At 43.6% G+C, this 57,671-nt stretch carries 45 protein-coding genes and 1 pseudogene (2 of these 46 running past the window's edge); 13 read left to right on the top strand and 33 right to left on the bottom strand.

The annotated features are described in order from the left end of the window. From AC13DA_RS05940 to sucC, 3 genes and pseudogenes are all read right to left on the bottom strand, one after another. Window positions 1-1,469 carry the 5' portion of an NAD+ synthase gene (locus AC13DA_RS05940; protein WP_284451729.1) on the bottom strand. The gene continues 172 nt to the left of window position 1, outside the view, so 1,469 of the gene's 1,641 nt are visible here — the first part of the coding sequence; its start codon is at window positions 1,467-1,469; its stop codon lies off the left edge, out of view. Then, window positions 1,470-2,345: a succinate--CoA ligase subunit alpha gene (gene sucD, locus AC13DA_RS05935; protein WP_007145715.1), complete on the bottom strand. Its 876-nt coding sequence runs from the start codon at window positions 2,343-2,345 to the stop codon at window positions 1,470-1,472. It lies immediately after the preceding gene. Continuing rightward, window positions 2,342-3,520 (bottom strand): annotated as a pseudogene (gene sucC / locus AC13DA_RS05930) (ADP-forming succinate--CoA ligase subunit beta); the annotation flags it as partial. The pseudogene sucC and the gene sucD, both read right to left, overlap by 4 nt. Before the next feature lie 185 nt (window positions 3,521-3,705). On the opposite strand from sucC, the gene pip reads away from it, so the two are divergent. Genes pip through AC13DA_RS05915 form a run of 3 tightly spaced genes read left to right on the top strand, consistent with a single transcriptional unit; the run spans window position 3,706 to window position 5,757 of the window. After that, window positions 3,706-4,671, top strand: coding sequence for a prolyl aminopeptidase (pip, locus tag AC13DA_RS05925; protein WP_284451731.1), 966 nt, complete (start codon window positions 3,706-3,708; stop codon window positions 4,669-4,671). Next, window positions 4,668-5,105, top strand: coding sequence for a D-aminoacyl-tRNA deacylase (gene dtd, locus AC13DA_RS05920; RefSeq protein WP_284451732.1), 438 nt, complete (start codon window positions 4,668-4,670; stop codon window positions 5,103-5,105). The genes pip and dtd overlap by 4 nt, the downstream gene beginning before the upstream one ends. A gap of 22 nt (window positions 5,106-5,127) precedes the next feature. After that, on the top strand, window positions 5,128-5,757 hold the full coding sequence (locus AC13DA_RS05915; RefSeq protein WP_284451733.1) for a lytic murein transglycosylase: 630 nt from the start codon (window positions 5,128-5,130) through the stop codon (window positions 5,755-5,757). Here AC13DA_RS05915 and AC13DA_RS05910 read toward each other — a convergent pair. The 18 genes from AC13DA_RS05910 to ileS form a co-directional block, all read right to left on the bottom strand. After that, window positions 5,750-9,007 (bottom strand): EAL domain-containing protein, encoded by a 3,258-nt coding sequence (locus tag AC13DA_RS05910; RefSeq protein WP_284451734.1) that lies wholly within the window; start codon window positions 9,005-9,007, stop codon window positions 5,750-5,752. The genes AC13DA_RS05915 and AC13DA_RS05910 overlap by 8 nt on opposite strands. Window positions 9,008-9,052: 45 nt before the next feature. Further along, entirely contained in the window at window positions 9,053-9,262 is a 210-nt protein-coding gene (gene ccoS / locus AC13DA_RS05905) for a cbb3-type cytochrome oxidase assembly protein CcoS (protein ID WP_007145721.1), read from the bottom strand. An 80-nt stretch (window positions 9,263-9,342) separates the two neighbouring features. Then, on the bottom strand, window positions 9,343-11,781 hold the full coding sequence (locus AC13DA_RS05900; RefSeq protein WP_284451735.1) for a heavy metal translocating P-type ATPase: 2,439 nt from the start codon (window positions 11,779-11,781) through the stop codon (window positions 9,343-9,345). Between the two features lie 37 nt (window positions 11,782-11,818). Beyond that, on the bottom strand, window positions 11,819-12,322 hold the full coding sequence (locus tag AC13DA_RS05895; protein ID WP_007145723.1) for a FixH family protein: 504 nt from the start codon (window positions 12,320-12,322) through the stop codon (window positions 11,819-11,821). 15 nt (window positions 12,323-12,337) lie between these two features. Beyond that, window positions 12,338-13,762, bottom strand: a complete 1,425-nt coding sequence (ccoG, locus tag AC13DA_RS05890) for a cytochrome c oxidase accessory protein CcoG (protein ID WP_284451736.1) — start codon at window positions 13,760-13,762, stop codon at window positions 12,338-12,340. Window positions 13,763-14,093: 331 nt separating this feature from the next. Beyond that, complete coding sequence (gene ccoP / locus AC13DA_RS05885) at window positions 14,094-15,020, bottom strand: cytochrome-c oxidase, cbb3-type subunit III (RefSeq protein WP_284451737.1); 927 nt, start codon at window positions 15,018-15,020, stop codon at window positions 14,094-14,096. Window positions 15,021-15,022: 2 nt separating this feature from the next. Then, entirely contained in the window at window positions 15,023-15,181 is a 159-nt protein-coding gene (locus AC13DA_RS05880) for a cbb3-type cytochrome c oxidase subunit 3 (RefSeq protein WP_284451738.1), read from the bottom strand. A 34-nt stretch (window positions 15,182-15,215) separates the two neighbouring features. Further along, complete coding sequence (gene ccoO, locus AC13DA_RS05875; protein ID WP_273182220.1) at window positions 15,216-15,896, bottom strand: cytochrome-c oxidase, cbb3-type subunit II; 681 nt, start codon at window positions 15,894-15,896, stop codon at window positions 15,216-15,218. A 10-nt stretch (window positions 15,897-15,906) separates the two neighbouring features. Continuing rightward, window positions 15,907-17,331, bottom strand: coding sequence for a cytochrome-c oxidase, cbb3-type subunit I (gene ccoN, locus AC13DA_RS05870; RefSeq protein WP_273182222.1), 1,425 nt, complete (start codon window positions 17,329-17,331; stop codon window positions 15,907-15,909). Between the two features lie 389 nt (window positions 17,332-17,720). Continuing rightward, window positions 17,721-18,107 (bottom strand): MTH938/NDUFAF3 family protein, encoded by a 387-nt coding sequence (locus AC13DA_RS05865; protein WP_273182224.1) that lies wholly within the window; start codon window positions 18,105-18,107, stop codon window positions 17,721-17,723. Window positions 18,108-18,112: 5 nt separating this feature from the next. Continuing rightward, the gene (locus tag AC13DA_RS05860; protein ID WP_007145730.1) at window positions 18,113-18,409 is read right to left on the bottom strand and encodes an integration host factor subunit beta; all 297 of its coding nucleotides are present in this window, start codon (window positions 18,407-18,409) and stop codon (window positions 18,113-18,115) included. 122 nt (window positions 18,410-18,531) lie between these two features. Beyond that, the gene (gene rpsA, locus AC13DA_RS05855) at window positions 18,532-20,205 is read right to left on the bottom strand and encodes a 30S ribosomal protein S1 (RefSeq protein ID WP_007145731.1); all 1,674 of its coding nucleotides are present in this window, start codon (window positions 20,203-20,205) and stop codon (window positions 18,532-18,534) included. Between the two features lie 110 nt (window positions 20,206-20,315). Continuing rightward, window positions 20,316-20,981 (bottom strand): (d)CMP kinase, encoded by a 666-nt coding sequence (gene cmk / locus AC13DA_RS05850; RefSeq protein ID WP_284451739.1) that lies wholly within the window; start codon window positions 20,979-20,981, stop codon window positions 20,316-20,318. Continuing rightward, window positions 20,974-22,293 carry a 3-phosphoshikimate 1-carboxyvinyltransferase gene (gene aroA, locus AC13DA_RS05845; protein ID WP_284451879.1) on the bottom strand — a complete coding sequence of 440 codons (1,320 nt, stop codon included), beginning with the start codon at window positions 22,291-22,293 and terminating at the stop codon, window positions 20,974-20,976. The genes cmk and aroA overlap by 8 nt, the downstream gene beginning before the upstream one ends. Window positions 22,294-22,310: 17 nt before the next feature. After that, window positions 22,311-23,198 carry a prephenate dehydrogenase gene (locus AC13DA_RS05840; protein WP_284451740.1) on the bottom strand — a complete coding sequence of 296 codons (888 nt, stop codon included), beginning with the start codon at window positions 23,196-23,198 and terminating at the stop codon, window positions 22,311-22,313. Next, a complete protein-coding gene (hisC, locus tag AC13DA_RS05835; protein ID WP_284451741.1) occupies window positions 23,198-24,292 on the bottom strand; it encodes a histidinol-phosphate transaminase in 1,095 nt (364 codons plus the stop codon). The genes AC13DA_RS05840 and hisC overlap by 1 nt, the downstream gene beginning before the upstream one ends. After that, window positions 24,289-24,756 carry a signal peptidase II gene (gene lspA, locus AC13DA_RS05830; RefSeq protein WP_284451742.1) on the bottom strand — a complete coding sequence of 156 codons (468 nt, stop codon included), beginning with the start codon at window positions 24,754-24,756 and terminating at the stop codon, window positions 24,289-24,291. Before lspA ends, hisC begins: the two co-directional genes overlap by 4 nt. Window positions 24,757-24,765: 9 nt before the next feature. After that, complete coding sequence (gene ileS, locus AC13DA_RS05825; protein WP_284451743.1) at window positions 24,766-27,570, bottom strand: isoleucine--tRNA ligase; 2,805 nt, start codon at window positions 27,568-27,570, stop codon at window positions 24,766-24,768. Between the two features lie 162 nt (window positions 27,571-27,732). Here ileS and AC13DA_RS05820 point away from each other — a divergent pair, with 162 nt between their 5' ends. Then, window positions 27,733-28,026 carry a DUF3579 domain-containing protein gene (locus tag AC13DA_RS05820; protein WP_007145738.1) on the top strand — a complete coding sequence of 98 codons (294 nt, stop codon included), beginning with the start codon at window positions 27,733-27,735 and terminating at the stop codon, window positions 28,024-28,026. Here the strand turns inward: AC13DA_RS05820 and AC13DA_RS05815 are convergent. The 5 genes from AC13DA_RS05815 to AC13DA_RS05795 form a co-directional block, all read right to left on the bottom strand. Further along, entirely contained in the window at window positions 28,023-28,475 is a 453-nt protein-coding gene (locus tag AC13DA_RS05815; protein ID WP_284451744.1) for a CBS domain-containing protein, read from the bottom strand. The two genes, AC13DA_RS05820 and AC13DA_RS05815, sit on opposite strands and share 4 nt — an antisense overlap. Window positions 28,476-28,587: 112 nt before the next feature. After that, window positions 28,588-31,023 carry a TonB-dependent siderophore receptor gene (locus tag AC13DA_RS05810; RefSeq protein WP_284451745.1) on the bottom strand — a complete coding sequence of 812 codons (2,436 nt, stop codon included), beginning with the start codon at window positions 31,021-31,023 and terminating at the stop codon, window positions 28,588-28,590. 104 nt (window positions 31,024-31,127) lie between these two features. Then, entirely contained in the window at window positions 31,128-32,096 is a 969-nt protein-coding gene (locus tag AC13DA_RS05805; protein WP_284451746.1) for a FecR domain-containing protein, read from the bottom strand. Window positions 32,097-32,099: 3 nt separating this feature from the next. Beyond that, window positions 32,100-32,612 (bottom strand): sigma-70 family RNA polymerase sigma factor, encoded by a 513-nt coding sequence (locus AC13DA_RS05800; RefSeq protein ID WP_284451747.1) that lies wholly within the window; start codon window positions 32,610-32,612, stop codon window positions 32,100-32,102. A gap of 79 nt (window positions 32,613-32,691) precedes the next feature. Then, window positions 32,692-34,272 (bottom strand): peptide chain release factor 3, encoded by a 1,581-nt coding sequence (locus AC13DA_RS05795; RefSeq protein WP_284451748.1) that lies wholly within the window; start codon window positions 34,270-34,272, stop codon window positions 32,692-32,694. Between the two features lie 176 nt (window positions 34,273-34,448). Between AC13DA_RS05795 and AC13DA_RS05790 the strand changes: the two genes are divergently transcribed. After that, window positions 34,449-35,216, top strand: a complete 768-nt coding sequence (locus AC13DA_RS05790; RefSeq protein ID WP_284451749.1) for a DeoR/GlpR family DNA-binding transcription regulator — start codon at window positions 34,449-34,451, stop codon at window positions 35,214-35,216. A gap of 23 nt (window positions 35,217-35,239) precedes the next feature. On the opposite strand, the gene AC13DA_RS05785 is transcribed toward AC13DA_RS05790, so the two are convergent. Next, window positions 35,240-37,558, bottom strand: coding sequence for an aminotransferase class III-fold pyridoxal phosphate-dependent enzyme (locus AC13DA_RS05785; RefSeq protein ID WP_284451750.1), 2,319 nt, complete (start codon window positions 37,556-37,558; stop codon window positions 35,240-35,242). A 144-nt stretch (window positions 37,559-37,702) separates the two neighbouring features. Between AC13DA_RS05785 and fabG the strand changes: the two genes are divergently transcribed. Further along, a complete protein-coding gene (fabG, locus tag AC13DA_RS05780) occupies window positions 37,703-38,482 on the top strand; it encodes a 3-oxoacyl-ACP reductase FabG (protein WP_273182255.1) in 780 nt (259 codons plus the stop codon). A 77-nt stretch (window positions 38,483-38,559) separates the two neighbouring features. Here the strand turns inward: fabG and AC13DA_RS05775 are convergent, their stop codons facing one another. Beyond that, window positions 38,560-40,881: an FdhF/YdeP family oxidoreductase gene (locus tag AC13DA_RS05775; protein WP_284451751.1), complete on the bottom strand. Its 2,322-nt coding sequence runs from the start codon at window positions 40,879-40,881 to the stop codon at window positions 38,560-38,562. A 367-nt stretch (window positions 40,882-41,248) separates the two neighbouring features. Between AC13DA_RS05775 and AC13DA_RS05770 the strand changes: the two genes are divergently transcribed. The 7 genes from AC13DA_RS05770 to AC13DA_RS05740 all read left to right on the top strand — a co-directional run bounded on the left by AC13DA_RS05770 (window position 41,249) and on the right by AC13DA_RS05740 (window position 50,648). Continuing rightward, a complete protein-coding gene (locus AC13DA_RS05770) occupies window positions 41,249-41,764 on the top strand; it encodes a MarR family winged helix-turn-helix transcriptional regulator (RefSeq protein WP_007145749.1) in 516 nt (171 codons plus the stop codon). Further along, window positions 41,761-42,960, top strand: coding sequence for a multidrug effflux MFS transporter (locus tag AC13DA_RS05765; RefSeq protein WP_284451752.1), 1,200 nt, complete (start codon window positions 41,761-41,763; stop codon window positions 42,958-42,960). The genes AC13DA_RS05770 and AC13DA_RS05765 overlap by 4 nt, the downstream gene beginning before the upstream one ends. 64 nt (window positions 42,961-43,024) lie before the next feature. Then, window positions 43,025-44,392 carry a TolC family protein gene (locus AC13DA_RS05760; protein WP_284451753.1) on the top strand — a complete coding sequence of 456 codons (1,368 nt, stop codon included), beginning with the start codon at window positions 43,025-43,027 and terminating at the stop codon, window positions 44,390-44,392. Then, window positions 44,389-45,555 carry an efflux RND transporter periplasmic adaptor subunit gene (locus AC13DA_RS05755; protein WP_284451754.1) on the top strand — a complete coding sequence of 389 codons (1,167 nt, stop codon included), beginning with the start codon at window positions 44,389-44,391 and terminating at the stop codon, window positions 45,553-45,555. Before AC13DA_RS05760 ends, AC13DA_RS05755 begins: the two co-directional genes overlap by 4 nt. Beyond that, window positions 45,555-48,683 carry an efflux RND transporter permease subunit gene (locus AC13DA_RS05750; RefSeq protein ID WP_284451755.1) on the top strand — a complete coding sequence of 1,043 codons (3,129 nt, stop codon included), beginning with the start codon at window positions 45,555-45,557 and terminating at the stop codon, window positions 48,681-48,683. The genes AC13DA_RS05755 and AC13DA_RS05750 overlap by 1 nt, the downstream gene beginning before the upstream one ends. 2 nt (window positions 48,684-48,685) lie before the next feature. After that, complete coding sequence (locus AC13DA_RS05745; protein ID WP_273182267.1) at window positions 48,686-49,357, top strand: response regulator transcription factor; 672 nt, start codon at window positions 48,686-48,688, stop codon at window positions 49,355-49,357. After that, window positions 49,347-50,648 carry a sensor histidine kinase gene (locus AC13DA_RS05740; protein WP_284451756.1) on the top strand — a complete coding sequence of 434 codons (1,302 nt, stop codon included), beginning with the start codon at window positions 49,347-49,349 and terminating at the stop codon, window positions 50,646-50,648. The genes AC13DA_RS05745 and AC13DA_RS05740 overlap by 11 nt, the downstream gene beginning before the upstream one ends. Here AC13DA_RS05740 and AC13DA_RS05735 read toward each other — a convergent pair. The 5 genes from AC13DA_RS05735 to AC13DA_RS05715 form a co-directional block, all read right to left on the bottom strand. Beyond that, window positions 50,617-52,539, bottom strand: coding sequence for a sensor histidine kinase (locus tag AC13DA_RS05735; RefSeq protein ID WP_284451757.1), 1,923 nt, complete (start codon window positions 52,537-52,539; stop codon window positions 50,617-50,619). The genes AC13DA_RS05740 and AC13DA_RS05735 overlap by 32 nt on opposite strands. After that, window positions 52,518-54,731: a bifunctional diguanylate cyclase/phosphodiesterase gene (locus AC13DA_RS05730; protein WP_284451758.1), complete on the bottom strand. Its 2,214-nt coding sequence runs from the start codon at window positions 54,729-54,731 to the stop codon at window positions 52,518-52,520. Before AC13DA_RS05730 ends, AC13DA_RS05735 begins: the two co-directional genes overlap by 22 nt. Window positions 54,732-54,880: 149 nt before the next feature. Further along, window positions 54,881-55,651: an ATP-binding protein gene (locus AC13DA_RS05725; protein WP_284451759.1), complete on the bottom strand. Its 771-nt coding sequence runs from the start codon at window positions 55,649-55,651 to the stop codon at window positions 54,881-54,883. A gap of 48 nt (window positions 55,652-55,699) precedes the next feature. Continuing rightward, window positions 55,700-56,923 carry a PepSY-associated TM helix domain-containing protein gene (locus AC13DA_RS05720; RefSeq protein WP_284451760.1) on the bottom strand — a complete coding sequence of 408 codons (1,224 nt, stop codon included), beginning with the start codon at window positions 56,921-56,923 and terminating at the stop codon, window positions 55,700-55,702. 37 nt (window positions 56,924-56,960) lie between these two features. Then, window positions 56,961-57,671, bottom strand: partial view of an energy transducer TonB gene (locus AC13DA_RS05715; protein WP_284451761.1) — the 3' portion only. The gene runs 102 nt beyond the window's last position; only the last 711 of its 813 coding nucleotides appear in the window; the start codon falls outside the window, past its right edge — the gene reads right to left on this strand; it ends in the stop codon at window positions 56,961-56,963.

The raw sequence follows: 57,671 nt of genomic DNA, 5'->3' as shown, positions 1-57,671 counted from the left end.
ACTAGCTCTTCAAAGCAACACTGATCAGCTATATAACGTTGTAGAATTTTATCTAGGACAGCATAGTCAGGGAGACTATCCTGATCCAACTGTCCTTCTGCCAGTTCAGCGGATGGAGGTCGTGTGATGATACGCTCTGGAATCACATTAGATTGCTGATTGCGATAATGGCTCAACTGATAGACCAACGTTTTATAAACATCTTTTAATGGTGAGTAACCACCAGCCATATCGCCATATAAAGTTGAGTAGCCGACAGCCATTTCGCTTTTATTACCGGTTGATAACACCATTGAACCCGTTTTATTGGATAAGGCCATCAAAATAATGCCGCGGCAACGGGCTTGAATATTTTCTTCCGTGGTATCGGCCGGCAAACCTTTAAACTCATCAGCTAATGAGTCAATAAAGGCATTAAATGTCGGTTCTATCGAAATAATACTGTACTTAACACCCAAGCCTTCAGCCATTAACTTTGCATCATCCAGACTCATTTGAGATGTGTAGCGCGACGGCATCATCACCGCATGCACTTTGTCTGCGCCGATAGCATCAACAGCGAGTGCCATTGTTAATGCGGAATCAATGCCGCCTGACAGTCCAAGTACAACACCTGGAAAGTGATTTTTCTCAATATAATCTTTCAGTCCAAGGGTTAACGCTTTGTATATGATAGATAAGTCGTCCTGCGACTCACAACTGGCACCCGATAAAGCTAGGCCACCAGACGACTGTCGTTCAATCGTCACCGGAAATAAACCAAACTCGAATGCAGGTGCTTGGACCACTTTTTCGCCATTGGCATTCATCACAAAAGAATGACCATCAAAAACCAGTTCATCCTGACCACCGTATTGATTGACATAGACAATAGGTAAGCCCGTTTCACTGATACGTTTTTTTACTTCAGCCTCACGCAGTGGCCATTTGCCCATATGGTAAGGAGAAGCATTCAAGTTGACGATAAGGTCAGCTCCGGCAGCCTTTGCTTTAGTGCTCGGCTGTGTAAACCAGATATCTTCACAGATAGTAATGCCGATTTTCAGACCTCGAAAATCAAACACAGTGGCATTTTCGCCTTCGATAAAATAGCGTTTTTCGTCGAATACACCGTAATTGGGCAACTGCTGTTTGTGATAGGTACAAACAAGCTTACCCCCATCAATTAACGATGCGGAGTTGTATAAACCCGAGACAATATCGCCATCGGGATGGCCGATTAACACGGCTACATTATCCAGCTTGCTTGCCAGTGTCGTTAATGCTTTACGAACGCGTTTCAACAAACCAGGACGAAGCAATAAATCTTCTGGCGGATATCCGGTTAGGGTCAGTTCAGGAAAAACAATTAAATCTGCATTGAATTGTTTTTTTGCCTGCTGTGCCGTTTCGATAATTTTATTAACATTACCCGCAACATCCCCAACTACAGGATTAATTTGCCCCATCACCAGCGTGACTGTCTGCATTTATTTTTTATCCATCATTGCCAGCATAATGTCGCCAATTTCGGCGGGCGATCGCGCAATGCCACAGCCAGCCGCTTCAAGCGCTTTTAATTTCGCTTCAGCGGTGCCACTGCCACCACTGATAATCGCTCCTGCATGTCCCATGCGTTTGCCAGCCGGTGCCGTTAGACCGGCGATATAGGTCACCACCGGTTTGGTGACATGCGCTTTGATAAACTCGGCCGCATCCTCTTCAGCATGACCGCCAATCTCACCAACCATCACAATACCTTCGGTCTGCGGATCATTCTCAAACAACTCGAGGCATTCAATAAAGTTCATACCATGAATTGGATCACCGCCAATACCAACACAGGTACTTTGTCCAAGTCCGTTTTGCGTTGTCTGATGAACAGCTTCATAAGTCAGAGTGCCTGAACGCGATACTATGCCGATTTTCCCCGGTTGATGAATGTTACCGGGCATGATGCCAATCTTACATTCACCTGGAGTAATCAGGCCCGGACAGTTAGGCCCTATCAAGTGTGCATCGTAGCTATTTAAAGCATGTTTGACGCGTAACATATCCAGTACAGGGATGCCTTCTGTAATACAGGCAATTATTTTGATACCCGCATCAGCCGCTTCCAGAATCGCATCTGCAGCAAAGGCGGCAGGCACATAAATCATGGTGGCATCAGCACCGGTCTGTTCAACCGCTTCATGAACCGTGTTGAATACCGGTTTGTCCAGATGCGTTTGCCCACCTTTTCCTGGAGTAACTCCACCGACAAATTGGGTGCCATATGCAATGGCTTGCTCTGAGTGAAATGTACCTTGTTTACCAGTAAAGCCCTGACAAATCACTTTGGTTTCACGATTGATTAAAATACTCATGCCTGCGACTCCTGAGCTGCCGCTACAGCTTGACGCGCAGCATCGGTTAAATCATCGGCAGCATATATACTCATTTCACTGTTTTTCAATAATTCACGACCTCGTTGCGCATTGGTACCCTCGAGTCTGACGACAACAGGTAACGATAAGCCGACCTCTTTTGCTGCCTGAATAATGCCTTCGGCAATCAGATCACAGCGGACAATACCACCAAAAATATTGACCAGGATCGACTTCACTTTTTTATCAGACAGAATCAGCTTAAATGCTTCAGCCACGCGAGCAGCCGTAGTGCCACCGCCTACATCCAGGAAGTTAGCCGGCTGTCCACCTTCTTTCTGAATTAAGTCCATCGTCGCCATAGCGAGACCAGCTCCATTGACCATACAAGCCACATTCCCATCTAAAGAAATATAGTTAAGGCCAAATTCACGGGCGATAACTTCTGCATCATCTTCCTGACTCGGATCAAACATCTCTGCCAAATCGGCATGACGGAATAAGCCGTTATCATCCAAATTGATTTTTGCGTCAACGGCAAGCAAGTCACCGTCATCAGTCACCACAAGTGGATTCACCTCCACTAGACTGGCATCATTTTCTGTAAAGAGCTGATACAAATTTTGCATGACGGACTGTAGCTGCTTAAAGCTATTTCCAGTCAAGCCCAGGAAAAATGCGGCGCGACGACACTGATAGCCCTGTAAACCAACGACAGGATCGACATATAAATTCAGTATGGCTTCAGGCTGCTGCTCAGCGACGGCTTCGATATCCATGCCGCCTTCTGCTGACACCATAAACACAATACGTTGAGAGCTGCGATCAACCAGTACGGCCAGATAGATTTCACGGCTGATATTGGTCGGTTTTTCCACCAATACCTGCTGTACGGGTAAACCTTCAGCAGTGGTCTGATGCGTGACAATATTTTTTCCCAGCATACCAGCAGCGGCTGACTCAACGTCATCCAGCGAACTCACCACTTTAACGCCACCCGCTTTGCCGCGGCCACCGGCATGAACCTGTGCTTTAACCACCCAGCGCTCGCCCGCTAATATCTCAGCCGCTTGCCGCGCCTGAGCAGCTTCAGCGACAGCTTGCCCTTGTGGTGTAGGCACACCATATCGATTAAATAATTGTTTGGCCTGAAATTCATGCAGATTCATTGTATGTTCTTGCCTTGCTTAGTTGTCTTTTCAATCATAAGCACAACTATCCTTGAAAGAATGTGTGATTTGTTGATAAAAACAAGATCTTAATTCAACGTCGAAAACGTTATATTTTCTCGCAATAGCTCAATAATTACCATCACTACACATGATATAGTTCATGCCGAATGTCATAAACGAGTTTTTACATGTTAACGCTATACCCAGAAATAGAACCCTATCAAAGCCATTTACTTGCAAGAGAAACCTTATCTTCTGGTAAAAAACACGAAATTTATGTAGAGGAATGTGGCAATCCTTCAGGGATTCCGGTGGTTTTCCTACATGGTGGCCCGGGTTCTGGTTGTCGTCCTCAACATCGACAATATTTCAATCCTGAAAAATACCGCATTGTATTATTTGACCAACGAGGTTGCGGACGCTCAGTTCCCAGTGGCGAGCTTGAAAACAATACCACTGCGCATCTGGTCAGCGATATGGAATATATCCGTACCCGTCTGGGTATAGATAAATGGGTCATTTTTGGTGGTTCCTGGGGAGCTACCCTGGCACTGTGTTATGCCAGAGATCATGCCGAAAAAGTGATAAGCATGATATTACGCGGCACTTTTCTTGGGCGTCAGCAGGATATTGACTGGGTTTATGCCGCAGGCGGTGCCTCAAAATTATTTCCCGAAGCATGGCATCGCCTAACACATATGCTTGATCAGTCAGAACAACAAACACCGCTCAAAGCTTACTATACTCGCCTCACCGATCCTGATGAGTCACTGCAAATCTCAGCTGCCACTATTTTGAATAGCTGGGAAGCCACCATCGTCACATTACGGGATCATGAATACGAACCGGATTTAACGGAAGCTCCCGGCCCATTGGCGCACTCCCGCATTCAATTACATTTTGCGTTAAATCAATGCTTTATCGAAAACCGTCCCATTTTGAGTGAAATAGAAACCATACGTCACATTCCTACTCAGATTATTCATGGTCGATACGATATTGTTTGCCCACTTCAGCAATCCTGGGAACTACATCAGGCATGGCCAGAAACAAGCTTAACCGTATTGCCGCTGGCTGGTCATGCTGCTGGCGAACCCGCTGTGATTGATGCCTTAGTGAGAGCCACCGATACCTTAGCGGGTGAACTGCAGTGATCACCTTATTACAACGCGTTAAGCAGGCATCGGTTGAAGTAAATGAACAATGCATCGCAGAGATTGATCAGGGTGTGCTGGTTTTTGTGGGTATTGAGAAAGGTGACTCCTCTGAATTGGTAGCTCGTCTGGTAGAAAGGGTCATCAATTATCGACTGTTTGCGGATGCTGAGGAAAAGATGAATCTATCCGTCAAAGATATTAATGGCGGTTTACTTCTTGTCCCACAATTTACCTTGGCCGCTAACACACAAAAAGGATTACGTCCGAGCTTTGCTTCTGCAGCCCCCCCTGACATAGGATATCAACTGTTTAATGAGTTTGTTGATGCCGCTAAACAGCAGCATCCCAAGGTCTGTAGCGGTCAGTTTGGTGCCGATATGCAGGTTAAACTCATCAACGATGGGCCAGTCACTTTCTGGCTTCATAGCTAATCACTGTTACAGGATTTTTTGAATGCGCATTATCAGAAACTTTATTGTTGGTCTTTTATTGGTGTTTGTCGGAATTGCCGCGATCATGCTAATCCCCTCACCACAACCGCCAGCCAGTAAACCATGGGAAGTGACCGTGATGCCTGACAACAATATCAGCGTCTTTGGTATTCACTTGGGTAATACCGACTACAAAACAGCACAAGAAGAACTGCGAATATTTGGTAAAACGGCTATCTTCACCGACCCCGATAATAAGGCCACGGTCGAAGCCTATTTTGATAGTGTTAACTTAGGAGGACTATCCGCCAAGATGGTGCTTAATCTTGATGTACCAGAGGATAAAGTCGCCGCTATGCTGCAAAGGGCCTCTGTAGGCAAACTTCAACCCAGTGGTGCGCATCAGCATGAATTGGTGGAAGAAGACAAACAGTTTTTACTATCCTCACCTGTCGCTGCCATTACCTACATTCCTGGTGTCCGCTTGAGCAGGGAGATGATTCAGGAACGCTTTGGTGAACCTGATAGCATTGATGTGGGCTTACCTGATGATAAAGGTAATACGAGTGAAAGCTGGTCTTATCAGGCACTAAATTTAACCGTTATCTTTGGTAGCACTGGTAAGACGATACTAATTTATCAAACTAAATGAGTGTGTCTTTTTGCGCCAGCTCGTAAAACTGGTCTTCACTCACAGGTTTACTAAATAAATACCCCTGAGCGCCCTGACAAGTATGCTGTTTGAGATAATCTAATTGTTCCATTGTCTCCACACCCTCGGCGACAACCATCAAGCCCAGGCTTTCGCTCATTGCCATGATCGCGTTGACGATGGCGGCATCGTCCTTATCTGTGGTGACATCCCGAATGAAACTGCTATCAATTTTCAGAACATTCAAAGGGAACTGCTTCAGGTAGGACAATGAAGAATAACCTGTACCAAAATCATCAATTGCCAGACTAATGCCCATCTGGCTAAGCTCCGATAAAGTGAGCGTTGCCAACTCAGGATCTTCCATCAGCATAGTTTCTGTAATTTCTAACTCCAGGTTCTTTGTGGGCATACCCGTTTCTGCCAGAATATAACGGATGCGACTAGCTAAATTACCACCTTTAAATTGTCTGCCTGATAAATTGACGGCAAGCTTAAAATCATCCGCCAATTTGTCTTTCACCTTTAAGAAGCTATTACATGCTTGTGTCAGCACCCACTCACCGACAGATTCAATCAAGCCAGTATCTTCAAGAATAGGAATAAATTCTGCGGGTGAGACGAGCCCCCATTGGGTACTATTCCAACGTAATAACACTTCGGCACCGTTCATTTTTCCAGTTTCAATCTCAACCTGTGGTTGCAGATGAATAAAGAATTCTTCTTGCTCAACGGCACGTCTTAAAGCTGTCTCCATGGCAAGACGCAATGATGCCTGAGCATTCATATCGACGGAGTAAAACTGAAAATTATTCCGTCCTGTTTTTTTAGCGTGATACATGGCTGCATCCGCATTTCTAATTAGCATATCGACATCCCGACCATCGGCAGGATAGAGGCTGATACCAATACTGGGACTGATGCTGATTTCAACGTTATCAATAATATACGGCTGACTCATCGCATCGATAATTTTTTCAGCGACTTTACCCACGTATTGTGCGGAACGAATATCTTCCAAAATAACGGTGAATTCATCTCCTCCAAGTCTGGCAACCGTATCACCCTCTCTGATGGTCTTCTTAATGCGTATTGCCACTTCACGCAGCAGACTATCACCCGCTTTATGTCCTAATGAATCGTTAATATGTTTGAAATGATCCAAATCTAAAAAACAAACCGCAAGTCGACCTGAGTCACGATGCGCTTTATGGATAGCATGCTCAAGACGATCATTAAACACGTTCCGGTTTGGTAAGCCTGTCAGACTATCAACGCTTGCCAGGTTAGTCAGCCTTTCCTCATTCTGTCGTTGAGTTGTAATATCTTCAAATAACCAGATAGATCCATTTTGTGGTGCTTCAGCTTCAATTGATTTTCCCGCCATAGCGCACCAGAATTTCTCACCATTTTTACGGACTAATTCAAGCTGAGCTTCATAGCTCTCCCCTACAGAAAGATAATGAGCAGCATGTTCTCCAAACTGCTCATAAGCTACCTGACTTGGATAAATAAACTGTGTTTTTTGTCCTTCAATCTCTTCACGACTGTATTGAAATAACTCTTCAAACTTTTGGTTAACACGCACCACCTTACGATCACGAATGAAAGCAATACCCACCATCGCATTTTCCAGAATTGTGTTTAATTCTGACGTCATTTGATGCAATTGCTGGTTAGTTTGTTTCCATTTAGTAATGTCAGCAATAACACACACCCAAACAAACTCATCATTACCACTTAATATACGACTGACAGAAATCCATAATGAGAATGCGGATCCATCTATACGAATGCCTTCATATTCACCATTCGACTCATCATCGTGCTCTAAATCATCAATTGACTCGGGTTTATGTTTTTCAGCAAAAAAATGAAATAAATGTTTCCCGACAATCTCTTTAATGGTGCCGCCAAACATGGTGGCACCAGCAGGATTAATATCAATGATATAACCCTCTTCACTCAGTGACAGAATCGCTTCAGGTACACCATTAAGAATTGCTCTTAACTGTTGTTGTTTATGTTGCATGGTGACTTTTGCTTTGCTGTAATCAGCAATCAGATTTTGTGTCACCTCGGCGAAATGATTCAAGTCACGAGCCAGCATAGAGACTTCATTTTGCGTTGATGTCACCGACATTCTTGTCTCAAACCGACCTTCAGAGAGTGCTCGAATAGAGTCCTTGATCAACACTAATGGTTCATTGATTCTTTTTATAAGAATATAAGCAAACACCATGACTGCACTCATAATAAGAATGCTGACTAATATAATTTGCCACCATGAATAATCGGCCGATGAGGCATCACTTGCGATCTCTTCATTGTTAAACAGATTGATTTGTTCCGTTAACTGATTCAAGTCCACTGTTAATGTCGACATCATAGCAAGGGATGATTGCAGCTCTTTAGCCAACGTTCTTTGGGTGAAAGTATTTTCTTTTTCTATCGCTATTAAGCCGTTCTCTCCTCCCATTAAAACCCTGAGTGAATCCACCTGTTTCTCTATCGCCTGTAATGTATCCGTTACATACAACAATTGAAAAGATTGGCTGGAAAAAGCATCAATATCCTGCTCTATCTGAGTAAAAATGGTTTCAAATTGTTTTTCTGATTGAGTAAAACTTGATGGATCTTCAGTCTGAAGAAACAACTTGTAGTTTAATAAACGAAGTTGATGAATATGAGTTTTTAACGGGTTAACCAGACCCAGTATAGAAACCAGATTATCGTTGCGTAATCGTTTTTCAAGATTATCCACTAACAACAATAATGCAGCCGAAACCCGTTCATTCCCCTCTTGCTTGGCTTTTATATCGTTGGTTAATTCAAGATGATGTTTTTTTAATTGATAAAGCTTGGCGTCGATCTGTAAATAATCATGGTAGGTCGTCAAAAGCGACTTTAACAGGCCTTGAACTTGTTGCTTATCATCTAATGTCTGAGTGAGTAATTCTGCATTTTCCTGAAACAAATTTTCAAGCGGCGCTCTGTCAGCAAATTGAGATAAGACAGATACCGTAGCTGAACTGAGGAATTGTTGCTGGCGTTGGGCGAGAAGTAATGAAACTTGACTAAGTTTGCGGCTGCTCGACTCCAATGGCAAAAGATGGTCGACAAAAATTGAATGTGTCTCAGACATCAGGTTATTGGCGTAATTTGCCATCACGCCCATCACAAGGACAGCAATCAATGTGATTGCAGCCCATAGCTGGAGCAAATGTTTGATACTCCAGTTTTTAAACATCTGATTGTTCACCGTTTTGAAGTAACATTTTAGCCATCCATTGCTTTAATGTTGGTTCTTACTTTTATCTTCTGATTTGCTCTGTTTGCCTGACTCATCAGATTCAGGTGTTACTTCATCATCATCCATAAGTACCCGATTAGCTGCACCATCCATATCATCGTATTGACCATTACGAACGGCCCAGAAAAAAACGGCTACACCAATAATGCCAAGTAATAACATACCTGGAAGCAACCCATAAATGACTTCCATCACATACTCCAAACTATTGCCTTTCGTTGAGCGATGAAATCAGGGCAAAACAAGCACTGACTTTTAATAGATCGTGCCAGCTACTTATTTTTATTTATAAACCTTCCGATCCGAGCAGAGTTTCCAATAACTAATAACGAACTTATCGGCATTGTTATCGCAGCCACTAGAGGATTTACCCAAGCACACATCGCTAAAGGCACCATGATAACGTTATAACCAATAGAAAGCATTATGTTCTGACGAATGATACGTAAAGTTGTTGTCGCCAAAAGCTTTGCTTCAGCAACTTTAGCCAGCTCTTGATGTGATAAGACAACATCAGCACTTTCTACTGAGACATCAGTGCCAGACGCCAGGGCCATGCCCACATCTGCTTGAATTAAAGCCGGCGCATCGTTTACACCATCCCCTATCATGGCTACGATATCACCTTGCGCTTGCAGTGATTTCACAACAGCAGATTTGTCCTGAGGCAGCACTTCCGCAAATCGCTGTATATTTGAAAATGACTGTGTAACCGCATTCACTACCTCCAGTCGGTCTCCACTCAACACAGTTATTTTGGCACCCGCCGCCTGTAATAATTGAATCGTTGACAAAGCATCCGCCCGAAGAGAATCTGTCAAACCAATAATACCTTGTAGCTCACCATCCACTGCAACAAACACACAACTAATACCTTGCTTTTCATTCTGTAGAATAGTGTTGTTAAGCGTTTCAGGAAAATAAATACTTTGTGAGCTCAACCACTGACGAGTTCCAACGAGTATATGTTTACCATCAATATACGCTGTCACACCTCGTCCGGGTGTCGTAGTAAACTTTGTGATGGGTAGCAATTTGAGCCCCGCTGATATTGCAGCATCACAGATAGCAGTCGCAATAGTGTGTTCTGAGTGTTGCTCAACAGAAGCCGCCAATCTGAGTAACTCCGATTGTGTTAAGTCTGCACAGGGCTCAACCACATGCACATTTAATTGGCCGGTTGTTAGCGTACCGGTTTTATCAAATACAAAATGATTCACTGATGACAGACGCTCGAGTGTTTCACCCTGCTTGACCAAGACCCCTCGCTGCGCCCCTACGCCAGTTGCAACGGCAACTGACATTGGAGTGGCTAAACCAAAAGCGCATGGACAAGTAACCACTAATACTGAAATAGCCGCGAGTAAAGCGATTTCGAAGTCAAACTGTATCCAATATACGAATGTTAAGGTAGCAAGCGTTAGCGTTATCAACACAAACCAGGGAACAATTTTATCGGCTAACGTTTGGATAGGTGCTTTTGAAGCCTGCGCTTCGTCCATCAATGCAATAATTTTGGCCAAAGCGGTATTACGTAATACCTGCTCAACCTTAACCTGAAATGCCCCTTCACCATTAATACTGCCGGCAACGACAGAATCCCCGACTTGCTTGACTACAGGTACAGATTCCCCTGTCAACATCGACTCATCTACCGCACTATCACCTGACACAATAACCCCGTCTACAGGGATACTTTCACCAGGTCTGACTAAAATGGTTTGTCCGATTTTCACTGCACGTATTGGCACAACTTCAGTGATATTATCAACGATGACTGTGGCAAATTTAGGCTGTAATTCCAGCATCCTCCTGGTGGCAGAGAGTGCTTTCTTTTTTGAAATCGCTTCGAGATAGCGCCCTACTAAAATTACAAACAAAAAATTGACCACGGTATCGAAATAAACATGACCCGTATCAAGTGCTTTTATCGTAGCGTAAGTCGAATATAAGTAGGTTGAAGTTGCCCCAATCGCTATCGGTAAGTCCATTGTTAAAAAACGCTGTCGTAAGCCACTGATGGCACTACGAATAAATGGATAGCCCGAATACAGTAGGGTCGGCGTTGCAATCAGAAAACCTATCCAGTGAAACCATTGGCGAAACTCTCCATCACTTGCCCCACTGTATAGAGCGATGGATATCCACATCATATTCATCATCGCAAAGCCAGCAAATGCCATACGATAAAGTAATCCACGATGTCGTTTTGCTAATGCCCCTTCTGCTGTTTCCGGATCAAAGGGGACTGCGGCATAGCCTATTTCTGCTAGGCGGTTCAGAACGCTAGATAAAGCGATTTTTGAATTGTCCCAGTTTAGCTTTAGCCTTTTTGCCGTTAAATTCACCTCAGCATTAATAACGCCAGTTAGTCGATTAAGCGCATTTTCAATCAACCAGACACAAGCCGCGCAGTGAATTCCTTCTACCAATAAATGAATAGTACGTTCATTTTGATCAATATCCGTATAGTCGGATTGAACTTCATCCAGGTCATAAGCCGACAGATCGCCTAACCTGTCTGGCGGAGGAGCAAGAGGTTCGGACTGAGGGGTTTTGGCATAAAAACTTTGTAAACCCGCGCCATAAATGGTTTGACATACAGTTTTACAACCATGACAGCAAAATACGCGTTCTGCCCCATCAATCTCGGCTTTAAACTCGTTTATATCTTCGACGGGTAAAGCACAATGATAACAAGCTGTGGTCAAAACTAATCCTAGATTTCAGTTGATCAATATTTTAATTTTAAGGATTAATTTGTATGCGACGGGTTAATACGTACTTATCGTCTCCACGACGTGCTTCGATGATAATGTCCCAACTACCAGGTAAATTAAAACTCACATCGGTGACAAAGCTACCATGCCCAGAAGGCTGCATATCAGCAGAAAAGTCCTGACGTTTATCAGAGGGTCGGTAGGCGAAGAACTTCACCGAATCTAACATTAAACCAGCAGAATTTTGTCCCGTAATCAACGCTTCATAGGTTTGCGTTTGATTGACTCTGGTTGCCGATGGCGTCAGCAAAATACCTGACCAACCAAGGTTCTTTTCCTTGGCAATCTCTTCTTCTGTTTTAGCGTATGCCTGACCTTTTTCATAAAAATCTTCAAGCACCAAGTTAGGTGGTGATTTAAATGCTAGATAGATAAATAGTGCATTAGCACTTAGAAATACGAGTAAAAATACCAGCATACCCAATACCCATGGGTTTTTCAGTGCTTGACTATTTTCTTGTGAAATATTCATTCTTTTCCTCTTCCACTACTCAGGCGCCATAAACATACTTTCGTATGAGGTCGATATGGCTGAATTATTTAATACAACCGCTTTAAACTGTATCGGCACCAGACCTTTTTGAACTTTATCGTCAGGTACTCTCACCAACGCCGTCACAGGTACAACTTTACCTGGCTGAACAGTAATTTTATCGCCCATACCATGTAGGGTAGCACCCTCCAATCCTTCGACATCGTAACGTACGTCGATTGGTTCTTTTGTTTTATTTAATAACTTCAACGTATATTTATTCTGGATTCCACCATCACTGAGTCTTACATACAATGGTTGACGATCATGAATAACTTGGAACTCAGTTGGTGACAGCGTGAAGAAACCATAAATAATACCTGACAATGCTGTCAGCAAAATCAAACTATATATAATGACACGAGGTCTTTTATACATGGCTAAGACGTTTTTATCGTGATGCAGTTCCTTATAGGAAGCATAACGAATCAAACCGCGAGGCTGATTAGTTTTATCCATAATACTGTCACATGCATCAATACACATACCACATGTAATACAGCCCTCTTGCTGTCCCTTTCTTATATCAATACCGGTTGGGCAAACAGCAACACAGACTTTACAATCAATACAGCTACCTTTGGTTTCATCCTCCAGCTGACCTTTTTTTAGTTTACCTCTCGGTTCACCACGTTCAGCATCATAAGCTGGTAAGACAGTATCCTGGTCATACATCACACCCTGTAGTCGAGCATATGGGCATAACCAGAAGCAGACTTGCTCACGCATAAAGCCTGCAAATACATAAGTAAATACACCAAACACCGCCATTGAAATCCAAACAGGCAATGGTGCTTGTAAGCTAAAAATCTCAGGCCATAACTGATAAGCATCCGTGAACCATGCGGCAAAGGAAATACCGGTAATCAGCGCGATCGCAATCCATAAAGAATGCTTTGTTACCACACGTACCAACTTATCAAATGACCAGGGCGCTTTTTTGAACTTCATCGCCTTCTGAGGACTATCCCCTTCAAGCTTGGTTTCGATAAAGGTATAGATATCTGTCCAGACAGTCTGAAAACAGAAGTAACCACAAAACACGCGTCCTGCAATGCTGGTTACAGCGGCTAATAAAATAGCAAAGAATAATAATGTTAACGACAACATCCAGATGTCTTGAGGATAAATCGTTAAATGAAAGAAATTAAATTGTCGATTTGGAATATCAAACAAAACCGCCTGGTGCCCATTCCAACGAATGTATGGGCCTAAAAAGAATATTAACCAAACAGACATCCCTAGCCACTTCCGGAGTCGAAATCGGCCCTTAATTCGTTTGGCAACCACTTTTTGGTCACCGGTATTCACGTGCCAATCGGAGACTTCTTCATAAATTTGGCTGACATCATCATTAACGTTTGTTTGTGATTGACTCATATCATCTCCGAAATAGTATTCATCGCGTGCATTTTAACACAGGCACAATCTAATATTAGTACTTACTGATATTAATTCGTTATAAAAAAGCCGACTTTATTTGTCGGCTTTCCATTTACCTAAACAACGGTTCAATAATAATTATTTATTTTCTATAACAATTATTTATCGTCTAGATTTTTCATAATTCTATAACCGATAACACCTATTACGACAATAGTCAGAACAACAGATGCAATCGCTCCAATAACAACTGCGTCAATATGCATATCTTCTCTCCTGAATAAGATTTCATCTCCTCTCAGAAACTAACTGAGAGGAGTGATATTGATTACTGCCCACCGCCTAATTGATGAACATAAACAGCTAATTTCTTAATTTCAGTTACTGATAAACGCTGAGTTTCATCGCCTTCGTATTCAGGCTCTTCATCCCATTTCTCAGCTTCAAGTTTCACTGCAAGCTTTTCATTCCATGCAGGCATGATAGCAACACGTGTTAATGGATCTGATGGGTCATTAACGCCATGCAGGATTGTGTAGCGAACCTCTTCCGGATCACCTGAGAAGCGCCAGATTTTATCGGTCAGGTTAGCTGAACCTAATTCATGGATACCTTTTGCATCTGCACCATGACAACCGACACAGCCTTTTTCGTTAAATAACTTCCATCCGGCCTCTGTGGCTTTGCCATTTGATAAGTTTTCAACAAACTTAACCAAACCATCCACTTCTTCAGGTTTTAAGGTTTTCTCATGTGCCATCATCATGCCATGACGTCCAGCCGCAAGAGAGGTGACGATAGTGTTGATATCACCGCCGTACAACCAATCATCATCGGCCAGAATAGGATAGCCAGAGTTTTTAGCTGGAACACCACCACTACCATGACATGCAGCACAGTTATCACCAAATAAAACCTTGCTCGAACCTACTGCGTAGTTTCTCATTTCGGTGTCAGCAAGGATTTCTTCAGCCGTCATTGAAGCTAATTTTTCTTCATATGGGGCTCTGACGTCCTGAACTTTTGCCATATCTTCTTTGTACTCTTTGATTTGAGTCCAGCCTAACAATCCTTTCGTACTGTCATTAATTAATGGCAGCGATGGATAAAGGATAAAATAGACCAACACTAACAAGCCACTCAAATAAAGGGCATTTGTCCACCAACGTGGAGGTGGATTTTCTAACTCTCTGATGCCATCCCATTCGTGCCCTGTATCTGGCACTTCATTAGGATTCTTTTTATTATCAGCCATCATCATTTCTCCGAATTTGTATCGTCATCGTCCTGCAGCATAGTGCGGTGAGACTCTATTTTGTCTTTATTTTTAGGGTTAAGAACCCAAAAATAGAGCACCACCATCAGTATAAAAATTACAACTGTAAACACTAAGCCAAACCAGTCGGTTGCTGTCATTTCACTCCAATTAGTATGAAAATACTCTTGAAGTTTACTCACGATATGACCTGCCAGGCTCAAAGTTGACCATTGTTCCCAACACTTGCAGATAAGCAACTAACGCCTGCATTTCAGTTTTACCTTCAACTTCTGCAGCAGCATTATCAATTTGCTCATCCGTGTATGGAACGCCTAAGACTTTCATCGCCCGCAGACGTTTTTCAATTCCATTGCCATCAATGGTTGCATGTTCTAACCATGGATAACTTGGCATAACAGACTCAGGTACAACCGAACGGGGGTTATGTAAATGCTGAATATGCCATGCATCAGAATATTTTCCACCAACACGGGCTAAATCAGGTCCAGTACGTTTTGAACCCCATTGGAAAGGATGATCATACTTTGACTCTACAGCCAGAGAGTAATGACCGTAACGATCTTTTTCATCACGAAAAGGACGGATCATTTGTGAGTGGCACAAATAACAGCCTTCACGTTGATAGATATCACGACCAGCTAATTCAAGTGCCGTATATGGGCGAACTGTTTTCAGCTCTTCATACTCAGGATGCACTTGATCCTCAAAAGTGGTTTTGAGGTAAAACAGAGGAACGATTTCTACGATACCGCCTACAGAAACAACCAATGCCGTTGCTAACACAAGCGCCCAGATATTTTTTTCCAGTTTTTCTTGAAAGGTAACTGGTTTATTAGAATTATGATCAGACATTCCAGTCTCCTTAAATGTTAGCCGCAGTTGCCATTGCAGCCGATGGCTTAGCAATAGCACGACGGATAGTCACTGTAACGTTGAATAACATGATGCAAGCACCTGAGAAGAATATCAGTCCACCCATAGCACGCATTGCATAGTAAGGGTGCATTTGAGCAACTGACTCAACAAAGGTGTAGGCCAAGTTACCGTAGTCATCATATGCACGCCACATCAGGCCTTGCATAATGCCGGATACCCACATAGCTGTGATATAAACCGCTGTACCAATTGTGGCCATCCAGAAGTGGAGATTCACTAGACGGATTGAGTACATGGTTGTTCCCCACATACGTTCAACCATATGATAAAGCGCACCGATAGACACCATCGCTACCCAGCCTAATGCGCCTGAGTGAACGTGACCGATGGTCCAGTCTGTATAGTGTGATAATGCGTTAACAGTTTTTGAAGCCATGACTGGACCTTCAAAAGTTGACATCGCATAGAATGCTAAAGAGACAATCAGGAAGCGTAAGATATAATCGGTACGCAGCTTGTCCCAGGCTCCACTCAATGTAAACATACCGTTGATTGCACCACCCCATGAAGGAATGATCATCGCTAATGATATAGCGGCACCTAATGAACCAGTCCAATCAGGTAACGCAGTATATTGAAGATGGTGAGCACCTAGCCAAACATAACCGAAAACTAATGCCCAGAAATGGATGACAGATAAGCGGTATGAATATACAGGGCGATTCGCTTGTTTAGGAACAAAGTAGTACATGATTCCCAAAAAGCCTGCAGTCAGGAAGAAACCAACCGCATTATGACCCCACCACCACTGAATCATGGCATCTTGAACACCTGAAAACAGTGAATAAGATTTAAATAATTCAACAGGGATAGCCAAGCTATTCACAACATGCAGATAAGTAATCATGACCATCATCGCAATGAAGAACCAGTTTGCAACATAGATATGTGAAACTTTGCGAATTGAGATTGTCATGATGAAGTTAAAGGTATAAACCAACCATACCGCTGCAATCAGAATATCAATCGGCCATTCTAATTCCGCATATTCTTTTGATTGAGTGTAACCAAGAGGTAAGGTGATTACAGCACCAAGAATAACGAGATTCCAGCCCCAAAACGTGAACCAGGCTAACTTATCACTCCATAGACGCGTACGACATGTGCGCTGTACGATGTAATAAGCTGTTGCCATTAGTGTTGAACCACCAAAAGCAAAAATAACCGCATTGGTATGTAAAGGACGTAAACGACCAAAACTGATATATGGATTATCAAAATTCAGGACTGGCCAAGCCAATTCTGAGGCGATATAAACACCGATACCGGTGCCAACGACCAAGTAAACGCATGCCATATAGGCAAACCACTTGACCACTTGAAAGTTATATTGTTGTTGTTCCGCTTGCATAGCGACCACACCTTCTCTCTTTGGAAAACTCTCTCTCAACTTTGCTGAAAACCACACAACAAAATCAGGACCCTTTTCTACATGCTTCAATGAATATCGAAAGCAGTTAGAATTTTACATCAATCATTAGAATTGCTTCACATCAAAACATTGATCTAGATCAAACGTTGTGTGATAAAGCTCATTGTGCTGTGAAATGCCCCACCCCGCACGTAACAGGGAATTTTCCTAAGAACAAAATGTCCGGTCAAGTTGGTCACTGTTGGCACCTGACATAAAACCTATATTTATATTAAAAAAACAAATAGTTACAAAAATCCGTTAAAAAAAAAGAAATATGGATAGTGTCAAGATAATGAATGATTGCGGCTTATTAAATTTGCTCGTATTTAAGGACTGAGGATCAGTACCACTGAACGTTCTTCTGCTAACAGTAAATTGTATGTATGGCAGGCAGATGACAATGTCATAAACTCTGTTCCGATACCTTGCTCGTTGAAATACTTGGCTGTGTTTATCAGGGGAAAAGAAAGGCCGGCTTCAGTCGCAAAAATAATTACTTCTGGAGCCAGCGCTTTTAAAGCAGACAGAGTATCTGCTGTTAGATTTTGGATATTAGTGACGTCAATATTTTCTATTATTTGATTTGGCGTCAAAACAAACCCGAGGTCATAAGACTTAAGAATTTGTGTATTTTTCTGGCGAACAGTGACTGACTGTTCATCATATGAGTGGATTTGGTTAAATTCGAAAACCGCTTCCTGGCTCAGTTTCATCTGTTCTACTGCTGATAACCTGCCGCATCGTTGACGCGGTCACGCAACTCTTTACCAGGCTTGAAATGCGGTACATATTTTTCATCTAACTGAACAGATTCACCACTTTTTGGGTTACGCCCAACACGTGGTGGTCGATGATGTAAGGTAAAACTACCAAACCCGCGAATTTCAATTCTATCTCCTTGTGAAAGGCTATCGCTCATCTGTTCTAAAATGAGTTTAACTGCAAGCTCAACATCACGATAGTTCAATAGAGATTGTTTTTCAGATAAAACTTCAATCAAATCTGATTTGGTCATGTCTTTAAAATTCCTGGAATAATGCGCTAAACACCAATATCAAATATCGGCTTTAATCTTCTGAATCTGTTAGAGAAAAACCCCTGACAAAGTCAGGGGTTCATCTTTAAATTGAAAAACGATTAATTGTCTTTCTGATCCATTTGTTCTTTCAGCAAATCACCCAGAGTAGTGTTGCCTGCAGAAACATTACTGTACTCTTTCACAGCTTCTGATTCTTCTTGATCATCTTTCGCTTTGATAGAAAGAGTTAGCGTACGATCTTTACGTGACATGCCAGTAAATTTAGCTTCAACATCGTCGCCAACAGCCAGAATTTTACTTGCATCTTCAACACGTTCACGAGCAATATCTGCAGCACGAACATAACCTTCAACGCCTTCAGCTAATTCAATTGTTGCGCCACGAGCGTCAACAGCAATGACTTTACCGTTAACAATGCTTCCACGTGGATGCTCAGCTAAGTAAGCAGAGAACGGATCGTCTTGTAATTGTTTAATACCTAAAGAGATGCGTTCACGTTCAGGATCAATCGCTAAAACAACCGCTTCAACGTCATCACCTTTCTTGAAGTCACGAATTAATTCTTCGTTGTCTTCTTCCCAAGAGATATCAGACAAGTGAATCAGACCATCAATACCGCCGTCTAAGCCGATGAAGATACCAAAATCAGTGATTGACTTGATAGCACCACTCACTTTGTCGCCTTTGTTGTGGGTCATCGCAAACTCTTCCCATGGGTTCGTTTGGCATTGTTTGATACCCAGAGAAATACGGCGACGTTCTGCATCGATATCCAGAACCATAACTTCAACTTCATCACCCAGTTGAACCAGTTTAGATGGGTGAACGTTTTTGTTAGTCCAGTCCATTTCAGACATATGAACTAAACCTTCAACACCATCTTCGATTTCAACAAAGCAACCGTAGTCAGCAATGTTTGTGACTTTACCGTGGATGCGTGTGCTGTTTGGATAACGACGAGCGATATCTTTCCATGGATCATCACCCATTTGTTTCAGACCCAGTGAAACACGTTCACGGTCTTTATCAAATTTCAGTACTTGAACTTCAATTTCGTCACCGATAGCAACAACTTCAGATGGATGTTTAACACGTTTCCACGCCATATCAGTGATATGTAACAGACCATCGATGCCGCCCAGATCAACGAACGCACCGTAGTCAGTCAGGTTCTTAACAATACCTTTAACTACTTTGCCTTCTTCCAGCGTTTCTAATAACGCTTCGCGTTCTGCACTGTTTTCTTCTTCCATAATCGCACGACGTGAAACAACGATGTTGTTACGTGGACGATCAAGTTTAATCAGTTTGAATTCGAGTTCTTTATTTTCCAGGTGAGTAGTATCACGGATTGGACGAACATCGACCAAAGAACCAGGAAGGAATGCACGGATATTTTCCAGATCCACGGTGAAACCACCTTTGACCTTACCAGAAATGATACCCATAACGGTTTCACCCGCTTCAAACGCGTGTTCCAATTTAGTCCATGCTTCGGCAGCTTTCGCTTTATCACGTGACAATTGTGTCGCACCGAAACCATCTTCTAATGATTCCAGAGATACATCGACTAAGTCACCAACAGAAACCGTTACTTCACCATTTTCGTTCAAAAATTCTGAAACTGGGATAGCGCCTTCTGATTTCAGACCGGCATTGACCATAACAACATCAGGACCGACATTGACTACCGTACCGGTAACAATTTTGCCTGGTTGCATTGGAGTTGAATTTAGACTCTCTTCGAAGAGATCAGCAAAGCTTTCGCTCATTGTTAAATATCCTTGACCCTGTTGAGGAAACAAGATCACCTAATTAATCACTCGCTCATGCGAGATCGTTAAACATCCCATTCGACAAGTATCGAACAGGCACCAAAAAATTAAATTGCACAATAGCTGCGCACTTTTTCATATACTGCAGCGATACCTAATTCGGTAGAATCCAGTATCAATGCATCCGTAGCGGGCAATAACGGCGCGACTTTACGTTCACTGTCACGCTTGTCCCGCTCTGAGATTTCTGCAATGAGATCGGAAAGGTTACTCTCAATTCCTTTCTCTTTCAACTGCTTATAACGTCTCAATGCTCTTTCTTCCGCACTCGCTGTTAAAAACACTTTAAATGGAGCATCAGGGAAGACAACCGTACCCATATCACGCCCATCGGTGACTAAACCGGGTAATTGGCAAAAGTCACGCTGACGCTGTAATAATGCTGCTCTCACAGCAGGAATCGCTGCCACTTTTGACGCTGCATTACCTGCTTTTTCTGTACGAATTTGCTGGCTAACCTCTTCGCCTTCTAACAGCACACTAAGCCCGTCATCATCTAAATGAAATTGAAGATCTAAGGTTTGTGCTAGTTGAACAAGGGACTTCTCATCCGAGGCTGGAATCTGGTGTTTAAGACTAGCAAATGCCAATACCCGATATATCGCACCACTATCTAAATAGTGCCAACCCAATTCTCTGGCAATCATTTGTGCAATGGTGCCTTTGCCAGAGCCGCTTGGGCCATCGATCGTTAATACAGGAATATCAGCCATCAATTTCTTCAATCTGTAAGCCGACTTTATTGGCTAAATCAACAAAGCCCGGGAATGAGGTAGCGACATTTGCACAGTCATTAATCTGAATGGAGCCACCAGCTTGCAGACCCGCAATGGCAAACGACATAGCAATACGGTGGTCACTATGACTGTCGACCTCACCGCTGCCGATCACACCACCATTAATAACAATGCCATCTTCTGTTGACTTGGCATCGATCCCCAATGTGGTTAAACCATCGGCCATAACTTGGATACGATCACTTTCTTTCACTCGTAACTCTTCAGCCCCGGTCAACACTGTCTGACCTTCAGCGCAAGCTGCCGCAATAAATAATGCAGGAAATTCATCAATAGCTAGAGGGACTTGATCTTCTGGAATTCGAATCCCTTTTAATGGTGCATATTGAATACGAATATCAGCGACAGGCTCACCACCCGTGACTTTTTCATTGGTCAGCGTAATGTTTGCACCCATTTCTCGAAGAATATTGATAACACCAATACGGGTCGGATTCACACCAACATGTTCGAGAGTAATATCTGAACCGGGTGCAATCGCCGCAGCGACCATGAAGAACGTGGCTGAGGAAATATCGGCGGGTACATCTATGTTTGTTGCTGTCAGCTTACCGCCACCTACTAGAGAAACGGTACTGCCCTCTTTTTCTACCTGATAGCCCATACCCTGTAACATACGCTCGGTATGATCACGCGTTGGAGCAGGTTCTGTGACAGACGTTTTACCTTCTGCATACAAACCTGCCAATAATAGACACGATTTGACCTGTGCACTGGCCATTGGCAAATCATAATGAATCGCTTTCAGGCTGCTTGTTTTATGTAAGATAAGCGGTGGTTTGCCATCGGTGGTATCGATCTTCGCGCCCATTAATGCTAACGGATCGGTCACACGTTTCATCGGTCTGGATGATAATGACTTATCCCCCGTCATGGTGACATCAAAACCCTGGCCTGCCAGCAGTCCAGATAACAGACGCATGGATGTACCACTATTACCCAGGTTTAATGCTGTTTCAGGTGCTTTAAGGCCGTGCATGCCTACACCATGAATCGTGACCTTACCTTTATCAGGGCCAATGATGTCAACCCCCATACCACGAAAAACAGCGAGGGTTGCTAAAGCATCTTCACCCTCTAAAAAACCGGTAACTTCTGTCGTTCCCTCTGCAAGTGAGCCGAGCATGATTGAGCGATGTGAAATTGATTTATCGCCCGGCACACGTACTTTCCCGGTTACCTTACCACCAGGATGAACAATATATTTTTTACTCGCTTCACTAGACACGTCTGTTGATTCCACTTTTATACTTCACTGTTATCTATCAAATCAGGATCGGCAAAACGGGTATCCCGGGCTTTTTTAGCACGAGCAAACACCTCAATTAAATACTCCCCATCTTCTTCCTTGATGGCCTGTTCGATTTTATTAATGCCTTGATGGTATTCATCAAGTAAATCCAGAATGGCTTGTTTATTACCCAAACAGATATCTCGCCACATCACAGCATCACTAGAGGCAATTCGCGAAAAATCACGAAAGCCACCGGCGGCATAGCGTAATACCTCATCGCAATCATCACGTTGCGCTAACATGCCTACCAAGTTAAATGCCAGCACATGAGGTAAATGACTTGTCGCAGCGAGGACGGTATCGTGATGTTCGACATCCATCTCAAACACTTCTGCCCCGGTTAACTGCCACATCGCTTTAATTTTTGCCGTGGCTGCAGTGTCTGTGTCACTCACCGGCGTCAGAACAACCCGATGGTCCTCATACAAAGTAGCGAATGCAGCGGAAGGGCCGCTTTTTTCTGTACCAGCAATCGGATGTCCCGGCACGAACTGCTTGAAGTTATTCCCTAATGCCTCGCGAGCCGCCAGGACCACTTGTGCTTTAGCACTACCACCATCAGTGATAATAGCTTCTGGTCTTATATGCTCACTCATATCAGCAAAAACCGCTGCCATTGCCCCCATCGGCACGGCAACAAAGATAACGTCGGCTTCAGCAACCGCTTCAGCAATGGAATCAGCAGCCTTATCAATAACCCCTAAAGCCAATGCTTCTTGTCGGGCATTTTCACTGCGTGAATAGCCTATGACTTCGTTGACAGCCCCTTTGGATTTAAGTGATAAGGCAAGTGAACCACCAATCAGTCCAACACCAATTACAGCCAGCCGATTAATCATTAACCGCGTCCCAAAATACCAGATAAGGCATCGAGAAAGCGCTGATTTTCTTCAGCTAAACCAATACTGACCCGAAGGTGCTGAGGTAATCCATAATTAGCCACTGGGCGAACAATAACGCCTTCGTATAGCAGTTCATCGTAAACTTCAAAAGCATTGGTGTGCACATTGACGGTGATGAAGTTGGCTCTGGAAGGAATATACTGCAAACCCATTTTTTCAAAGCCAGCAACAAGTTGTTTCATGCCAGCCTGATTGACGTCTCGCGTTTGCTGTAAATAAGCTTCATCACCCAAAGCAGCAACTGCAGCAGCTTGAGCCAGATTACTGACGTTAAACGGTTGTCTGACTCGATTCATCAGGTCAGCGACTTCAGGATGTGACAGGGAATACCCCACCCTGAGCCCCGCCAAGCCATAGGCTTTAGAAAAGGTACGGGTGATGATCAGATTATGGAAGTCCTGTAACCAGGGTACTGAATTTTCTTCCATGTTGAGGTATTCAACATAGGCTTCATCCAGAACAACTAAGACCTTTTCAGGGACTTTTTCTAAAAATAATTTAATTTTCTCTGGTTCTAACCAAGTACCCGTCGGGTTATTCGGATTAGCAATAAAAATGATTTTTGTACGCGAGCTAATCGCTTTATGAATGGCATCAAGATCATAACCATAGTCTTTCGCCTGCGTCACAACAGGGCTCGCGCCGATGGCTTGCGTCACTATCCCATACACAGCAAAAGCATGTTCTGAAAAAATAATTTCATCCCCTGCCCCGGCAAAAGCACGTGCTATCATTTCCAGTACATCATTCGAACCATTACCCAGGGTAATCTGCTCAGGTGCTACCTGATGTTTTTCAGCCAATGCCAATTTTAATGCGTAGCCGTTGCCGTCCGGGTAGCGTGCCATTTCTTTAGCGGCCATTGCCACTGCGGCCACTGCGGCTTTAGGAGGACCAAGCGGGTTTTCATTGGAGGCCAGCTTAATAACATTACGAACACCATACTGACGTTGTAACTCTTCAATGGGTTTACCCGGGACATAAGGTTGCAGGTTAGCAACCCCACTTACAGCAAGATCACAAAAACTCATTTCTGCTCCGTTTTGTTTCTGAAGCTATCGAAAATCAATAGAATGGCACCTATACAAATCGCTGAGTCAGCCACATTAAATGCCGGCCAATGGTAGGTTCCGTAATAGACATCCAGAAAATCGATGACATAACCATGTATGAAGCGATCAATCACATTACCCAATGCCCCACCCAGAATTAATGCTAAAGAGACGGCTTCGAGTTTTGCATCTGGTTTTAGTCGTTTCATCCAAAACAGTAAGATGATACTTACCAGAACGGCTAAACCACTAAAAAACCAACGTTGCCAGCCACTTTCTGCCGCAAGAAAACTAAATGCAGCGCCATGGTTATACGCCAGAGTAATATTAAAAAAGGGCAAAACGGCTATAGACTGATAAAGCTCTAATGTACTATTCGCCCACCATTTGCTGAGTTGATCAAACACAATCACCAAAGCAGAAAGATTCAACCATTTCAGCATGTTATTTATTTAAGCGAACTGTCTTAGTTCGCCATCTCCTTCGATATTATCAACACAACGACCACACAACTCAGGGTGATGGCTATTCTGTCCAACAGATTCAACCTGATGCCAGCAGCGGTCACAGCGTGAATATTCAGCCGCTTTAATTGCAACAAGTACGCCTGACAAGCTTGTCTGTACAGCTTGTTTAGCTGCATCACTATCCATACTGAAAAGATTGACCTTTGAGGTAATCAAAACAAACTTTAACTCATCGCCCAGCTTGTTCAATGAAGCCAACATTTTTTCATCTACAAACAGACTAATTTCGGCAGTTAACCCACCTTTAATCTGGCCTGCATTTCGTTGATTTTCGAGTTCTTTAGCAACCACCTCTCTGACACTAAAGACCTGATTCCAGAATGCTAGATCAAAGTCGGTATTTTGAGGCAACGGCGCTAATTCATCACTCCAGAGATTGAGTAATACAGATTCGTTACGTTCACCCGGTAAATAGCCCCATAATTCATCTGCAGTGAAACTCAGAATAGGCGCCATCCAACGCACCATTGCTTCCAGAATATGGTACATCGCTGTTTGTGATGAGCGTCTGCCCAAACTATCTGTCTGCATCGTGTACTGGCGATCTTTGGTGATATCCAGATACAGGCTGCCCATTTCATTTGCACAGAAATTATGTAACTTCTGATAAATCACATGGAACTGATAACTCTCATAGGCTGCCAGAATATCTTGCTGTAAATGATAAGCGCGATCCAAAGCCCAACGATCCAAAGGTAATAAATCGTCGACAGCAACCCTATTGTTGGCTGGGTCAAAATCATTCAGGTTTGATAATAAATAACGAGCAGTATTACGAATACGACGATAAGAGTCGGCAGTGCGTTTGAGAATTTCATCAGACACTGTCATCTCGCCACTGTAATCAGTAGAAGCCACCCAAAGACGAATAATATCGGCCCCAAGGCTGTTCATCACTTTTTGTGGTGAAACCGTGTTACCCAAGGACTTAGACATTTTTTTGCCATTCGCATCAACAGTGAAGCCGTGAGTTAATGCTGCTTTGTAGGGTGCTTTTCCAGTGGTTGCCACAGAGGTCAACAAAGATGACTGGAACCAGCCACGATGCTGGTCACTACCTTCCAGATATAAATCTGCAGGACGATTTAAATACGCACGACGAGCCAATACACACGCATGAGACACACCAGAATCAAACCATACGTCCAGGGTATCAGTTACTTTTTCATAGACGGCCGCTTGTTCGCCTAATAACGATTCTGGCTCTAAATCAAACCAGGCATCGATGCCCTCTTGCTCAACCTTCTGGGCGACGGTTTCCATCAACTGTTCAGTGTCAGGATGCAACTCACCTGTTTGTTGGTGAACAAATAACGGAATTGGCACACCCCAAGTACGCTGACGAGAAATACACCAGTCAGGGCGTCCTTCTACCATATTTTCAATACGTTTTTGACCCCAGGCTGGCATCCAGTCTGTATCAGCAATGGCTTTCATCGCAGCACTTCGCAAACCATTTTGATCCATGCTAACGAACCACTGTGGCGTCGCGCGGAAAATAATCGGGCTTTTATGACGCCAGCAATGCGGGTAGCTATGCTGAATATCGATATGCGCGAGTAATGCGCCTTTTTCTTTTAAAAGCGCGATAACATCCGGATTCGCTTTAAACACAGATTTGCCAGCAAAAATCGGCGTGTCCGGTAAAAACACTCCATTACCACCCACTGGATTATCCACTTTTAAGTCATATTTCAGACCGACAACAAAGTCGTCCTGACCATGTCCAGGAGCCGTATGCACCGCACCAGTACCGGCATCCGCCGTGACGTGGTCACCTAAAATAACAGGCACTTGTCGATCGTAAAATGGATGTTGGAGCAATAAACCTTCCAGTGTTTCGCCTTTAAAGCGTGTCACTACTTCAGCTTCAATGCCATAGCGCTGGAGAGCCGCTTCATATAATGACTCAGCTAAAACCAGTTGCTCATTATCCGCTTGCAATAAAACATAAGTGAATTCAGGATTGACCGAAACAGCCTGATTGGCAGGTAGTGTCCAAGGAGTCGTTGTCCAGATAGGCAAACTCACTACACCTTTACCTGAATGACCTACAGCATTTTCGAAAGCAGTTTTGTCAACGATGCTAAAACGCACATCAATAGCGGGTGACGTTTTGTCTTCGTACTCTACTTCGGCTTCTGCTAATGCTGAACCACAGTCCACACACCAGTGCACAGGTTTCACACCTTTGTGTAAATGACCTTGCTTGGTGATTTGCCCTAAGGTACGGATGATATCGGCTTCAAAGCTGAAATCCATGGTCAGATAGGGATTGTCCCACTCACCCAATACACCCAGACGTTTGAAGTCTTCCCGCTGGCCATCAACCTGTTTGGCAGCATAATCACGGCAAGCCTGACGAAACTCTTTAGCAGTCACTTTTACACCGGGTTTACCCACTTTCTTCTCAACATTCAGTTCGATGGGTAAACCATGGCAATCCCAGCCGGGTACATAAGGCGCATCAAAGCCACTCAAGGTTTTAGACTTGATAATGATATCTTTTAAAATCTTGTTAACGGCGTGACCAATATGGATATCCCCATTTGCATAGGGAGGACCATCATGCAAAATAAACTGTGGTCTACCTTTGGCCTGTTCACGAATTTTTTCGTAAAGATTAATATCTTGCCAATGTTGAAGCGTTTGTGGTTCACGATTAGGTAAACCAGCTTTCATCGGAAATTCTGTTGCAGGTAAATTTAGCGTTTGTTTGTAGTCAGCCACAAGATTCTCGTAGAGTAGGAAAACTAAAAGCGGTGATTATACGGATTTTTATTGCCGACCTAAATCATTGAAAGCACTTTTATTTGCACTCTGTGCTTATGCAAACATGATTATTTACAGTAGAATGCCGATTTTAACCCATCACAATTGAGCTGACGCTTTATGTCCATATCGAAAAAGGTGATCATCCGCGGACTGACTTTAGACGGTGGAAAGTTTCGTCCCAGTGACTGGGCTGAACGCTTATGCGGGGCAGTTGCCTCATATGGTCCTGGTCGACGCATTATTTTTCATCCCAGTGTCAGACTTGCGACATTAGAAGGCGTCAAATGCGTGGTGATTGACGCAGACTTAGAACAAAGAGACGAGATGCTTTTCGACTTTCTGTTAGATTTTGCCAAAGACAACAAACTGCAAATCGATCACATCGATAACTTCGATGCTGAACAACATTAAATTTGCTGCTCGGCGTCCGGCCAGTTCTGAATATAATTTTTTAGCAATTTATTCTCGAACTTGGCTTTTTTCAGCAATTCTTCCACGATATCAGTAATAGATAACATACCTTCCAACTTACCTTTATAAACAACAGGTAAGTGACGGATATTATGCTCCACCATTTTATTCATCACTTCCTCAAGCGTATTATCGGGCTCACAGGTATAAGGATTCGGCGTCATGGCATCGTTGACCAGCATTTGATTCCACTGATCTGGATGGGTATCAAGAATTTTCAAAATATCCCGCTCAGATAAAATCCCCACCATCGTCCCATTGGCTTCGGTGATAATTAATGAGCCTATCCGGTGTTCCATCAACATGGCAACCGCTTTATCCAGACTGTCTTTTGGCGATAAGCCAATGACAGGTTTACCTTTATTTTTGGTAATCGATCTGACTTTCATGGTCCTGCCCCTCTTCTCTGAGTGCTGAGGCTTATTCTGCTTGAGTCAGTAAGTGTTTGGCAACAAATAAGAAAAAAGGGCTGCATGATTTATCATGCAACCCTTGTTAGAACTACCAGTTGTAAGTCGCTGAGGCGATGACTCGACGGCCATCACCGTAATAACAGACCAGATCTGTACATGTGGTGGTGTACTCACGATCAAATAAATTACTGACGTTCAGCGCCAGTCTCACATCATCAAAGTCATAACGGATACTAGCGTCAGTTAATGTGTAACCACCGGTTTCAATATCGACAGTTGAAGTACTTAAACTGTCTTTACCTATATAGGTGCTTTCTCCAACATAACGTAAGCCCGCCCCCATTCCCAAGCCTTTCAGTACACCCGTTGTTTGAGTGTAATCCAGCCATAAACTCGCCGTTTGGCGAGGTTGGTTAGGAATCAGACTATCTTTTTCCCAGCTATTTGGACTTTCAGTAATACGCGCATCAACATAACTATAAGCTGCTGTAAGTTTGACTTGTTCTGATATATCTAAACCGGCTTCAATTTCCACGCCGGTAGAGTTCACCTCACCCACCTGACGTGATACACCATTAACATTCACGGCATCGTACTCGGTGATGACATAGTCCTCTTTCGTCAAATCAAACACGGCCATGCTGATAAAACCATCAATATTTTCCGGTTCAAACTTTACGCCGATTTCATATTGCTTGGCTTTTTCAGGATCAAATAAACCACCATTCTCATCGGTTTTTGTCACTAAATTGAATGACTCACTGTAGCTGATATAAGGTGAAAGACCGTTATCGAATTTATAAACCAGTCCTACCCGACCTGAAAAATCTTCGGCTGATTTATCTGCATCAACATCGCTACTATTTGTGTAATTCACATCAACATCATTTTTAACCCAGTCGTAACGTCCGCCAATCAGTAAACGCCAATTTTCATAAGCCAGCTGATCCTGAATATAAAGACCCGTCTGACGTGAATAGACATCCCGATCACGACTCAGTGAGAGATTGCCGACAGGTGAGCCATAGACCGGGTTGATATAACTTATCGTTGGTGCAGTTCCACTATAATTTTTTTCATCTGCTTGAGAATAACGCCAGTCCAGGCCGATTAATACATCATGTGAAATAGAACCGGTATCAAAGTTTGACAGGAGTTGGTTATCCACAGCCACAGCATGTAAGTCTTCATGAATTCGTGAGGCACTCCGACCAAGCGTACCAGCAACCAAATTTGTACCTGCCAGTGCTGAACTTAAAGTTTTGAAATCAAGATTTACTTCATCGTAACGAAGGTTTTGTTTGAAAGACCAAGTATCGTTGAACACATGGGAAAACTCATATCCGACTGATCGATAATCACGGTCAAAGTTATTAAAATCTTCTTCACCATCAAAAAAACCGAATTCGCGATCATAAACTTTAGCTCCACCAAAGTTACGACTAAAATAATCCATTAGATGGGAAGTAAAATGACTATTAAAACTATACGTTTGCTCATCATGCTGCTCAACAGCTAGTACCGTTAACTGAGTATCATCACTGATATTCCAGGTTAATGAGGGTGCCACCATCTTACGTCTGGAGTCGTTATAATCGACTTCTGAATTACTATCGTTACCCACAAAGGTCAGGCGATATAGTAATTTGCCTTCCTCATCAACTTTGCCACTGAAATCACCGGCTAACTCAAAAAAGTCATTACTGCCAGCTGACAGACGTAATTCATGCAAAGGCTCCTCCGTAGGGCGTTTGCTGACCAAATTCACCAAACCACCGGGTTGAGCTTGCCCATAAGTCACTGAACTCGGACCTCGAATCACTTCTACTCGCTCTAATGCATAACTATCCGCTCTGGGTAGACCATAGGTACTGGTTGGAATCAGCAGACCATCACGATAGACCTGTGTTTTGGCATCAAAGCCACGCAAACTAAACCAGTCATAGCGTGTATCGTAACCATAAGGCACACTCAGACTCGGCGTGTATTGCAATGCCTCTGTGACCGTTTTTGCACCACGAATAGTTAATTGCTGTTGAGTAACCACTGAAATTGACTGCGGTGTATCAAAAATTGAGGCGTTGTTTTTAGTCGCTGATGCACTGCGCTGTGCTGCATAACTATCAATCGGTGTATAAGGCGATAATGATGATTTTTCCCCCGTGACCGTCACCACAGGTAAATCAGCAGACTGTTCATTGCTTTGTGTCAGACGATAACTATTTTCTGATTGTTTAACCACGGACAAAGGGGTGCCTTGCAATAGTTTTTGCAAGCCCATGCTAATGCTGTATTCACCCCTCAGCCCTGCGGTTTTATATGGGCTGGCTAATTCAGGCGAATAACTTAATAAAATACCTGCTTGCTGACCAAACTGATTTAATGCGGTGGTTAACTGACCAGCTGCCACATTAAAGTTAACTTTTTGTTTTGTGCTACTGATCTCTTGATCTGCTGCTAATACCGGCGTCGGTGATATCAGGACCAAACCTGTGGTGGTCAATAAAGCAGTTGCGAGCGTCATGGCGCTCAATAACGTTGGTTTGTATAACATGCGATGTCTCACTTCCATTAACAAATAGTGTCTATTTGTTCTGTCACGTGAGAATGAAAAAAAGACCAAAAAAATTAAACGGCCTGTTTTGGTCTGAGCATAATCCAGTAACGCGTTCTATAAACTAACTCAACCTGCAATGTTGCAGATAACGCTCGTAATACTTGCTCAACATCCATTAATGGATAAGTCCCCGAGACTCGGCGGGTGGCTATTGTCGGGTCACAACGTAACCATCCATGGTGATAATTTTCCAATTCTGTTAATACGTCAGCCAGAGCCATGTTATCTGCTATTAACATATGCTGTTGCCATGCCAATGCCTCTTCTCTGGCAGGAACAACCGAACCCGACTGGTCAGCAACAAAGCTGATTTGATGACCTGCTTTAATCAGTAACGTCGGAAATCTATCCTGTCTGATGATATTAACAGCACCTTCATACACAGCAAGTAATGCCTGATTTTCACGCTGTTTCACATAAAAACGTGTGCCCAACGGCTGCATATCAGCCCACGGTGTTTTTAATAAAAAGGGTCTATTATCTTTTGCCGTGGTGATGAGTACATCACCCGCCAGCAATGTGAGGTAACGCTGTTGCTCTGAATAATCTACTGATAATGCCGTATTGGCATTCATATAAACTTGGGTGCCATCTACCAGTGTCACCTGTCGAGTCTCAGCAATCCCTGTATGGTAGTCAGCCATTAAGGGGGCAAGAAACGTATCATTCTTTAAAAATGCCCAGGAACCACCACTGATAATGGCTACACCGGCCAATGACTGTAAAAAATGACGACGACTTTTAGCCACTTTATTTAATGATTGGTGAGTCACCACACGTGAAAGCGGTGAGCTTAAAGAACTCAGCTCGTTATTGACCTGTTCGATTCTTGACCAGGCGATTTGATGACTGCTGTCAGCCTCAAGCCACTCCTGCCATTGCTGTCTGAGCACATGGTCATCATCACGTTCGCTCAAGCTCAGATACCATTCAATCGCCTCTAAGGCGATCTTTTGTTCTATTTGAATGGCTTCAGTCATTTTTTATTTCACGCTAATCGCAAAATAGCATTGAGCAGCAGCACGACTCAAATAGCGTTTAACGGTAGAGACCGAAACAGACAATTTCTCAGCAATTTCCTGCTGTTTCATTCCATCCAGTTGCGCATAAAGAAATGCACGCTTCACATCCAGTGGCAAACCTTGTAATCGCTGATTAATCGCTACTATCGACTCAATAATAATAGCCTGCTCTTCTTCAGAGGGATGTAAATCTTCAGGTATGTCAGAAATCGCTTCTAGATAGGCTTTTTCAACATATTGACGGCGCCAGTGATTAGCCACACTGCGCTTGGCCAGCGTGGTGAGAAATGCACGCGGCTCTTCTAATAAGAGCTGCTCCTCACGCGCCAATAAGGTCACAAAAACATCATGAGAAATATCAGCAGCTGATTCCGTTGACTCGACTTTGCCACGAAGCCAGCGAAATAACCAAGAATGGTGCTGTCGGTAGAGACTAGCTATGGTTTGTTGCTCTGACTCCTGATAAACGGACATACATTGCCTGATGAGTTAAATAAATGAGAATCATTATCATATAATATATAACCGCAATCAGGCAATACTCATTCAATCATCAGAGATGTTCGCGTGTTGCCCGGAAATCGATATCAGGCCAGCGTTCCATCGTCAGGTCAAGATTCACTCGCGTAGGAGCGATATAGGTCAGATTACCCGCACCATCCAATGCCAGGTTTTGTGATGCTTTCTTTTTAAACTCTTCCAGTTTCCGCACATCATCACAATAGACCCAGCGTGCGGTATACACCTGAACCGCTTCATAAGCACATTCGACGTTGTATTCACCTTTCAAACGATGGACTACTACATCGAACTGAAGCACACCCACCGCACCCAAGATCAAGTCGTTATTATCCAAAGGTCGGAATAACTGAGTTGCACCTTCTTCACTCAATTGCTGTAAGCCTTTTAGTAAGGCTTTATTCTTGAGTGGATCTTTCAGTCTGACCCGACGGAATAACTCAGGCGCAAAATAGGGAATACCAGTGAACTGAAGATCTTCACCTTGAGTGAAGGTATCACCTATCTGAATGGTGCCGTGATTGTGCAGCCCCAGAATATCGCCTGGATAGGCTTCTTCTGCCTGCTCACGTTCAGCCGCCATGAAGGTCACCGCATTAGCGATGGTCACATCCTTACCAATACGCGCCTGATGCAGCTTCATCCCTTTTGTGTATTTGCCTGAACATACACGTAAAAACGCAATACGGTCACGATGTTTCGGATCCATATTGGCCTGAATCTTAAACACAAAACCACTGAAAGCTTCTTCAGCGGCATCCACTTCACGTGTTTTGGTTTCACGCGGCTGTGGCGGTGGTGCATATTCAACGAAAGAATCCATTAACTCGGTAATACCAAAGTTATTCATCGCTGAACCGAAAAACACTGGCGTTAGACGACCTGCCAGAAATTCATCCAAATCAAATTCATGACTGGCACCTCGAACTAACTCAATTTCTTCACGTAAATCTTCGGCCATACTACCAAACAGTTCATCCAGTCTTGGGTTGTCCAAGCCTTCAATAATTTCTCCGGCTTCTTTACTGTGTGGTTCGAATATATGCACACTGTCATTCAGTAAATGAAAAATACCTTTAAAACCTTTCCCCATACCAATTGGCCAGGTAATCGGTGCACATTGAATATTCAGAATCGTTTCGACTTCATCAAGTAGTTCAATCGGTTCACGACCTTCGCGGTCGAGTTTATTAACGAAAGTGAGAATCGGCGTGTCACGCAGGCGACACACTTCCATTAATTTAATGGTTCGTTCTTCAACACCTTTCGCGCTGTCAATCACCATCAGGGCTGAGTCAACCGCCGTTAATGTCCGGTACGTATCTTCCGAGAAGTCAGCATGGCCTGGTGTGTCCAGTAAGTTGACTATACGGTCACGGTAAGGAAACTGCATCACAGATGAAGTGACCGAGATCCCCCGCTCTTTCTCCATTTCCATCCAGTCAGACGTGGCATGACGATCAGTTTTCCGGGATTTGACACTACCGGCCATCTGAATCGCACCACCGAAATAGAGCAGCTTTTCAGTTAATGTCGTTTTACCGGCATCGGGATGCGAAATAATCGCAAAAGTACGGCGTTTTGATGCCGCTTGTTGAACTGGGCTAGATGACATGAATGTAATGCTCTTATGAATACTAATTATTCTGAAGGTTCAGAAAAGTCGCCTATTTTCGCTGAAAACGCCTGGGGAAACAATCAAACAAGACAAATCCTAATGTTTAACACAACAGACATGTTAGCGATGCGAGGTTTTGTGGTAACTTTTAGGTTCTTCATAAGGCTGTAACTATGTCACGGAAAAAAGTAGCACGACACAAAGCAATCATTGACGAACTGACTATCAATCCCTCTATGCGGGTGAGTGAGTTAGCAAAAACACTGCAAGTCACCACTGAAACTATCCGTCGAGATTTAGAAGAACTAGCAGAACAAAATCTGATTAGTCGTACATATGGTGGTGCTTTATTAAGACAGGCGGCTGAACCTGTTCTCAATGAACGTCATAAAGCCAATTTGGCAGAGCGTGCAGCGATTGCGAAAAAAGCCGCACCGATGTTGAAAGGGGCTAAAGTGCTGATGATAGGTTCAGGTGTCACCACGGTTGAAGTCGCGAAACGGATTGCCTATGAAATGAATAATATTACGGTCATCACCCATGCTTTTGGTGTGGCCACTGTCCTATCATTTAATCCAACGATTAAAGTGATCATCGCTCCTGGTGTTTATCATGGCGAAGAAGGCGCGACACATGGTTCGCAGACTTGTCAGTTTTTATCAGATTACACGGCTGACTGGGCTATTCTTGGAGCCAGTAGTCTGGCACCTACCGGGCCGGCTGATGCGCTTACCGACGCTGCTGATGTCTATAAACAAATGATTCGCCAAAGTGCCAATACCATGGTGGTCGCTGATCACAGTAAATTTGATCGTCTGGCAACAGCGCGTTATGCCAGATGGAATGAGATCGATCATTTAGTGACAGATCGTCAACCCAGTGGACCATTAAAGAAAGCCTTAACGGCTGATAAGGTGAATATCAGCGAGGCGGCAACCTGAACCGCCTCAATGATAAATATGACTTAGACCTGCTTGGATAAAGCATCTAAAAAGAAATCTGCTTCGTAACGCGTTAATGTCAATAAAGGGCGAAGCTTCAAGGTTGCTCCATATTTTCCTGCTGCCCCAATCAACACGCCGGCATGTTTTAAGCCATTAATGATTTGTCGCGTCTTACCTGGATCAGGAATGTGTTTATTATCTCTTTCACCAATATCTATGCCTAAAAATAAGCCCTGACCACGCACATCAGCAATAAAAGATGATTGTTTGGCCATAAACTGAAGCTGCTGTTTGAGATAAGCGCCCATCTTGCGTGCATTTTCCTGCAGATTATCCTGTTGGATCGTATCCAGTACCGCCTGCCCTGCTGCTGCCGCAACAGGGTTACCACCAAAGGTATTAAAGTAGCCAACATCAGCACAAAATGATTCAAGATAATCCGGTCGCGTTGCCACAGCAGCCATCGGGAAACCATTTCCCATCGGTTTACCCATTGTGACAATATCTGGCGTCAGTCCATGGAAGTCGAAGCCCCAGAAGGTCTCGCCCATGCGGGCAAATCCAGGTTGAACTTCATCGGCAATGAAGACACCACCAGCATCTCGTACCACATTAACGGCCTGTTTCAGAAACCCTCGTGGCTCTGAGTAAATACCATCCGATGAGAAAATCGTATCTACTAATAATGCCGCCACCTTTATGCCACGCTGCTCAAGCGTTTCAACAGCCTCAGCCACTTTCGCGGCAAATCCCCCAGCAATATCGTCACCATAAATAGCAGATGATGGTGCCGGAATCGCGACCACATTATCAGGTAAACTGCCCTGCTTGATGATCGACGGTGACACCGTTGTCACTAAGCTGGTATTACCGTGATACGCATCTTCAGTGACTATAAAACCGGTTCCACCTGATGCATTTTCTGCCAGACGCATAGCCAGGTCATTGGCTTCACTCCCTGAGCATGTCATCACCACATTGGATAGAGAATCTGGCAATGTTGCTTTCAGTGATTCCAGATAATCATCCACCACAGAGACCAAATAGCGGGTATGCACGTTTAAGGTTGCAATTTGTTTGGATACAGCCGCGACAACTCTCGGATGGCAATGCCCCAGACAAGGCACATTATTATAAAAATCAAGATAGCGTTTACCATCTGCAGCATGCATCCAAGCGCCCTGAGCAGAAACCATTTCAATCGGGTTTTGATAAAACAATACAGATGCGGCGCCCAGATTATCTAATCGTCTTTCCACATTTTTATTATGTTTACCAGGCTTAGCTTCAAACGCATTCATATCGAGAATGCGTTTTTCATTCAGGGGTAACTTTTCTTGTTCTTCATGCTCATCAAGATAGCGTTTGGCTAATTCAATTGTACCGGCTGTATATTTATCGAAGCCCGCCTCAGCTGCCGTTTCAGTTTCAGGATGACTCGCCACCCAAGCGGTCAACAGCAAGCGCCGGAACATCACAAATGTCGAAATCATCGCTTCATCTTCATCCGATAGCGGTGAAACACTTTTATAACCGCGTATCCAGGCGCGCTCTAGTTCTGGTAATAATGGCGATAACTCAAGGAATGACACCGCTGAAGCAAAATCATACATAAACCAGCTAAAACCGCAGTCATCAAAATCGATGACACCGAGATCATGGCCGTCGGCCAATAAATTGGCTAAACGTAAATCAGCATGAACCAGACCAAAACGTTCTGGTCCTTCACCATAATCTGCCAGTTTTGACTCAAGGACTTCACACAGTCTTTCCAGCACATTTTTACCTTGCTCATCCAGACCCAAAGCCTCACGCCAGTCTCCCCATAAAGGCTGGTGGCCAAAAGCACTGTCAAAATTCCATTTTTTACGCTGAAAAGTATCGGGTAATCTCCATTGCTTGGCATGCAAATGCAGTTTTGCGGAGGTCGCACCTAATAATTCAAAGCCTTCTATCAATGATTCATCTTCACTCGGCTGCTGTCCAGGAAGGAACTCAAACGCCACCACATAACGGGCTGTGCCATCATCATCAAACTCTGCCACCAAGGAGCCATCCTCCATAGCGAGTGGTTCTGGGGTGTTCAAGACTTGCTGCTGACGTAATGACTGTATCCACATCAATTCAGACAGAATCTCATTTTTAGAATGATAATCAGGCCGATGTACTCGAATAATAAATTGGTTATCACGCTGCTCATCTTTAATTAAAAATGTGGCATTTTCCGACACGGTCAATAACGAAATTGTGGCCTTATCGGACACACCCCACAGAGGAAGTAAGCTTTTTACTCCGCGCGTCAAGCCTTGAACAAACAAGGAATTATATAAACCAGCCATAAAAACAAACCTCTAAAAACTGTATGGATTAGCCACATTTATATATTCATTTTTACTGACTTGCAATATTTTTGTTGCAAAGTGCAAGATTTATGTTAAAAATACAGTCACAACACTATTCAATAAATATACGGAGAACTGCATATGCTCACTTCAATTAAGAACAAATCTGTCATTGTCACTGGTGGCTCGAAAGGTATTGGTAAAGGTATTGCCAGTGTATTTGCAAAGCAAGGTGCAAAAGTCATGATCGCTGCTCGTGGTGAAGCCGCAGCTAAACAAACTGTTGAAGAAATTAATGCCAACGGTGGCACAGCAGATTATTACTTATGCGACGTCTCAAACTGGGAGCAAGTTCAGGCATTAGTCGCCTATACCGAAGAGAGTTTCGGTAGCGTTGATATTCTCTGCGCGAATGCAGGCACCTTTCCACAAAAGAAAATTGTCGACTTAACACCAGAAGACTGGGATGACATCATGTCAGCCAATCTGAAAAGCACCTTCTTGTGTGTGAAAGCGTGTATTCCACAGTTCGAAAAACAAGGTAAAGGTCGTGTGGTGGTGACCTCATCTATTACTGGCCCAATCACCGGTTACCCTGGCTGGTCTCACTACGGTGCAACAAAAGCAGGTCAGTTAGGTTTTATGAAAACAGCTGCAATGGAACTGGCTCGTTATAACACCACAATCAATGCCGTCATGCCAGGCAATATTTACACTGAAGGTTTAGCCAGTTTGGGTGAAGAATATCTGAACAGCATGGCTGCGGCGATCCCATTAAAACGTCTGGGTGCCGTCGAAGATATTGCCAACGCGGCCTTATTCTTTGCTGCTGATGAAGCCGCTTACATCACCGGACAGCAGATTGTCGTGGATGGTGGTCAAACCTTGCCTGAATGCATGGAAGCAGTAGCGGAAATCTAATAGCAAATACACTTGCTATATCACATAAAAAAAGGCACTGATCATCAGTGCCTTTTTTATTTCTTGCCTGGTCTAACTTAGGCTACAGATGCTGTCACCGCTTCATTGGCATTAGCTGCACTGGCCACCACTTTAATTGCAATGAATTTAGAGGTCGGTGTAAAAGTCTTATCACCATAACTTTCCAGTGGCACTAATGGATTCGTTTCCGGATAATATGCTGCCGCCTGACCTTGCGGGATGTCATAACTCAACAAGGTGAAGTTAGACACTTTTCTTTCTTTGCCATCTTCCCAAACTGTGATCATGTCAACTTTCTGGCCATGCTCGAGGCCAAGACGTTTAATATCCGCTTCATTTGCAAAGACCACATCACGCATGCCATACACACCACGGTAACGGTCATTCATACTGTAAACCGTTGTATTGTATTGGTCGTGTGAACGCATGGTTTGCAAAATCAGATCTGGCGTTTGCCCTTTCATGGTGACCTGATCCTGTAACAAGGTTTTAGGTAATGGATTGGCAACAAAGTTAGCTTTGCCTGTTGAAGTGTTCCATTGATGTTCCGCTGCCGCATTACCTAAGTAGAAGCCACCCGGATGTTGTATTTTCTCACTGAAACCTTCAAAACCAGGAATGACTTCAGCGATTAAGTCACGGATGCGATCATAGTCTTCTACCAGCCATTCCCAATCCACGGGTTTATTACCTAATGTGGCTTTAGCGATACCGGCAATAATAGACGCTTCAGAGCGTAATAGAGGTGAAAATGGTTTTAGCTGGCCATAGGAGATATGTACCATACTGAAGGTATCTTCCACCGTCACACCCTGTAACCCTGATTTTTGGAAGTCTTTTTCAGTACGTCCCAGACAAGGCAGGATCAAGGCTTCTTTTCCAGTAACAAGATGACTACGGTTCAATTTGGTTGAAATCTGCACAGTCAGATCACAATTTCGCATGGCCTGATGTGAGCGTACTGTATCTGGTGTAGCCTGAACAAAGTTACCACCGAGTCCGAAGAACACTTTCGCCTGACCTTTTTCCATCGCATCAATGGCCTGAACCGTTGTATGTCCATGATCGCGCGGGACTTTAAAATCAAAGCGTTTTTCAATCGCATCCAATAACCATTCCGGTGGTTGCTCATCAATCCCCATCGTACGATCACCCTGCACATTGCTGTGACCACGTACAGGCGATAATCCCGCCCCAGGACGACCGATATTGCCACGCAGTAATTGCAGATTCACAATTTCCTGTACTGTCGGTACTGAATGCACATGCTGTGTGATCCCCATAGCCCAACACATAATGACACGCTCAGCTTTACTATAAATTCTGGCAGCCATTTCAATTTCGGCCAGGCTCAAACCCGACTGAGATTCGATTAACTCCCAAGGGGTGTTATCGATTTCGGCAAAATAATCGTCCATACCGTGTGTATGTTGCTGGATAAACTCATGGTCTAATACGGCAGGTTTGCCTTTTTGCTGCGCTTCACGATCCCATTGTAATAAGAATTTGGCCATACCACGGATAGCTGCCATATCACCACCTAATGCGGGTCTGAAATAGGCGCTATTCGTAGGCTCTGACTCATTGGTCAGCATTTCAAGTGGGCTTTGTGGGTGTTGGAACCGTTCCAAGCCACGTTCTTTTAGTGGGTTAAAGCACACCACATGCGCGCCACGTTTTACCGCTTCACTTAACGGTTCCAACATGCGTGGATGATTGGTGCCTGGATTTTGACCGATGACAAAAATCGCATCCGCTTCAGCAAAGTCTTCAAAGGTAACCGTTCCTTTTCCCACGCCAATTGCTTCAGACATGCCTATACCACTGGCTTCATGGCACATATTGGAGCAGTCAGGAAAATTATTGGTACCAAAGGCACGAACAAAAAGCTGATACAAAAATGCCGCTTCGTTACTGGCGCGACCAGAGGTGTAGAATTCTGCCTGATGAGGAGAATCAAGTTGGTTAAGATGTTTTGCTACTGTATCAAACGCTTCTTGCCAGGTAATGGTCTCGTAATGATCTGTGTCTGCGTTGTAACGCATCGGATGGGTAATACGGCCTTGTGACTCCAACCAGAAATCACTCTCTTTGAGTAATTCAGTATTACTGTACTTAGCGAAAAAGGCTGGGGTGACCTTACGGCCAGTGGCTTCCCAGTTAACTGCTTTAGCGCCATTTTCACAAAATTTAATCATGCCTTTTTCAGGCGTTTCCCCCCAGGCACACCCTGGGCAGTCAAGACCGTGATCCTGATTTGTTTTCAGCATCGCACGGATGTTGGATATAGCATTTTTGCTACCCAACCAGTTACGAGTAACACTGATAAGTGCACCCCAACCAGCAGCTGGACCATTGTAGGGCTTGTAATGACTCACTAGGACATCTCTCCGGACAAGATAATAAAAACAGCTAACAACGGTTCATGAAAAACAAAGCATTACGCTTGTTATGACAGGCATCTCATCGTTGTAGCCGAATACGGTAAGTGAGATCAGAACGGCATGTTCTGCATGATGAAACAGGATCTGATAGTTAATGATAAATCCTGTCATCCTTCTGATCATTGCGATCACGAATATTATAATTTGCTTCTATAGTCAGCATCAATATTACATTCAATTTCAGGAAAAACTTCCTCTAGCGGCTATTAAATATTTGCTTTTAAAAACAGTGAAATAAAATTAACTTAACGTTAACTATCTCTATGTTAAGATAAATAAATTTCAGTTAATCAGGTAAGTCATGTCGCCACAAAATATGGATGATTTGGATGTCATCATGCAGCAATGGAAACACGTGGGTCTAGAGACCGATGCAGATGCCATCAAAGTCGTCGGCCGAATTTTGCGCATAGCAAAGACTATTGAACAGCAACTGGCCGAGCTACACCGGACCTTTGATCTCAAGCCGGGTGAGTTTGATGTACTCGCCACGTTAAAACGTGAAAACAAATGCTATTTGACCCCATCAGAGCTTTACCAGAGCATGCTGCTCACCTCTGGTGCCATGACAAGCCGGCTGGACAGACTGGAACAGAAAATGCTCATTCAGCGCAAACATTGTCAGCAGGATCGTCGAAAAGTGTTGGTCTCTTTAACCAGCAGTGGTAAAAAGCTTATCAACACGGCCTATCCAGCTCACTTTGTATTACTTGAAAAGCTCCTTTCTTCGATAGAAAACAAAGATAAAGCCTTACTAGCGAACTTACTCAAGTCGACACTTGCCTCTATTGACTCATCAACCATTGATACCTTATGAACCAAACGACAACGCCAACGAAGGCACTTATTTTATTACTGGCAGCGTTGACCGCGCTGACGCCGTTAGCGATTGATGCCTACTTACCAGCCATCCCTCAAATGGCTAACGATTTAATCACCAGTATTCATGACACCGAAATATCCTTGAGCCTCTACTTGGCTGGTTTTGCACTAGGTCAGATATTGGGTGGACCATTCTCCGATCATTTTGGCCGACGCACAGCAACGGGCAGTGGTTTGACGATTTTCTGTCTAGGTACGATTGGCATTATTTTCAGCCAGGATATCCACAGTGTTTGGGGCTTTAGAGTTATTCAAGCCATTGGCGGAGGCGTTGCCGTTGTCAATGCTGCCGCTGTTATTCGAGATTTAAGTCATGGCAAAGACAGTGCCAGACACCTTTCCAACATGGCTGTCATCATGATGCTTGCACCTTTATTGGCGCCACTTATCGGCATGCTGATCCTGCATATCAGTGGCTGGCGGCTTATCTTTGTTTTCTTACTTGTCTATGGTTTAACTATCGGCATAGCACTGTTTTTTCGACTGCCAGAAACCCGTAAAAAGACAACCGAACGCACTAGTATGCTCAAGCGCTATGGCATGGTATTGAGTCATCGCTGTGCTCTGGGCTTTATTTTTTCTCAATGCTTTGCCCTCGCAGGAATGTTTGCCTTTATTACAGGCTCACCTTCCGTGTACATGGGATATTTTGAAATCAGCGAAACCATCTATCCGTTTCTATTTGGTTTGAATGTGATCGGTATGATGCTGGCGAACCGCCTCAATATTCGTTTGTTGCACTATTACAAACCCCATTTTTTATTAAGTTTAGGGCAAGCCGCACAAATTCTGACCAGCTTAATTTTATTAAGCTATGTCAGTGTCATCGCACAGCCTCAACTCTGGTTTGTGGTGAGTTTATTGATTTTATTTATTGCTGCAATGGGATTGATTGTCTCAAATGCCACGTCTGGGACGGTGGAGTTTTTCCCCCACAACAGTGCAACGGCAACCGCATTGTTGGGCTCCATTGGCTTTGCTGCCGGTGCGCTCAGCGGTTCGCTGGTTGGTTTACTCGGCGATGGGACACCGTGGCCGATGGTTCTCATCATGTTTATCTGTTCCTTACTAGGTCCCATCCTCAGGACATTACTGCAATACGGCCAACAACAGCCGCAAACGCAGCCGTAATTTTTAACCCCGTCTTAACTGACAGCCATCTATGCTGTGCAGGTAAACGTTGATAGAGGTATTCATGAAGTTAGCTTGTGTCAGACAAAGCAAAGTAATCACACTGTTGAGTACTACATTGTTGCTATCAGCATGTATTTCCATGCCTGCGAGTCCTGATTACACACAACAAATTGAGCAACAACAAGCGCTGCCTGCCTGGTCACAATCTGCTGATGCTATTGCTGTTGTTTCGCTTAATAGTCTGATTGATTCAGAGCAGCTCAATCAGCTGGTAGAAACAGCTGTCGCTAACAATCCCACATTGCAGCAGACCTGGTTAACGCTACAAATTCGTCAAACACAGTTACAACAAACCGATGCGGCACGTAAACCACAAGTCAGTGCGGATGCCAGTGCCACCCGCAGTGAAAATGCTTCGGATAGCTTTACTAGTAATATTGATATCAGCTGGCAGGCTGACCTATGGGGTAAGTTAAAAAACAATAGTCAGGCAGCCAGTAAAGACGTTATAGAACAAGCCCTGCTTTATCAGGCGGCCCGAGATAGTTTGAGCGCCGAAGTAATGAAAGCCTGGTTAAATCTCACTGCTACGTCACATGCCATTGATATAGAACAGCAGCGCTTGAATACCCTAGAGCAAAATGAAACCTATATTCTGCAACGCTACAGAAATGGCATTGGTACGTTAGAAGATCTGGATAATGCTCGCAGTGCCAGTGCACAATCCAGGGCAAGTCTGGCTTCCTATCAAGAAGATTACCGTCAACAACAGCGTGACTTGAAGCAATTAGTGGGACTGAGCAATGCTCAGGACGTCGCTGCTCCGGAAAGCTACCCTCAAGTCAAACTGGCACTAGCTGACTTACCACAACAAACTCTGGCACGTCGGCCCGATTTACAAGCCGCTTATGCTGCAATAGAAGCCAATCAGTTACGAACCAAAGTAGCGTATAAACAACTACTGCCTAATTTGGATCTCGGCGCTGCAATCAAAGATGCGGCCTCTTCACCTCACCAGGCATTAATGACTTCACCTTTGTGGTCATTACTGGCGCAACTGACAGCCCCGATTTATCAAGGCGGAGAACTACGTGCTGCTGCCAAAGAAGCTGAGTTAAATGAAGCTTATAGCTACCAGAGCTACCGAGAAACACTATTAACCGCTATTAATGAAGTGGAACGATACCTGAGTCTGGAACAAAATCTGATGACTCGTCAGCAACATATTTCCGCTGCATTAAAAAGTGCCCAGAACAGTCTGAAACAATATCAAACAAGTTATCGAACCGGCCTAGTCGATATTCTGGATTTATTAACTGTTCAACAACAAACCTACAATCTGGAAGCCTCTCTGGACAACCTGATTTATCAACGTTTAATCAACCGCATTAATCTTGGCTTAGCACTGGGCCTGGGAACAGCATCATGAAACGCCACCTACCAAAAATCATTTTATTCTTTATTGCTTGCTGCATTTTGATTATCACTGTCGTGGTGGTAAAGCACCTGTCTGCAGCACAGGCCAATCGCCCTATTCCGACGAAAAAAGAGCAAGCACCGAGCCCGGATGTGTCTGTGATTAAAGTGGTAGCAGGTAGCTATGCATCTGAAGTCAAAGCCTACGGTGCGGCCAAACCGCACTTTGATATCTCTTTAACTGCGCAGGTGGCCGGACAGATTGATTCCATATCAGATCAGTTTGAAACCGGTAAACGGCTCAAAAAAAATACCATAATGGCAAGGCTGGAAAACAGTGAATATCAAGCTGCTGTTGAAAGTGCACGCCAGGCATTAAGTTCAGCTAAAGTCAGTTTACTTGAAGAGGAACGACAAGGTTTACAGGCTTTAAGTGAATGGAAATCATCGGGATTAGAAGGCGAACCTGATTCCGATTTAGTATTACGAAAACCCCAACTAGCTGCAGCAAAAGCAACGGTAAAACAGGCAGAGGCCAGCTTAAAAGCAGCTGAAAAAGATCTGTCTCAATCCGCTATAAAAGCGCCTTTTGATGCGTTAGTGATCAACCGTGCCGTATCCCCTGGCGGTTATGTACAAACAGGCTCTGAAGTGGCGACCTTATACAGTACTGATCGTGTTGAAATCAGTGTGGCGCTGTCCGCTCAAGAGTGGAATAACTTACCCAGCCTGGCAATACTCAACAGTGGGAAGTGGCCCGTTGAAGTTGAAAGTGTCGAAGATCATCATATATGGCAGGGACGTGTTTTAAGGGCTGAGCAAAATCTGAATGTCGAAACCCGCCAGCGCAGTCTCATTATTGCAGTAGATGAACCTCTGGATCTCGAACCCGCCCTATTCCCTGGTACCTTTGTCAGCGCCCATATCACAGGTAGAAATGTCGCTGGTGTCTGGAAACTGCCTAACAGCGCCTTAAGTCAACGCGGTGAAGTCTGGTATGTTTCTGCGGATAACACTCTGCAAAAATTCAGTGCCTCGCCATTATTTTCCAGCAGCGGTTATATCTATATACAACCACCTGAATCTTTAAATAATACGCCCGTTATGATCCTCGTTAGCCCCTTAAACAGCTATCTTGAAGGCATGGCTGTTAACCCGGTTGAGGTAGCGCTTTAATGATGAAAAAATCATTCTCAAGTGGGATTATAGGCTGGTTTGCCGCTAATCCGGTGGCCGCTAACTTACTCATGATTCTGGTCATTGTGCTGGGTGTGCTGGAGTCAGGTCAATTACGCAAAGAAGCCTTCCCAAGCCAGGATCCAAGCTCTTTAACTATCTCCGTATCGTATGACAGCGGTTCTGCCAAACAGTCAGAAGAAGGACTGGCGATAAAGATAGAAGAACAGCTTGAGGACGTGATTGGTATAAAACGTATTACCAGTACTTCGACCGGTACAGGCGTCACTGTCAATGTTGAGAAACAAAGTGAATATGACCTCGACACTTTATTACGTGATGTCAAAACCAAAGTTGATGCGATATCTACCTTTCCGGCTGATGCCAAAAAACCGGTTATTGAAAAAGCACAACGTGAAGAACACTCACTGTGGTTGCAGTTGTATGGAGATACCGACAGACATAGCCTGCAACAACTTGCTTACAATTTAAAAACTGACCTAATCGCCAATCCCAATATCAGCTCAGTCAATATTTCTGGTTGGCTGGATCCGATGATGGCCATAGAAATTGATGATGGCAAATTACAATCCTACGGCCTGTCTTTATCTGATGTAGAAGAAGCAATTAACGCCGGTTCATCCAATACCATGACGGCAGTATTACGCAATAAAACGGTTTACTTGCAGCTAAAAGCATCAGAGCAGGCTTATTTGAAGCAGGACTTTGCCTCTATCCCGCTACTCACACTGGCGAATGGTAACCAACTAATGTTGGGTGAAGTCGCCAAAATTAATGATACCTATGATGACAGTACTTCGGTCTTATCTCGCTTTCAAGGCCATGACAGTATTGCATTACAAGTCATCACCACCGGTCAGGATGACATCACCAATACGGTTAATGCTGCAAAAAAAGTAGCTGAGGAATGGCAGCAGGATGGAAAGCTGCCTGACAACGTTCAGCTCGAAGCCTGGTATGACCGTAGCGAATCCATTAAACAGCGTCTGGAATTATTGGTTAAAAATGCCTTTACCGGCATCGTTATGGTTTTCATTCTGCTTGCTTTGTTCCTGAACCTGACCGTCGCTTTCTGGGTTGCCATGGGACTGCCGTTCATCTTTTTCGGCACACTTTATTTTATGGGCGACAGCTTTATGGGGCTATCACTCAATGAATTCACTACCTTTGGCTTTTTGTTGGCGTTAGGTATTGTGGTTGATGATGCCGTCGTTGTGGGTGAATCGGTTTACGATGTCAGATCGAAAGAAGGCGATACCATTGAAAATACTATCAAAGGCACTATGATCGTTGCGATTCCTACTCTATTCGGTGTCTTCACTACAGTCGCTGCATTCTATGCCTTATCGCAACTCGAAGGTGGCTTGGGCAGGCTGTATTCACAATTTGCCGCCGTGGTCACAATCTGTCTGATTTTATCCATTATCGAATCAAAATTAATCCTGCCTGCGCATCTCGCCCATCTGAACACCCGGCGTCAAATCAGCGAGCGTGGATTGTTAAAAGTCTGGCATACCATTCAGCACACGATGGATAGTGGTCTGCAATGGTTTAATCAATCCTGTTACCGCCCAACAATTAATTTCGCATTAAACCAACGCTATGCGGTCACCGTTTTGTTTATTGCTTTATTTATTTTTGTGATGACTATGCCGATGACCGGCATGGTTAGACTGAGCTTTTTCCCTTCTATTCCAGGCGATACCGTCCGTGCTCAGCTCACGATGCAAAACGATGTGAGCTATGGCTTGACACATAATGACCTGGCTTTGATGGAAAAACTGGCTTATCAGACAGACAAAGCGTTAGGTGGTAACGATGATATTGCTAATCTGCAAATTTTGTCATCGAGTGATCAGGCAGGTACGGTCACGGTCGAACTAAAGTCTAGTGCACCTTATGACATTACTACATTCAGCCATCACTGGCGTCAGTTAGTCGGCATACCTGAAGGGGCAAAAACCGTCAGTGTCAGATCACGACATGGATCAGTGGAAGATCTTCGTATTGAATTACGTGCCAATGATGATCAGATTCTTGAATTAGCGGGTAACGATATTAAAAATACCTTGACGGCTATCCCTGCTATCAGTGGTATTGACGATAATCTTGAGCCGGGTCAGCCGCAATTACATTTGTCACTGAACCCTCAAGGCCGGGCATTGGGGATGACCACAAACGATTTGGCAGTACAAATATTACAGGGCTTTAGTGGTCAAGTCGTTCAACGCTATCAACGCAATAGTGATGAAATTGAAGTCAAGGTACGTTATCCGGAAGAACAACGTCAAAATGCCGCCGACGTACTCAACTCACGTGTCAGAACGCCGAATGGCGATGTCGTGCCATTATCCAGTGTGGCGAATGTCAGCTTCGGTTTTACCCGCGACTCAATCACCCGAATAGATAAAAAACGGGCGGTATATATTTCTGCGGATGTGAACAAAGATATCTTATCCACTACTGAACTGGTGTCACAGTTACAGACGAATATTGTGCCTAATTTAATGCGAAAATATCCGGGGCTGGATATTCACTTCGCCGGTGAAGCTGAAGAACAAGCTGAAACAGAGTCTTCGATGGTGCATGTCTCATTAATCGCCATCCTGATAATTTATATGCTGTTGGCGATTCCGTTGCGTTCCTACATTCAGCCGGTATTGATTATGACCGCTATTCCCTTCGGCATTGTCGGTGCAATACTGGGTCACTGGGTTAATGATCTGACCTTAGGTATTTTATCGTTGAATGGCATCATTGCTTTAAGTGGTGTGGTGGTCAACGACAGTCTACTGCTAGTCTCACGCTTCAATGATATTCGCCATGAATATGACGATATTAAACAAGCCATCAGCATCGCCTGCCGAAGTCGTTTACGCCCGGTATTGTTGACCTCTGTCACCACATTTGCCGGTCTGATGCCTTTATTAAGTGAAACCTCCCGGCAGGCCCAGTTTTTAATTCCGGCAGCAGTTTCTCTGGGCTACGGCATTATGTTTGCCACTATCATCACTTTGATTTTAATTCCAAGCTTATTACTGATTCAAAATGATGTTTTAGCCTTATTTAAACGAAAATCCATCACACACCGTGCTGAGGTAAATTAACCATGTTCCATGTGTTATTAATTGAAGATGACCTCGACCTGGCTGAAACGGTCATTGATTATCTCAGTTTAGAAAATATCGAATGTGATCATGCCAGTAATGGGATTGCTGGCTTACAGTTAAGTCAGGACAATCACTATGATGTATTGTTACTGGACTTAAATCTGCCCAGAATGGATGGTCTGACAGTGTGTGAGCGATTACGCGGACAAGGTTATGATATCCCTATTCTGATGCTGACAGCACGTGACCAAATCAGTGACAAAATTACCGGTTTTAACACTGGAACAGATGACTACTTGGTCAAACCGTTTGATCTGGATGAACTGGTTGTACGTATTCAGGCACTGGCACGTCGTCGTAGTGGTCAGGTGCAACGCTTGCAATGCGATGATTTAATCATGGATCTTCAGACAAAAACTGTCACTCGCCGAGGACTGAACTTAAAACTTTCACCAACCAGTTGGCAGTTATTAGAAGTCTTAATGCGTGCTTACCCCGATGTGGTAAGCAAACAAAAACTGGAAGCCGCTATCTGGGGCGATTCACCACCTGATAGCGACAGTCTCAAAGTACACATGTTTCATCTAAGAAAAGCCGTTGATGCGCCATTTGATAAAATTTTAATTCACACCATTTCCGGCCATGGGTTTGCACTAAGAAATGAAACTTAAACTCAGCCTCAAACTCTGGATCGCCCTGTCTTTTTTGATACTCGGAATAACCATTGTTACTGGTTACTCTATGCTCAGTATTCATTTCTTTTTCCGTGGCATGGATAGCATTATTTCAGCCAATATGGAGAACGCAGCGGAAGATTATCTTAGTGGCATAAAAGAGGGAAAGGCGAATCCAGGCAATGTTGATAATTACACTGTCACGCAAACTTGGGAAGCGCAGACCGAACAGATAAAAACCTACTTTAGAGAACCCAAACGGTTTGGTGTGTTACATAAGCAACGTAAACAGGCTGAACCTGGAAAACGTCCTTATTTAATGTATTTTCTGATCAAATTGAAAGTGGAAGGTCAGACTTATTTTGTCAGTCGTGCTTTTACCAGGGCGGATGCTTCTCCCTTAGTTGGTCAAAATGCCAGACAGAGTCGCCAGCTTATTATCAGCCTGAGTATGGGTATTACCCTGCTCCTCGCGCTGGTGACCTGGTTATTGATGAAACGTTTATCGCAGCCGGTCTCAAAACTCACAAAATGGACACATGAACTTCGCCCAGAAACACTAAAACAATCACCGCCTGATTTTGCCTATCCAGAGCTTAATGAGATGGCAGAGCTGATTAAGGGGTCTTTATCATCCGTCAATGAATCGATGGAGCGCGAACAAAAATTCTTACGCTTTACCAGTCATGAATTACGCACACCTATCAGTGTGATCAGAAATAATGTGGAATTAATGCATAAAATTCAGCAAAAACAGTCCAGCGCTTTACCCGATAAGCAGCAGGAAATTTTTGAACGAATTGAACGCGCCAGCCTGACGATGCAGAATCTGTGCGAAACATTATTGTGGCTAAATCGTGATGAGACTGACTCATTGGTCAAACAGCATTTTCGTCTGGATGAATTAATCGATAACTTAGTCGATGAATTACGTTATTTGCTCAAAAGCAAACCCGTTACTATCCAAGTTGAAACACAAGCATGTGAGTTGCATGAGTCTTCCGTGGCAGCAAGAATCATCATTGGCAACCTGATAAGAAATGCTTTTCAGCATACCTGGAATGGCCATGTCAGTATTCAACAGCATGGTGCGCAGATCAGCATTCGAAATCATTCCACTCAAGCCGATAAAGGTAATAGCAGCGAAGATCAGGGCTTTGGTTTAGGCCTGCAACTCACCGAACAACTTTGTCGTAAATTGCAGTGGCAGTATCAAAATCAAGTAAATAGTGACGGCCACACTGCGACGTTATCGATTATCCCGGCTCATTCAGCTGAACGGGAATAACCAGTATGAAGGACGTGCCTTTACCAGGCTGTGAGCTTACGCTAATTGAGCCGTGTAACAACTGTGTGATCCACTGGTGGCAAAGGTGTAATCCAAGGCCTGTGTGTCCTTCTCCCCTCGCGTTAGTTTCAAACGGATCAAAGATTTTTTTCAATCGATCCGCCTCAATACCGTTGCCATTATCAGAGATTGTTACCGTCACATGATCTAATGTTTCCTGAAAAACGTCTATCTGAACTTGCCCGCCAGCACGTCCAGCGAAACCATGTGCAATCGCATTATCAATCATGTTCTGGAATAACTGCGAAATAATGCCAGCGTAACTCTGTATCACTAGCTCTTCAGGCCCAGATATATCCACACGAATATCCAACCCCTTCAGTCTGGGTAAAGACGTTGTGGTGACATCTTTAATCACCAGCATTAAATCAAATTCTGTTGCCTCATCAGTATGTCGGTCAACCGCCAGACGTTTAAAACTGGTGACTAAATCAGTGGCTCTTCGTAGATTTTTTTGAGCAAGTTCAATCGTATCGGCCGTCTGTGTTAAATAATCCTGAAGATCACTTTTTCTCAACCCCTCAGTGACCGCTAAAGCTAGTTGTCTACGGGATGAATCAAGGCTCGATAATGTCAGTGAAGCACCGCCTAACGGCGTATTTAATTCATGAGCTAAACCTGCCACCATCATCCCCATTGAAGACAGCTTACGCAGTTCGACCATGGTGTCCTGCATTTGCTGTTGTTGTTCATAGGCGATCTTTAATTGTTGATTAGAGAGAGATAATGCCTCTTTCTCTATAGCCAGTTCTCTGAACAAGTCATACTGTTTTCGTCCATCGTGAAGAAAACGCCAAATCAAAAACAAGACAATCAGCAAAATCGATATAGCCGGACTAAAGACAATTAAAGCAACTTTTTGCTCGACATCATTTAATAAATCCGGTTCGGAGCTATCAATAAAAAACAGGCGGTGACGACTCTCGGCCGTATTATCACCAAGATCTATAACACTGTAACTGATCAGCCTGTTGTCTTTTATGAAGTTATGTAATGGCTGTTGCTTAAGTATAGTTCTGATGACATCAGCTTGTAGTAAGGTGTTTGTTCTGACGAGGTAGTCTGTATACGAACGAAAATCAAGCGAAGCATTAGGATGCATAATCCAATAACCTTTATTATCAATTATGCGTAATTTATTGCTTTGCCCCTGGTTGAGGGACTCAAGCATATCATTTAACACAAAATTGATGATTAATACCCCATCCTGTAAACCATCCTCCGGCGCAGTATGCATCACTGCCCGGATAGTTTTTTCCAGAGGCATGATGACATTACCATTTTCAATATTGGGGTTTATCGCTGAAATAAATACGTCATCTCCCCGAAGTTTCATCCCTGCCTGAAAATAGCCACGTTTAGATTTATCTTGTAATTGTTTTTGCTCAACAACGATGATGTTATCGCCATTGATATTGACTCGGACTTTTTCCATCCCATGCTTATCCAGCCACCTCACCTGACTGATATAAGATGAAACGTTTGAGAAATCAGTAAACACCTTTTCTATTGAAGAAAAATCCGGCGGCTGGCCAAACGGCAATGATTGTTCAAACTGTTGATTGTAACGAAGCAGACGAATTAACTGTTGGATATGTCCCAGTTCTCTTGAAAAAGTATTCATAGCATTATCGAGCCGATTTTGCTGTGCTTCAAAATACGGCTGATAATTTGATTCAAGTATTTGAAGATAAATGTGATAACTGAGAAAGCTGATAACAAAGAAAATGGGCAGATAGAGAATAACCAGGCTTTGCCATACATTTCTGAATATTAAAGGCAGATGAAATCCCTCGGGTTCAGAGGCTGTCACTGGTGTTTTAGTGCCCACCCAACCGCCTCGTCAATAGGCATCGGTCGGGCATAAAAATAGCCCTGCCCTAAAGTACATCCAAGTTCAATCAGCTTATCCCTTTGCAGTGTGGTTTCGACACCTTCAGCAATCACTTTGAGTCCAAACCGTGTCGCAACCCGTATGATCATATCTACCACATGTTCAGACGATTCTCTTTCACCAAGATACTGCACGAACGATTTATCGATTTTTAAGGTAGTTGCAGCGAGTTCTGTCACATGTGATAAAGAAGAGAAACCAGTACCAAAGTCATCAATACTCACATCCATTCCAAGAGCAATGAGCTTTCTCAATGTTGCTGATACCTGCTCATAATCAATCATGGCTAAGGTTTCAGTTATTTCCATATCGACCTGATGCGGCGAAATAGCTTCTGCCTCAAGTAATGACAGAATAGTAGAGGAAAAATCACTGAGTAATAATTCATGGCAGGAGACATTAAAAGAAATAGGTACACTTATCCCAGCAGCCTGTAATTGTTTGATGGCCGCACAGCATTGCAATAATATGGCTTTATCTAACTGCTCCACTAAGCCTGATGCTTCAGCAATAGGGATAAAAATATCTGGCGGTATCATTTCACCATCTGATTTAAACCAGCGTGCCAGTGCCTCAAAACCAATCAATCTCCCGCTCACCATATCGACTTTGGGTTGAAGGTAGGCGTGTATTTCATTTTTTGTCAGACCAATATTGAAATCATTCAACATTTCCAAATGCTTAGAAAACATGGCTTCGTTGTCTAAGGAAACGTGGTGAAAATGGCTGCTACTGACGGCTCTGAGACGATATAGGTGACTTTCCATTTGTCCAAGTAAACGCTCGGGACTTCGGTTCAATGATGGATCTAACTGAGCTGAAACGGCTTTCGCAATAATCTTATGCTCACGACGCTGGATCTGGTTTTTCTTACCTAATATCTCATCAAATCTTGAAGCAGATAGCACATGTGACTTATCCAATAAAATTGCAAATGCGTCCCGACTGATGATGGCTATCGCTTGTATTCCTTCAACTTGTGATAACTCGTCGTGCACTGTCTTTAATAATTGAATGGCAAACTTCTCTCCAAAAGTCACCGTAATATCACTGAATCTATCAATCGAAATTAAAACAATTTGTGCCTGCTCAACCCAATACTCATCAGCAACCAGTTGTTGACAAAACCAGTTCCGATTATATATCCCGGTTTGCCAATGTTTGAATGCCAGTTCGTTTAAATATTCTGTGAGTGCAATATTGGCAAAACCATTGTAGATATTCTCGCCAAAGACCTTTAGTAAGTGAATATCTGACTCAGTTAATGCTGTGGCGGACTTGACGACAATTAGATAATAAACCGGATTAGGCTGTTTAAATGAAAAATACAATAACGAATAGCGTCCTACAAACATGTGCTGTTTTTGCTGTATCGTTTTTTTTATTCTTTTTAACAGGATTTCATTTTCCAGAATAGTAATTGATTGACCTACATAAGGTTGATATTGGCCTGTTGCCGCTAAAACGGCGGAGCCTTTTTCTAAATCAAGCGACTCCGTCATTTTCAAACTCATAATACCGCCGTCGGTGATCCCGATAATCCGGTCGATTTCTTCAAGCACAGTTTGCGAAAAATGGGGTAAGTCGTTCTGTCTTGAAATGGCTTGTGAAGCAGTGACGACTCTTTCTAATCCCTGACGGGCACTTTTTAACTCGTTCATGCGACGCCAGGTTTTCAGATTACCGTTCATCACATTGAATAAGTGCTCTTCACCCAAATCGGTTTTAGACCAGTAATCGTCAATATCATACTGCTCCATCACATCACGATTGGGGGCAACTCCGGGCTGCCCGGTTAGTAAAATAATTCGAATAATAGGATTATTGAGCGTACTGCGGATGTAATCAACTAAGCGTAAGCCAGCATCATCCGATTCCATAACAACATCGAGGAGTATCAAATTAATATCTGGACGCTTTTCCAGGATAAGTCGAGCCTCTTTTGCTGAAGAGGCTGTGAGGACTTCCATGGTATGCCCTTGTACAATCATTCTTGATAAGGCATTGACTAATGATTGTTGAAAAGTGTCATTATCCTCTACACTGAGGACTAACCAACGCGGCTTTTTCGACGTTGAGGAAATAGTATTCTCGGCGTCAAACTCGAAAAAAGAATTGTCTCGATTCATTTCGATAATCCTTTATGAAATTACAGCCACGCTACTCTATATCAATGGATAAAAGTAAGTATCTAGATGCTAGACATCATCATTCATTGTTTAATTTCATTTAGCCAAACAGATGATCAATAATCAACCAAGCATTCGTGTGGTTATAGCTAAAACTGAGCACGATAATATTGATAAAACTGTTTTGCCGTTCTACCACTGTGGCTCCCCCTTCCCATCGCGTAAAGGCGGGCAGCCTCATGTAATTGACTCTTATCAGTACTGATATCGGCAAATAATTTTTCAACTATAGCAAAATAATTTTCCCAGTTAGCTGGGTAGAAAGATAAGGTCAGTCCGAACCTATCCGATAGGGCTAATTTGTCTTCCAGGCTATCTGCATAATGCACTTCACCATCGACTAATCCACTTAGCTGATTTTCAGACTGCTTTTCTGGCAATAGATGACGTCGGTTTGATGTAGCATAAAGTCTGACATGTTCAGGGGGCAGTTCCAATCCACCTTCTAGTAAGGTTTTTAATGGTTTATAACTGGATTCACCGGCTTCAAACGATAGATCATCACAAAAAATGATAAAGCGGAATTGCTCACTTTCTTCTTCCAACTCATCAAGGATTTCAGGCAGAAAACTCAGATCATCTTTATCAATTTGAATGATACGTAAGCCTTGAGGTGCCATTTCATTCAGGAGCGCCTTAATCAGAGAAGATTTACCTGTACCTCTCGCTCCCCATAACAAGGCATGATTGCTGGTTTTGCCTTCCAGAAAATGCTGTGTGTTTTCAATAATAGCTTGTTTTTGTCTATCGATTCCCTGCAGTTCATCCATTCGAACAGTGTCAAGACGAACCACCGGCTTTAACTTTTGACTCCGGCTTCGCCAAATGGCGGCATAAACCTGATGCCAATCAATACGCATAATATCTCCTTCATTTATTCAAATGAAGCTAGCATAGCATTATCTATGTTAGTGGAGAGAAGAAGACATACTCAGCGCTTGATTGATTCGGGTAGAGACTCTGGCACGGCGTTTTTTTGCCCAGATAATAATACCGGTGACGCTGAAAATCGCTATCATCAGTCCCATAATAGAAACCATCACTCTCCCTGGTAGACCTATGATGCGGCCAGAGTGTAATGGGAATTGGGCTTGAATAAAAATATCTCCGGCAGTTCCTTGTCCCGGCAATTTACCACCAAGGTATTCACCACTTTTACCATCAAAATACAGCCATGGATTACCTAAACCACCATCGCCATGATCATTCTCTGCTCTATAAAAACCAACCCCGTAAACATCGTAGTGAGATGCATAAAAAATACCGCCGGCTGGATCTGTAATCCCCATTTTATCGGCCTGCTCACGCGCAAGGGGTAAAATTTGTTCGCGTGTCAGTTCAGCATTCACCGGCTCATCCAATGCTGTGGGTGTACGCTGATCAAATGGTGTTGGTGTCAGTTCAGAAAAAACAGATATCACTGGTCGCATCACTTCGTTATTCAGATTCATCGAAATCGATGTTACAGCCAATATCAATACAAATCCCCAGAGCCAAACGCCTCCAGAACGGTGCAAATCAAAGTTTAATTTGTAACCGCCTTTTTTCCAGCGAAACCGGAATGACTTTTTCCAACTTTTGGCTTTTGGGAAGCTAATCCATAATGCAATAAAGCTATCTATCGTCCAGACAATAGCAATAATTCCCATAAAGAGAATACCTAGCTCTATACCAAAACCATCTGGAATATGCATGCTGTAATGTAGCTTGTATAAAAAAGGAAGAATATTCTCGCGGCTCAGTGATATCTGGCCCCACATTCTGGTTGCCTGTACTTCTGACGTCGCAGGATCAATCGCAACTTGATTGAAATCAACAGGTGCTGCCTTACCTGTTTCAGGTAAAGGTCTCGGCATCACTGTCATCAATAAACTATGATCAGCTTCAATATTGAGTGGCATAAAGCTGACCATTAACTGTGGGTTTTCCGCTTCGAATTTATTTGCAAGTGCTAACGGACTCACCAAATCGTTATCTAGGCTTTGTGTTTTTGCTTTATAAAGCTGAGGGTTTAACCACTCATCGACCTCATGATCCCATGAAATGATTGCCCCGGTCAGTCCAGCAATAAACAGAAAAACTGCCGTAGCCAGACCAAACCAGCGGTGAGCGACGACCCAGATTGAACGCATATTAACCACCATTAGCAATTATCAAATCAATATCAGCTTATGAATTTAACTGGAAAGCAATAGGCACATTAACTTCGAGCTGAGACTGCGTCATATCATCAGGAAAGGATGGCAGTGGCTGTGCTTTTTTTAACATGCTAATTACAGCTTCATCCAAACGTGCTGAACCTGAACTTTTTGTAATACGAAACTCCAGCACCTTGCCGGTACGATCGACAATAAAAAAGAGTTTAACAATCCCTTCTTCACCACGACGCCTGGATGCCATAGGGTAGCGCTTATGCTTAGCAAGCGTAGCAGCGAGTTCACTGTAATACGATTTCTGTGCAGCAATTTGACCACCACTCAATTGAGTACTAGCTTGGCCGGTAGTCTTTTTCTGTGATGTTTGTTTATTATCACTTGTGCTTGTTGTGCTACTGGCTACAGTGTGCTGTTTAACTGGCTTAACCGGCTCTACTTCTTTCTCAATCACCTCTTCAACCACTTTTTGTGGTTTAGGCTTCGGTTGTGCTTTTACTTTTGTCTCTGTTTTTTGTTTTGCTTCCACTTTTTTCGGCTCAATCACCGGCTCAGGCTCAACAATAGGTTCAGGTTCCACTACGGGCTGAGGTTCAGGTTCTGGCTCTTTCTGTGGCTCCGGCTCTGGTTCGGTTTCAGTCGATTGTTCTTCCGTTTTCTCTACTTCACCAAGATCACCCAGCATACCGAGATCAATTTCTACTCCCTGCAATCCCTCAAGTTCAGC

It is taken from the genome of Methylophaga sp. F-2, from assembly GCF_056859315.1.
The sequence above is the reverse complement of the archived record's forward strand: the minus strand, read 5'-3'. Positions and strand labels throughout refer to the sequence as shown.

Bases quoted from the DNA above. Each gene is read 5' to 3' on its own strand.
- sucD (WP_007145715.1), bottom strand. From the start codon at position 2,345: ATGAGTATTTTAATCAATCGTGAAACCAAAGTGATTTGTCAGGGCTTT.
- pip (WP_284451731.1), top strand. From the start codon at position 3,706: ATGTTAACGCTATACCCAGAAATAGAACCCTATCAAAGCCATTTACTT.
- AC13DA_RS05915 (WP_284451733.1), top strand. From the start codon at position 5,128: ATGCGCATTATCAGAAACTTTATTGTTGGTCTTTTATTGGTGTTTGTC.
- AC13DA_RS05910 (WP_284451734.1), bottom strand. From the start codon at position 9,007: ATGTTTAAAAACTGGAGTATCAAACATTTGCTCCAGCTATGGGCTGCA.
- ccoS (WP_007145721.1), bottom strand. From the start codon at position 9,262: ATGGAAGTCATTTATGGGTTGCTTCCAGGTATGTTATTACTTGGCATT.
- AC13DA_RS05895 (WP_007145723.1), bottom strand. From the start codon at position 12,322: ATGAATATTTCACAAGAAAATAGTCAAGCACTGAAAAACCCATGGGTA.
- ccoG (WP_284451736.1), bottom strand. From the start codon at position 13,762: ATGAGTCAATCACAAACAAACGTTAATGATGATGTCAGCCAAATTTAT.
- ccoP (WP_284451737.1), bottom strand. From the start codon at position 15,020: ATGGCTGATAATAAAAAGAATCCTAATGAAGTGCCAGATACAGGGCAC.
- AC13DA_RS05880 (WP_284451738.1), bottom strand. From the start codon at position 15,181: ATGACAGCAACCGACTGGTTTGGCTTAGTGTTTACAGTTGTAATTTTT.
- ccoO (WP_273182220.1), bottom strand. From the start codon at position 15,896: ATGTCTGATCATAATTCTAATAAACCAGTTACCTTTCAAGAAAAACTG.
- ccoN (WP_273182222.1), bottom strand. From the start codon at position 17,331: ATGCAAGCGGAACAACAACAATATAACTTTCAAGTGGTCAAGTGGTTT.
- AC13DA_RS05865 (WP_273182224.1), bottom strand. From the start codon at position 18,107: ATGAAACTGAGCCAGGAAGCGGTTTTCGAATTTAACCAAATCCACTCA.
- AC13DA_RS05860 (WP_007145730.1), bottom strand. From the start codon at position 18,409: ATGACCAAATCAGATTTGATTGAAGTTTTATCTGAAAAACAATCTCTA.
- rpsA (WP_007145731.1), bottom strand. From the start codon at position 20,205: ATGAGCGAAAGCTTTGCTGATCTCTTCGAAGAGAGTCTAAATTCAACT.
- cmk (WP_284451739.1), bottom strand. From the start codon at position 20,981: ATGGCTGATATTCCTGTATTAACGATCGATGGCCCAAGCGGCTCTGGC.
- AC13DA_RS05840 (WP_284451740.1), bottom strand. From the start codon at position 23,198: ATGATTAATCGGCTGGCTGTAATTGGTGTTGGACTGATTGGTGGTTCA.
- hisC (WP_284451741.1), bottom strand. From the start codon at position 24,292: ATGAGTTTTTGTGATCTTGCTGTAAGTGGGGTTGCTAACCTGCAACCT.
- lspA (WP_284451742.1), bottom strand. From the start codon at position 24,756: ATGCTGAAATGGTTGAATCTTTCTGCTTTGGTGATTGTGTTTGATCAA.
- AC13DA_RS05820 (WP_007145738.1), top strand. From the start codon at position 27,733: ATGTCCATATCGAAAAAGGTGATCATCCGCGGACTGACTTTAGACGGT.
- AC13DA_RS05815 (WP_284451744.1), bottom strand. From the start codon at position 28,475: ATGAAAGTCAGATCGATTACCAAAAATAAAGGTAAACCTGTCATTGGC.
- AC13DA_RS05810 (WP_284451745.1), bottom strand. From the start codon at position 31,023: ATGACGCTCGCAACTGCTTTATTGACCACCACAGGTTTGGTCCTGATA.
- AC13DA_RS05805 (WP_284451746.1), bottom strand. From the start codon at position 32,096: ATGACTGAAGCCATTCAAATAGAACAAAAGATCGCCTTAGAGGCGATT.
- AC13DA_RS05800 (WP_284451747.1), bottom strand. From the start codon at position 32,612: ATGTCCGTTTATCAGGAGTCAGAGCAACAAACCATAGCTAGTCTCTAC.
- AC13DA_RS05795 (WP_284451748.1), bottom strand. From the start codon at position 34,272: ATGTCATCTAGCCCAGTTCAACAAGCGGCATCAAAACGCCGTACTTTT.
- AC13DA_RS05790 (WP_284451749.1), top strand. From the start codon at position 34,449: ATGTCACGGAAAAAAGTAGCACGACACAAAGCAATCATTGACGAACTG.
- AC13DA_RS05785 (WP_284451750.1), bottom strand. From the start codon at position 37,558: ATGGCTGGTTTATATAATTCCTTGTTTGTTCAAGGCTTGACGCGCGGA.
- fabG (WP_273182255.1), top strand. From the start codon at position 37,703: ATGCTCACTTCAATTAAGAACAAATCTGTCATTGTCACTGGTGGCTCG.
- AC13DA_RS05770 (WP_007145749.1), top strand. From the start codon at position 41,249: ATGTCGCCACAAAATATGGATGATTTGGATGTCATCATGCAGCAATGG.
- AC13DA_RS05765 (WP_284451752.1), top strand. From the start codon at position 41,761: ATGAACCAAACGACAACGCCAACGAAGGCACTTATTTTATTACTGGCA.
- AC13DA_RS05760 (WP_284451753.1), top strand. From the start codon at position 43,025: ATGAAGTTAGCTTGTGTCAGACAAAGCAAAGTAATCACACTGTTGAGT.
- AC13DA_RS05755 (WP_284451754.1), top strand. From the start codon at position 44,389: ATGAAACGCCACCTACCAAAAATCATTTTATTCTTTATTGCTTGCTGC.
- AC13DA_RS05750 (WP_284451755.1), top strand. From the start codon at position 45,555: ATGATGAAAAAATCATTCTCAAGTGGGATTATAGGCTGGTTTGCCGCT.
- AC13DA_RS05745 (WP_273182267.1), top strand. From the start codon at position 48,686: ATGTTCCATGTGTTATTAATTGAAGATGACCTCGACCTGGCTGAAACG.
- AC13DA_RS05740 (WP_284451756.1), top strand. From the start codon at position 49,347: ATGAAACTTAAACTCAGCCTCAAACTCTGGATCGCCCTGTCTTTTTTG.
- AC13DA_RS05730 (WP_284451758.1), bottom strand. From the start codon at position 54,731: ATGAATCGAGACAATTCTTTTTTCGAGTTTGACGCCGAGAATACTATT.
- AC13DA_RS05725 (WP_284451759.1), bottom strand. From the start codon at position 55,651: ATGCGTATTGATTGGCATCAGGTTTATGCCGCCATTTGGCGAAGCCGG.
- AC13DA_RS05720 (WP_284451760.1), bottom strand. From the start codon at position 56,923: ATGCGTTCAATCTGGGTCGTCGCTCACCGCTGGTTTGGTCTGGCTACG.